This is a genomic window from Shewanella fodinae (genome assembly GCF_014651955.1).
Taxonomy (GTDB): Bacteria; Pseudomonadota; Gammaproteobacteria; order Enterobacterales; family Shewanellaceae; genus Shewanella; species Shewanella fodinae.
In genome coordinates this window covers 1-57,671 of record NZ_BMXW01000005.1, presented here as the reverse complement: position 1 = coordinate 57,671, position 57,671 = coordinate 1, and the positions used below count along the sequence as shown (strand labels likewise).

The following is a 57,671-nucleotide window of genomic DNA, read 5'->3' as shown; positions in this document are numbered from 1 at the left end:
GCTCATTTATATTTCGATGAAACGACACAGGAGTTTGCGGCCGAACTGCGTTATACCATCAGTCATGAATTGGGCTTACCGGTTGGTCCGTTTAATACCCGTTTGGTGGGACCGCATTTGTGTTGGAGTTTTGAAACCGCATTTACCCAGGCTGAATTTCCTCAGTTTGTCCCCTGGATGGATCGGCATCGCAGAGGACTTTCGGTAATGATCCATGCGGTGACCGGCGCACATTATCATGATCATACCCAGCACATCTTCTGGCTGGGGAACCCTAAGCCACTAAATCTCAACGTGTTTAATCCAAGTGTTGCTGCGGATTAAGGGTAGTTTACAGTTGTTTAAGATTGATAGCATTGGCCAACTGTTCAATAACGGACTGCGCCGCGGTGTCGCCTCTAAGGGTTATCATGGCGTTACTGTGGGTGACAAACTGCAGTTCAAACTGATCGCCTTCAGTTTTTTGTACCGCGTTTAATCCCTGCACTTTTACCAGCTTGCCGCCTGACATGACGATCACCGAAGGATTACTTAGCATCGCGGTAAACGCCTGCAACATGGGCGAATCTAGCAGCATCTCAATATCAACGCTGTGCTGATCGTTATAGTAATTGCGTGACACACTAATGCCGCCACCCAACACCGCACCAGCGGCAACATTAGTGTCAGCATCCCGTGCTTGCCAGCCAGTGGGAGCATCGGGAAATGCTTTGACGACTTCAGCCGCTTTTTGCTGCCGTATCAGCGTTGCCGCATAATCAAGTTGGGCGGCGGCTTGGGATAATTCTCCGGCCTGATAGTGTTTTGAAGCATTGTTGATAGCATCGGTGACATCATTCGCCTCGACAGCAAAACAGCTGAGTGTCAGGAACGCCAGGGCTGCAAGTCTGAACATTTTCATTCCTTTGATTGATAAATAACCATCGCCAGTATAGCCAGCCATTTCACACCTTGCTAGTGCCTATCTTGGTTTCGTTCCATGATCAAAATACAGTGACGAAATTTTTTTAATTATTTGAAAATAATCAGCTTAATTCTCAAATTTGACACGCTTGCTAGCCGTTAGAGCAGCACTTTTGCTATTGTGAAAAGCGTCTTTATCATGCTCAATAAAGAACACTTCCAATTGTTGTGCTTTGGCAACTTGCTGGCCGGCATTTGGCCCCAGACACAACATGGCGGTGGCCCAGGCATCGCTGACTCTAGCGTCCGTCCCAAAAACGGAGGCGGATACCAGATTGTGGGTGACTGGTGCTCCGGTGCGTGGATCCAGAATATGGGAGTATTCTTTGCCGTTTTCGTCAAAGTGATGCCGATAAGTTCCAGAAGTGTCTAAGGTCACTCCATTTTCATCATTGGTGGTGATGATACTGTAGGGTTGTCGTTCATCATCTTGTTTGTCAGGGCGATCAATCGCTATGCGCCACTTTTTACCGTCCGGTTTATGCCCGCGAATTTTCATATCTCCGCCAAATTCCACCAGATAGTTGGTGATGTGATGGTTTTCCAACACGGCGGCGAGTTTGCTGATGCTGTAGCCTTCTCCCATAGAGGAAAAGTTTAACTGCAGCCCTGGCAGGGTCTTGCGGATACGTTGACCAGTATGATCAATTTCTATCTTGTCCATGCCAATTTCGGCTTTGATGGACGCAATTTCAGCGGCTGTAGGCAGATTGAATTCATCTTTCTGAAAACCCCACAGGTTGAATAATGGGCCGATCGTTGGGTCATAACAACCGCCGGTTTTATGATTGATATCCTTGGCAATCTCTATCAACTGAATAAAGTCGGCTGACGCTGGCTGCCAGTCGGTTGAGCTGCTGTGATTGAGTTTGGAAATATAGGAGTCATCCCGATAGGTGGATAGCTCTGCATCAATCTGTGCCAATGTGGCATTAAACGCTTGTTCAATATCTTGCGTTGGCACCATTTTTTCGGACCACCAACTGATGTGATAAGTCGTGCCCTGCGCGTATCCTTCTATTTTTTGTAGTTGTGGTGATGCAGAATAGTGCCGCAAGCCAAAGATAATGGCGATGCAGAACAGCAGGGATAGTAGGATTTTTAAAGGAGAAAGTCGCGGTTGTCCAGAAGTTGACACTGTGAAGCCCTGTGGCATAACGAGAGTGGCCCAAGTCTATCATTCGTGTTTGGCCGACTCCAGCGTCAGTCCCGTGCCGACGGGAACGTGCTAAGTTTATGAAATTTTTCACGAGGTGTGCCAGTGTCCCGTGAAGAGTGTTACGCTTCGCGGCAAAGCATTTTGATGGAGCGACAATGATCGACTGGAATCTCAATCCGATATTGGTACATTTTGGACCCATTGCAGTGCATTGGTATGGACTGTTTTTTGTTGGGGGATTTTTGTTGGGTTATCGCCTGATGCAGTGGATTTGTGTTCGAGAAGGTTTCGACACTGAGCCCCTTGATAATCTCCTGTTGTATATTTTTGCCGGAGCCATCATCGGTGCGCGGTTGGGCCATGTGATCTTTTATGATCCGGCTTTCTATTTTGCACACCCAATAGAGATCTTGAAAATCTGGCGTGGTGGTTTGGCTAGTCACGGTGGCACGGTGGGGGTCATTTTGGCGATTTGGTTATTTGTGCGAAAACATTCCCAAATTGATTTGCTGTGGTTATTGGACCGATTGGTGGTGCCTACGGCGCTTACCGCTTGTTTTATCCGCCTTGGCAATTTCATGAATTCAGAGATCGTGGGATTGCCAACTCATGGTCACTGGGGCGTAGTGTTCGAGAGGATCGATAATTTGCCAAGACATCCGGTGCAACTTTATGAAGCCGCTAGCTACCTGTTGATTTTTATCTTGTTGCTAATGCTTTATCGCCGTAATGGTTTCCCAAAACGAGGCTTCAGTTTCGGCATTTTTATGGTGTTGGTTTTCGGTAGCCGTTTCCTCTTGGAATATGTCAAAACACCGCAGGCAGCCTATGCTGCGGATTGGATGAGTGTCGGTCAGTGGCTGAGTATTCCATTTATTCTATTAGGCGGGATATTCATCTGGCGTAGTTATCGACAGCCGATGCTTAGGTGAACTCGATAGGGTTTCTTTATTAGGACACATTGAAATTATCGAAAATATGCATTAATTGCTGCGATTTATTGGCATTTTAATTGTTAAAAAAGAGTTTATTATCAGCATTAGCTAATAACTTATAGAGAACACCTCATGGCAACTCAAAACAGATCATATACTGGAACTGCCAAAGCGCTGCATTGGGCGATGGCAATTGTAATTTTAACGGCTATGGCAATCGGCGCCTATTCAGGGCTGTTTTTGTCATATGGTATTGATGCGGCGCACGACCTGCAAAAAAGTGACACCATCACCTTGCATAAGTCGATTGCTACCATCAGCTTATTCTTGATTGTGCTGCGTATCATTTGGCGCGTGACTCATCGGCCGCCAGCGCTGACAGGTATGAGCCCAATGATGATAAAGGCCGCGCATGCCGGGCATCATCTGTTGTATCTGCTGATGGTATTAGTGCCGGTTGTTGGCTGGGCATATAGTTCTGCCGCAGGTTATCCTATTCCGGTGGCTGGTCTGTTCACCATTCCACCATTACTGCCTAAATCCCCAGATTTGGTGCCATACATTTCTACCATTCACAGTGTGTTAGCATATACCTTGTTGGTAGTGATTGTGGGTCACGTAGGCTTTGCGCTGAAACATTACTTTATTGATAAAGATGACACCTTGCAGTCGATGCTGCCGGGTCATAAGCAATAACTGGTTGCAAGCCTATATCAATATAGCCACAGATAGCTTGCTGTCGGTGGCTATTTTTTTAGGTGTTTTAAGACATAATATGTCAAATAAATCTTGCATCTAGTGCCGAATTCGCTAAGGTAGGTTGTATTGTTGACATAATATGTCTTGGTTAAGGAATGACATCGAAATATTATTTTAACTGGCCTTTGTTATGGTTGCTGTTTGTACTAGGTATTAGCGGTCAGTTATCGCTGCTACCAGTGCTCAATACATTGTTGTCTGCGGTGGTAGCTCCTTTGCCATTACCACAGTGGTCATTAATACTGCTGTCTATCTTGCAAACGACCGTGATATTGCTTTGTGCACTCATGCTAGGCAATTGGTGTAGTGTCAGAGTGGACTTGGGCGCTCCATTATTCGCGGCGTGGTTGGCGCGGAAGCCTATTCGATGGCGAGATGTGCAGGATCCATTACTGATGGCGGGACTGGTTGCCATCCTCTGTAGTATTTTGTTGTTATGTTTACAGCAGGTCGCTATTCCACGATTACCGGCAGATTTTATTGCCAACAGTAGTAAGTTGGATTTGCCACTTTACAGTCGGCTGCTGTATGGCGGCCTAACGGAAGAATTACTTGTCCGTTGGGGCGCCATGTCATTTTTGTTGTGGCTGTTTTATCGTATTTTTTGTCGCGGTAACTTGGCTCCCCCACGTACGTATATTTGGTTAAGTATTGTCTTATCTGCATTGCTTTTCGGTTTAGGGCATCTGCCTGCTGCATCAATGTTAACTACCTCCGCCAATTCATTTCTGTTCATTTACCTGTTGTTGGGCAATGGTATCTTCGGTATTGCTGCTGGCTGGTTGTTCTGGCGTTATGGCTTGGAGGCGGCGATGTTGGCACACATGCTGATTCATCTGATGCTATATATGGCTAACTAACAGCCGTAAACTTAGGTGTATAGGTTATTGTGGGTCATTAAGGTAAAATTTCAAATATATTCAACATATTCCTGGTTAGAGTACTATGAAAATTTGGGTTGATGCTGACGCCTGTCCAGCAGTGATTAAAGAGGTACTGTATCGTGCAGCGGAGCGTTGTCAGGTGGCTGTGACATTGGTGGCAAATCAACCGCTACGAATACCAAAGTCTGCGTTTATCAACACATTACAAGTGATGAAAGGCTTTGATGTGGCGGATAATGAAATCGTAGCGCGAGTGGCCGCGGGCGATCTGGTGATCACCTCGGACATCCCATTGGCAGCCGACGTGTTGCAGAAAGGTGGCAGAGCATTGAGTCCGAGGGGGGACGCTTTTACCGCTGACAATATTCGGGCGCGTCTGACCATGCGCGATTTTATGGATACGTTACGTGCCAGTGGTATCGAGTCTGGTGGGCCTGCGGCACTGAACCAGGCAGACCGTCAAGCCTTTGCTAATGCGTTGGATAAGCTACTGGCGCAATATCAGAAATCCCGGAATTGATTTTGCGTTATTGCTTTTTGCATTTTGTATTAATCGTCTCGCGATACGCATCAGTCGAATCACTCAATGCTGGAATTTGAATTTAATTTATTGAGTTTTAATGATTTTTTGTTATTTCAGTTGAGGAATGTTCTTCAGCTCCGCACAAGGCTGTTGTGAGGCGTGCCCACGCTGAGCGATATTCAATGCCGTGTTAGCCAGGCTGGAAGCTCCCCGTGCAACGTGAAGGTTATTGGCTATACCAGCGCGGTTTCTTTATCGATCCCCAAGCGTTTCATGCGCGACAGTAGGGTGGTGCGTTTCAAACCGAGTTTGTGCGCTGCACCTCGCGGCCCAGCAACAATGCCGTTAGTTTCCTGCAACACGGCAACAATCCGCTGGTATTCGTCGTCTTCTTCGGCATTACGCTGTGGTTGCGGTTCGTAAGGGCTTAGCTGTAGTTCCTCTTCGGCATCAAACAGGCCCAGTTCGGGAGGTAGTTGCAACACATGACCAGTGGTCAGGAGTACCGCCCGTTCAATAACATTCTGTAATTCACGAATATTACCCGGCCAGTCCATCTCCTGCAGTTGCCGCAACACCCTCGATGGGATGCTGTCGATGTTGCGCCCCATGTGCTTGCTGGCGCGGAACACAAAGTACTTTGCCAAGTGCGGAATGTCGTCGCGACGTTCACTTAACGGTGGCAAGCGGATAGGAAATACATTGAGACGGTAGAACAGATCAGAACGGAATTCCTTATCTGTCACCATCTGTTTCAGATCGCGATTGGTAGCCGCGATCAGGCGCACATCGACATTGATCAGCCGGTTGCCGCCAACCCGCTCAAACTCTTGTTCCTGTAATACTCGTAGCAGTTTAGGTTGCAGCTCCAGCGGCATATCACCGACTTCATCAAGGAACAAACTGCTTTGATGTGCCAGTTCAAAGCGCCCCATACGTTCTTTACTGGCGCCGGTAAAAGCACCTTTTTCATGGCCGAACAGATCGCTTTCCAGCAAGCCTGCGGGCATGGCGGCGCAATTCATTTTTATCATGCGTTTGCCGTTACGGGGACTTAGGCGGTGGATGGCACGAGCAAACACCTCTTTGCCTGTTCCGGTATCGCCGAGTAACAGCACACTGCAGTCGGTTTTCGCCACCAGCTCTACTTGCTTCAATACTTCAGTGATGGCTTTACTCCGGCCAATAATTTCATCAAATTGCTGATGGCTGAGACTCTCCACTTGTTCACTGAGATAGTTATTCTCCTGCACCAGATTATCTTTCAGGCGGTTGATTTCCTGGTAGGCTCGCGCGTTATCTACGGCGATGGCCGTGCGCTCGGCAACTTGTGCCAGCAACTGCAAGCGCGAACCTTGGAAACACGCTTCGTCAGCCTGCGCCAGCTTCAGCACGCCTAACACTTGTCCGGCAAATTTTATGGGGATCAGACACAGCAGGTGTGAATCTGCTGGCCACAGATTAAATAATTGGGTTTCGTTACAGGCCAGAGGATCGTCCTTTGACAATTGTCGTAACAGGATTTCGCCACTGTCGAGCACTTGTTGGCAAATACTGCGTGAAGCGCTGATATGGATCTGAGCTTCCTGTGGTTTGCCGGGCTGCACGAAAAAGGCGTTATAAAGCGTCAGATTGTTGGGATCCGTTTCTGGCAAACATACGCTGATGGCGTTAATCCCAAAGTAACAGTGAATTTCTCTGGCGATTTTATCCACCAGCGATTCGACACTACGCTCGGTGATAACGGCGTTGGTGACATTGACCAGCACGTGGAAGTCATCGCGTTCTTCACACAATTGCCCTTGTTCAAAATTCAGTGCCAGCCGTGACTGCAGGTGTTCCAGCGCAATACCGATAGATTCGGCCACCAGTTCCAGATGGGCAATGTCGTCGTCTGTGAACTGCCCGGTATCATGGCGAGTGATCTCCAATAATCCCATGAGTCGGTGATGGTTCAGAATAGGCAGGGCCAGATAATCACCAAATGGCTGGGGACGGATGCTCACGCTTAAACGCGGATAGCGTTGACGGTAGTCTTCACAACTAAGATGCAGCACGGTCCTGGATGCTTGCACTATGCGTAACGGGCCGTTTTGCAGTAAGGAGGCTTCGTCAAAACTGCGGATGCCGCCATCATCAGCTTCGAGGTAAAGCCGTGGTACTGCCATCGGGCCATCCACTAGCACCGAACAGTCATAGGGTAATCCTATTTCAACAAAATGCTGATTCAGGCTCTGCAGCATAGTATCAACACTGGCTTGATCCAGCAGTTGATGCGTCAGCCTCAGGCAGCTTTTCTGTTCACTAAGGTATTGAAATCGCTGTGCCATAGTTCCAAATTCTATTACAACAACATAAAGGCCATTGTGCCGAGACAGGGTTGTTTTTGACAGCTGTCACTCGGTACACAGCGCATCCATGCAGTTCGCTAAGACGGACGATTTATTAAAACATATTCTCATCTATCAAAATGCGATTACATCCCAACTCTCCAGGGGTTCCTGACGTAATTGCAGTGTTAGTCACAAACTACCTGAATTATATGAATTAGGGCAAGCCAGCCTGGTTGGCGAAGTAACTGAATGGGTCATTATGGCCTGCAATGTTGTTGGCTTGCTGGCATGTGAACCGGGTAAAGAAAATGGTGAAAGCATCTGTATGGGAATGTTGCATAAGAAGTTTTCCTTAAGGCGCGGTACGCCCTCGTTATTATTAGTTTGCCTAGCGAACCACCGCAATTTCGTCGGCTACGCCTTGGATAAGACGTCACACACTTTTTACGATCATCAGTTTGTGCCGATCACCGCAAAACCACAGCGGTTAATTAACCGCATTTCTCCCCAAGGAGCGGTAAATACGCGGTGTTGCTAACTCGAAATACCGATGACCAGTGCGGTGTATCTCAATATGTTCCTTCAACATGGCAGCAACATGGCAGCGCGGTTGGCATAGAAGTATTCGTTGCCATTACCACTACCTTTCCTTATCTGGCGCGTTAGCACGTGCACATATAGAACTCAGCAAAAATAGTGCCAGCCATGCCATCGAGTTAACCGCAGGTTATCAAGCGGTGTCACTACTGTCGAATTCAGCTAGTGTCGAAGCTCAATTGAACGTTATGTTACCCTGAAATTTATTGCAACTATATGAAATTAAACGGTTAAAAAATATTTTTCGCAGTTGGCGCAGAAAATGCTCACTAGGGACATTGGTCAGCCATTTGGGGTGGCCGCTTAACCGGAGCATTGCTCGCCGGGATGCAGGTCAGACGATCAGCAATATAGCCCCGATACGCGCAAAGCCCCGCTTCATGGGAAGTTGTCCCGGTTTTTAGCTCAGGGTTACAGGTGTCGACAGATCTGTCAGTGGCAGCTAAGTCGTCAAAAGTGACGAAATGGGCTCAAGGTGGGATCAAGTGCTTAGAGAGAGTATATGAACCGTTTTGTCATTGCCGATCCGCAACTGTGCATCGGCTGCAATACCTGCATGGCGGCGTGTTCAGAGGCACACCGGCTACAAGGGTTACAGACCGAACCAAGACTGGTGGTGATGCGTAGTGCTGAAGAATCAGCGCCACAGATGTGTCATCAGTGTGAGGATGCCCCTTGTGCCACTGTGTGTCCCGTCAACGCTATCCGCCGTGAGGATGAAGCCATCGTACTCAACGAAAGCCTGTGTATTGGCTGTAAGCTGTGTGCTATTGCCTGTCCGTTCGGTGCCATTACCCTCAGTGGTTCTAAACCACTGGATATTCCATTGGATGTCTGCACGCCTTTGGCGGCTCCAGCCCCACGTCCCCCTCGTGCCATCAGCCCGCTATTGGACTGGCGACCTGGGATCCGAGCTGTTGCGGTGAAGTGCGACTTGTGTAGCTTCCGGCCGGAAGGCCCCGCCTGTATTGATACCTGCCCGACCAGTGCCATTGTACTGGTGAGCGACGCGGAGCTTGCTAAAGCATCGGCGCGTAAACGGCAATTGGCGTCGCTGCCCAATTCCGGGAGCTGGCATGCTCAGTCTGCCACTGGCACTGTTGCTGCAACTGATGAGGGGCAAAAATTATGATGACGCCATTAAGCTGGTTGGGACTCTCGTTGGCGCTCTACATGGTTGGCGCCCTGTTGTCGCTGCTGTTGTGCCGCAATGAGGCACTGGCGATTCGTGTGAGTGGCTTACTGTCGCTCGTCGGCGGGATTGCTGGGGTTATCGCAGCGTTGCCAGTGCTGCTAGACGGAGGGGTTATCACTGCCGATTATGCCGGACCTTTTGCGGCGTTTGCGCATCTGACACTGCGACTGGATATGCTGGCAGCGTTTATGGTGCTGGTCATTTCCATTCTGGTGGTGGTGACTTCGCTGTATTCATTCGCTTACCTGCAGGAATATCGTGGAAAAGGTGCTTGGGCGATGGGGTTCTTCATGAACCTGTTTATCGCTTCTATGGTGGCGCTGGTGGCGGTAGATAACGCCTTCTACTTTATCGTGTTGTTTGAAGCGATGTCTCTCAGTTCCTATTTCTTGGTGATCTCGGAGCAGGATGATGAAGCGGTAGGGGCGGGGTTGTTGTACTTCTTTATCGCCCATGCGGGATCTGTGCTGATCATGCTCGGTTTCTTCCTGCTGTACCGTCATGCGGGAAGCTTAGATTTTGCCGCTTTCCGTGAAGCGCATTTGCCCGTCGGTGAAGCGTCTGCAGTGTTCTTGCTAGCGTTCTTTGGCTTTGGTGCCAAAGCTGGGATGCTGCCGCTTCACGGGTGGTTGCCTCGCGCTCACCCGGCTGCGCCTTCTCATGCATCCGCCTTGATGTCTGGGGTGATGGTGAAGATAGGGATCTTCGGTATCATCAAGGTGGGCATTGATTTGCTGGGGGCGACCGAAGTGTGGTGGGGCGTAGTGGTGCTGGCCTTCGGCGCCGTCTCCTCCGTACTCGGTGTGTTGTATGCACTGGCCGAGCACGACATCAAACGTCTGCTGGCTTATCACACCGTTGAAAACATCGGCATCATCCTGATGGGCGTGGGTGCCGGGATGATAGGGATTGCCACCCATCACCCATTGCTGGCGCTACTGGGATTGCTAGGGGGATTGTATCACCTGATCAACCATGCGCTGTTTAAAGGCTTGTTATTCCTCGGCGCTGGCGCGGTTATCTACCGCACCCACACCAAGGATATGGAGCAGATGGGCGGACTTGCCAAACTGATGCCGCGGACAGCGGTGGCGTTCCTCATCGGCTGTATGGCAATTTCCGCACTGCCGCCACTGAACGGTTTTGTCAGTGAGTGGTTCACTTATCAGTCCCTGTTCACCATGAGCCACGACGGCAGTGTGGGCCTAAAACTGGCAGGTCCGGCCGCTATCGTCATGTTGGCGATTACCGGGGCGCTGGCCGCCATGTGCTTCGTCAAAGTGTATGGTATTTGCTTCTGTGGTGCGCCGCGTAGTGAAAAAGCTGCCAATGCCCGTGAAGTGCCTTTCAGTATGACCAGTGCCATGTGGCTACTCGCCATTCTGTGCGTACTTCTGGGGGTGGGTGCCGCCGTGGTTGCGCCAGTGATCACCAATATCGCTGCGCAACTGAGTCATACCTCGGCCATTGCGATGGCCAGTGGTGCCAGCGTGTTCCCGGGCGATGTGACTCAGACCAGCCTTAACACACCGTTGCTGTTTATCTTGCTGCTGGCGCTGCCGTTGTTGCCGCTGATTATCTACAGCGTCAAAGGTGGCAGTGATCGACTGCGCTTTACCCGCCGTGGTACGCCTTGGGCTTGTGGTTATGGCTACGAGGCCAAAATGGCCTTGTCTGCTGGAAGTTTTGCGCAGCCATTGCGGGTGTTGTTTGCGCCGCTCTATCGCTTGCGTAAGACACTCGACCCTGCGCCCATGTTGCAACGGTCTCTAGCTGCCACTACTGACGCAGCTGCCAAAGTTGAACCAGTCTGGGATGAACATCTGGTATTGCCAGTTGTGAGTGGGGTGCAACGACTCAGTCGTCTGGTGCAGTGGATCCAGTATGGCGATTTTCGTGCCTACTGCCTGTATGTGGTCGCAGCGCTGGTTGTGCTGTTGATCGTCACCATGGCCTAAGGAGTAGAGGATGATGATGCAAAATTCCTTGGTACTGGCACTGATTGCAGGACTGCTGCAAGCGGTGTTGTTAATGGCCGTGTCGCCACTGTTGTCAGGCCTGTCGCGGGTGATCCGCGCCAAGATGCACAGCCGCAAAGGGCCCGGTGTGTTGCAAGAATACCGCGATATTATGAAATTGCTCACCCGCCAGGAAGTTGCGCCTAGCAACTGTGGTGGGGTATTCCGGGTGATGCCGTTTGTGCTGCTTGGCACCATGTTGCTGGTGGCAATGACCTTGCCGCTAGTGACTCAGGTATCACCGATGGCGGCGGGTGGTGATGTGATCACCTTACTTTATCTGTTCGCGGTTTTCCGTTTCTTCTTCTCGCTAGCAGGGCTGGATTCTGGCAGCACCTTTGCCGGTATTGGTGCCAGCCGTGAGCTGACGCTGGGGATCTTGGTGGAACCCATTCTGATGTTAGGCCTGCTGGTGGTGGCGCTGATAGTGGGGTCTACCAATATCAGCAACATTAGCAGCACGCTGGCATCGCAGCAATGGGCAGCCCCAACCGCTACTGCCATGGCACTGCTGGCCTGCGCCTTCGCAGTGTTCATTGAAATGGGCAAAATCCCGTTCGATGTGGCCGAAGCCGAGCAGGAACTGCAAGAAGGTCCGCTATCTGAATACTCTGGTGCCGGTCTGGCGCTGGTGAAATGGGGCATCAGCCTCAAACAGGTAGTGGTTGCCGGATTGTTTCTCGCCATCTTCGTGCCGTTTGGTAAAGCCGACACCCTCACTGTTGCCAGCCTGTTGCTAGGAACCTTGGCCTTTGTGGTCAAGCTGGTACTGGTGTTTGTGGTGGCCGCCGTGATTGAAAATACGCTTGCCCGTGGTCGTTTCCTGTTGACCGGACGGGTGACCTGGATGGGCTTCGGCGTTGCGGCGCTGGCGTTCATGTTCTATCTGACCGGGCTATAAGGAGTCAGCATTCTTATGGAGAATATTGCGCTTGCGACCATGCTGCTGCCGTTTATCGGCGCACTGTTGATCGCTTTGATGCCACAGCGACACGCCAAGGTGCTGTGCACGCTGTTCGCGCTGCTGGCCACTTTGGGTATGGCGGCTCTGGCCTACGCCTATCTGGACAGCGGTAAAACCGATGTGACGTTCACCCTATACAGTTATGGGCATACCCAGCTGTTTGGTTTTGTGATGGATCGCGTCAGTCTGTTGATTGGTTTTGCCGTGGTGTCCCTCGGCTTTCTGATCAGCCTTTATTCCTGTGGTTATCTCACGGTTGGCAACCGGGAACATCCGCACGAAGGCAGTAATCGTTATTATGCCTTGTTGCTGGTGTTCATCGGGGCGATGGCGGGCTTGACGTTGTCATCCACCATCCTCGGACAACTGTTGTTTTTCGAAATCACTGGCGGCTGTTCTTGGGGGTTGATTGGCTACTATCAGAGTCCCAAGTCATTGCGTTCAGCTTTGAAAGCCTTGCTGGTGACTCACATCGCCTCTGTTGGTTTGTATCTGGCGGCGGCTTGGCTGTTTGCCAAAACCGGGACTTTTGAGCTAACGGCTATCAGTCAGCTCAGTGATGCCGACAAGCTGGTGGTGTTCGGCGGTGTACTGTTTGCAGCCTGGGGTAAATCAGCACAACTGCCACTGCACATGTGGTTGCCAGATGCGATGGAAGCGCCAACGCCAGTCAGTGCCTACTTGCATGCTGCTTCCATGGTGAAAGTGGGCGTTTACATCTTTGCCCGCGCCATTATGTCGGCGGGGACTGTGCCTCATGAAATCGGGGTAGTCGGCGCGGTAATGGCAACCATCACTATGGTGTATGGCTTCCTGATGTATCTGCCGCAGAAAGATATGAAACGTCTGCTGGCCTATTCCACTATTGCGCAGTTGTCTTACATCTTTCTGGCACTGTCACTGTCCATCTTCAATTCGAAAATGGCCTTTGATGCCGGTATTGCTTACATCTTCAACCACGCTTATGCCAAGAGCTTGTTCTTCCTTGTGGCTGGTGCCCTCAGTTATGCCTGTGGCACCCGTATGTTGCCACAGTTGAAAGGCCTGTTGCGTTGTATGCCGCTATTGGGCATTGGCTTCTGTGTGGCGGCAATGGCGATTGCCGGGGTGCCACCGTTTAACGGCTTCTTTAGTAAATTCCCGCTGTTTGCGGCGGGCTTTGAACTGAGCCATGAGCACTGGTGGCTGTTACCGCTGTTGATTATTGCGCTGATTGAATCGGTCGCCAGTTTTGCCTGGTTGCTGTTGTGGTTCGGTCGTACCGTGCCCGGTGAACCCTCAACTGAAGTGGCTAATGCGTCCGCGGTGCCAATGTCGATGAAGATAGTGCTGGTGGTGTTGATTGTGATGTCGCTGATCTCCAGCGTTATTGCGGCAACCTGGCTGGCGTAAGGGAGAAATCATATGACTGGAACATTGCTTGTCAATAACCTCGCCGGGCTGATGATTGTCACCTCCATGCTGGTGATTGCTGCGAAAAAACCGACGCTATCCGCCGGTCTGTATGCGCTGCAGTCGTTGGTGTTGGTGGGTATTTTCATCACGCTGGCGAATATGTTCGGGGCCCATGAGTTGTATATGTGGTCCATCAGTGCCTTCATTACCAAGGTGGTGCTGGTGCCACTGATCATGTATCGCGCCTTTTGCAAACTGGCAGATCCTAAAGCTGATGGCGGTGTTATTAGCACGGCGGCACTGTTTATGATCGCTGCCGCGATTGTGCTGGTGAGCTATTTTGCGGTGCAGCCGGTACAACTGCCAATGCTGACTGAGCTCAAGCCGGTGCTGGCGGTGTCGCTAGGGCATTTTCTTATCGGGCTGCTGTGTATTGTCAGTCAGCGCAATATCCTCAAGCAGGTGTTTGGTTACTGTCTGATGGAGAACGGCGCACATCTGACCCTCGCTTTGCTGGCACATGGTGCCCCAGAACTGGTGGAAATCGGCATTGCTACTGATGCCATTTTCGCCGTGATCATCATGGCGCTGATGGCGCGGCGTATATACCGCACCATGAACACTCTTGATGTTCAAAAACTGATCTCATTGAAAGGGTGAACAACATGGCTACATTGGATCTTTTTATCACCCTGCTGGCCATTCCACTCGTGACCTCGCTGCTGGCGTTTGCCTGTCGTCTAACTGGCGACGGCTCGCAAAAACTGGTCACTATGGTGCATGCTATCGGCAGTACCTTGCTACTGGTCACTTCACTGGTGGCTGTGTGGACCGTCTATCGTCAGGGCGAATTACTTGCCGCCCATAACTGGCTGCATCTTGATGGACTGAGTGCGCTGTTTCTGGCCATTCTCGGCATCATCGGCTTTATTACCGGTATCTATTCCATCGGCTATATGAACCATGAGGTCGATGATGGTGAAGTCAGTGTCGGCTCACTTTGCAGTTACTACGGCTTTTTCCATCTGTTCCTGTTCACCATGCTGTTGGTGATCACCAGCAACAATCTGATTGTGATGTGGGCGGCAATTGAAGCGACCACTCTCAGCTCAGCGTTTTTGGTGGGGCTTTATGGGCAGCAGTCTTCACTGGAAGCGGCCTGGAAATACATCATCATCTGTACCGTAGGCGTGGCGTTCGGTCTCTACGGTACTGTGTTGGTGTACTCCAATGCGGCCAATGTGATGGCCAATCCCGGCGATGCAATCTTCTGGACCGAGGTACTGCATCATGCTGGTGAACTGGATAGTACGCTGATGCATCTGGCGTTTATCTTCGTGCTCATCGGCTTTGGGACAAAAACTGGTTTGTTCCCTATGCACGCCTGGCTACCGGATGCTCATAGTGAAGCGCCAAGCCCTACCAGTGCGTTGCTGTCAGCAGTATTGCTGAACTGCGCGCTGCTGGTGATTGTGCGTTATTACATTCTGATTAGCGCTGCCATTGGTAACGAATTCCCACAGCGGCTGTTGCTGATCTTTGGCCTATTGTCCGTGGGTGTCGCCGCTTTCCTCATTTTGGTTCAGCACGACATGAAACGTCTGCTGGCCTATTCCAGTGTGGAAAACATGGGGCTGATTGCGGTGGCCTTGGGGATCGGTGGCCCGCTGGGCATTTTGGCCGCCATGCTGCACACCTTGAACCACAGTCTGGCAAAAACCCTGCTGTTTTGTGGCTCAGGCAACGTACTTTTGAAATATGGCACCCGCGATATGAATGCCATTAAAGGGTTGTTGCGGGTGGCGCCTTTCTCGGGGGCGTTACTGGCGGGCGGAGCCTTGGCTCTTGGCGGTATGCCACCATTTAACGTGTTCCTCAGTGAGTTTATGACAGTCACCGCGGGTATTCATGCTGGTCACTTATGGTTGGTATTACTGCTGCTGGCACTGCTGACCATTGTGTTGGCGGGACTGGTACGGATGGTAGTGATGTCGGTGCTGGGTAAGCAGCCTGACAATGTTAGCAAAGGTGAACTTGGTTGGCTGACGACAGCGCCGCTGGCGTTGCTACTAGCGCTGATGTTGCTGATGGGCACCCATATTCCACAACCGGTGACACAGTTGCTGCAACAGGCCACCACCATTGTGCTGAACGGTGATAAAGCCGGTGAAGCCGAATTGCGGGCGCTGTCGGTACCGGGTATGTCAACTACCGGGGCTGTCAGCACCACCGCTTCTCAATCAACCCCTTCCCAGCAGGAGATGTACCGTGACTAATCAAAACACTGTTGCCAATGCCGACCATAAAGCCGCTGGTTATCTGGCCCGGGTCAGAGCACAGTTTCCAAACGCCGTTCTGGAAGAGGAAAGACAGACTCAGGATCAGGTCACCATTACCGTTAAAACCGGATTATTGCCGGAAATTGTGGAATATCTGTATTACCGCCAAGGGGGCTGGTTGAGTGTGCTGTTCGGCAATGATGAACGCACCTTGAATGGCCATTTTGCCGTGTATTACGTGCTGTCGATGGAAGAGGGCGAGAAATGCTGGATTGTGGTGAAGGTGTTGGTGGATGCCAATACGCTCGAATATCCGGCGGTTACTCCACGAGTGCCTGCGGCCGTGTGGGGCGAACGTGAAGTTCGTGATATGTACGGCTTGCATCCAGTTGGACTGCCGGATGAACGGCGACTGGTACTGCCAGATGACTGGCCAGAAGATCTGTTCCCGCTGCGTAAAGACAGTATGGATTATCGCCAGCGTCCCGCGCCGACAACGGATCGCGAAACCTATCCGTTTATCAACGAACTGGGGAGTGACAAAAACCGCATCGTGCCCATCGGCCCGTTGCATGTGACTTCTGATGAGCCGGGACACTTCCGTCTGTTTGTGGATGGTGAACGTATTATCGATGCTGACTACCGTTTATTTTATGTGCATCGTGGCATGGAAAAGCTGGCGGAAACCCGTATGGGTTATAACGAAGTGACCTTCCTGTCGGATCGGGTTTGCGGTATTTGTGGGTTTGCCCATAGCACTGCTTACACCACCTCGGTTGAAAACTCGCTGGGCATTAAGGTGCCAGCGCGGGCACAGATGATCCGCGCCATTCTGTTGGAAGTGGAGCGGTTACATAGCCACCTGCTGAATCTAGGCTTGTCCTGCCACTTTACCGGTTTTGACTCTGGGTTTATGCAGTTCTTCCGCGTGCGTGAAGTGTCCATGAAAATGGCCGAAATTCTCACCGGCTCCCGCAAGACTTATGGTTTGAACCTGATAGGTGGGGTGCGTCGCGACTTACTCAAAGATGACATGCTCGCCACCCGTAAACTGGCGCAGGAGATGCGCCGCGAAGTGAACGACCTGGTCGATGTGTTGCTGAGTACACCCAACATGGAAGAACGTACCGTTGGCGTCGGCATTCTTGACCCGCAAATCGCCCGCGATTTCAGTAACGTTGGTCCTATGGTACGTGCTAGTGGTCATGCCCGTGACGCCCGTGCCGATCATCCGTTCGTGGGTTACGGTCTGTTACCGATGCAAGTTCACAGCGAACAGGGCTGCGATGTGTTGTCGCGCCTGAAAGTGCGCATTAATGAGGTTTATACCAGCCTCAATATGATCGATTACGGGTTGGATAATCTGCCTGGTGGGCCGTTGCAGGTGGATGGTTTTACCTATCAGCCACATAAGTTTGCACTGGGCTTTACTGAAGCACCGCGTGGCGATGACATCCACTGGAGTATGACCGGAGATAACCAAAAGCTGTTCCGCTGGCGTTGCCGTGCGGCGACTTATGCCAACTGGACTACGCTGCGCTATATGCTGCGGGGCAATACGGTCTCCGACGCACCGCTGATTATTGGCAGCCTCGACCCTTGCTACTCCTGCACTGACCGCGTCACTTTTGTTGATGTCAACAAGCGCTCTAGCAAAACCGTGTCCTACAAAGAGGTGGAACGTTACGCCATCGAGCGTACCAATTCCCCGCTGAAGTAGTCTGCCAAGGAGTCAATTATGCTGAAATTTTTGAAAAAGGCGCTGCAGACTGGCGTGGTTACCGGCACAGATCCGCTGACCCCACCAGAGGTAGACAAAAACTTTCGCGGCAAACCTGAACAGGACCCGTCCCAGTGTATCGCCTGTGCGGCCTGTATGAATGCTTGCCCGGCGAATGCGCTGACGGTGCAAACCAATCTGGTTAGCGGTATGCAAGAGTGGTCATTGTTCCTCGGTCGCTGCATCTTCTGCGGTCGCTGTGAAGAAGTTTGTCCAACCCATGCCATCGTGCTGACCCAAGAAGTACAGATGGCGGTGTGGCGTAAAGAGGACTTGTATCAGAAGTCAGCGTTTCCGCTGGCAACTTGTGCTGAGTGCGGTAAACCGTTCGCCGTCGCTAAAGAGTTGCAATACGCCGAAGATCTGTTGATGGCAACTGGCCAGTTCGAAGATCGTGAGGCGCTGCATCAGCAGCTTCACACCTGCCCGCATTGTAAACGCGCGCACAATATCACCCAGTCACAGCGCATCAATCTGAGCCGGTTATTACGGGAGCCAGTGCTATGAGCTTAACTTTACCAGACACACGAGATGCCAACGGTATGCCTATTCCACTGACCGTGGATGAAAGCATCGCCAAGATGAAGGCGTCTTTGCTGAAAAATATAGGTCGTTCGGCTTATGTTTATCGCGTTGATTGCGGGGGGTGTAACGGCTGTGAAATTGAGATTTTTGCCAGCATTTCCCCCCTGTTTGATGCTGAACGTTTCGGCATCAAAGTGGTGCCATCTCCGCGGCATGCCGACATCTTGTTATATACCGGTGCGGTCACTCGCGCTATGCGCGTACCAGCTTTAAGAGCCTATGAGTCTGCGCCGGATCCCAAAATCATCGTTTCCTACGGCGCCTGCGGTAACAGTGGTGGTATCTTCCATGATCTCTACTGCGTCTGGGGCGGTACCGACAAAATCGTACCTGTGGATGTTTACATTCCGGGGTGCCCGCCAACACCGGCGGCAACCTTGTACGGTTTCGCTATGGCACTGGGACTGTTGGAGCAGAAAATTCACGCTCGTGAACCCTCTGCTATCGACAGTCATCCAGCCCAGCTTCGCCATCCGCAAGTGGCACCACAACTTCGGGTTGTAGTAGAGCGTAAGGCGCGTGAATTAGCGGGTTATCGTTACGGACGGCAGATTGCCGATAAGTATCTGGAACTGCTGATAACGCCCGACAGCGATGCGGCTGTGGCGCAGTATCTGACCATGCAGAGCGACCCACGGCTGAATGAGATCATCGGTCAATTACAACAGGTTACAGGAGCACTACGGGCATGAGCGAATCGGTTACCTTTTTCATCCTCAATCAGAAGTTTGTCGATGACAAGGATGCCAAACCAGAATCGCAACAGCTGGTGTATTACGGTCTGGCCATCGGCCATCACTTAGGGGTGATTGACTGTTTTAAACCCGCATTAACTTGTCCATTGGAACGTTATCAGGAATGGCTTGCTGCCATTCCTGACGAGCAGGCCCGTCAGAAACTGGCGGGCATTCCTAAGTATGGCGAAATCGTGATCAACAGTACTCATGTGGTGATGCTGGCCAAGGGATTGGCGGCAATGGATGACACTGTCGATAGCGAGATCCTGCACTGGCGCGATCAGCTGATGACTATGCTGGAGATGATCCAGACCGAAACTGCAATTCACCTGATCGTCAGGAGGCTCCATGACTAAAGCAAACCCGGACACCGACCGCGCAGCCAAAGTATTGCTGTGTGTTGGTAACAGCATGATGGGTGATGATGGTGCTGGCCCCTTACTGGCTCAGCAGTTGGCCGACAGGCCGATTTATGGCTGGCAAGTAGTGGACGGCGGCAGCGCCCCGGAAACCGAAACCGTACATATTCGCGCATTGGCACCCAGAGTGTTGGTGGTGGTGGATGCGACTGAAATGGGCCTCAATCCCGGAGAAATTCGGCAAATTGACCCTGATTGTATTGGTGAAATGATGCTGATGAGTACCCATAGCATGCCGCTCAATTATCTTATCGATGATTTACGTGAGGCGGTGGATGAAGTGGTAATGATTGGCATCCAGCCAGACATCGTCGGTTTTTGTTATCCCATGACGCCAGCGGTCAGCCAAGCTGTGGCGGCGCTGTACCAGATGTTTGCTGACAACAATTGGCGGCAGATCCCGCAGCTGAGTGTCGAGGGTGAGTGCTGCTGACACTCGACAGTTTTGTCGAAATGACATGACGACAGTGTCGTGAATTTTGGTCTTAGTCTTATGTTCTTTATGTAACCTAATGTTTTTAATTGGGAAAAATAGTTGGCTTGAATTATGTATTAAAGCCATAGAGTGTGTAGGTGCTTTGTAATAACAGGTAACAAGAGCCTGTGGAAAACCGGAGAGTATTATGAATCGTTTTATTCTCGCTGATGCCAATAAGTGTATCGGCTGCCGCACCTGTGAGGTAGCCTGCGCTGTTGCCCATCGCCCAGACGGGGACGTGACCGGTGTCAGCGCCGTAAACTTCAATCCCCGTATCCACGTTGTAAAAGGGGGCGACATCAGCACTGCGACAGCGTGCCGTCAGTGTGAAGATGCTCCCTGTGCTAACGTTTGTCCCAATAACGCTATTCGCCGCGAACATGGCTTTGTGCATGTGCTGCAGGATCGCTGCATCGGTTGTAAAACCTGTGTGGTGGCCTGTCCGTACGGCGCCATGGAAGTGGTAACCCATCCGGTGGTGCGCAATACCGGCGCTGCCGTTAATGTCCTGGTTGAAAAAGCCCAGGCCAACAAGTGCGACCTTTGCTACACCCGCCCACAAGGGCCGGCGTGTATCGAAGTTTGTCCGACAGAAGCACTCAGATGTATTGACCGCAACGAACTTGAGGCCATGAGTGCTGAAAAACGCCGCCGCGCCGCACTGGACGCCGGGGCTCAGCTCTACTCTTAAGCTGGTAAAGGTAGATAACTATGGAAAAAGCAACCGTTGTATGCCCGTATTGCGGTGCGGGATGCAAGATGAATCTGGTGGTGGATAACGGCAAGATTATCCGCGCCGAGGCCGCAAATGGTTACACCAACCAAGGGGAATTGTGCCTCAAAGGCTATTATGGCTGGGACTTTCTCAACGACACCAAACTGCTGACTCCGCGTTTGCGCGAGCCAATGATCCGTCGTAGCAAAGGGGTACCCTTTGAAACTGTGTCCTGGGATGAAGCAATCAAATTTGTCGCTAAACGTTTTTCTGAAATCAAACAGAAGTTTGGCCCTCGTTCCATTATGACCACAGGATCTTCCCGTGGTACTGGTAACGAAACCAACTATGTGATGCAAAAATTTGCTCGCGCAGTGATCGGCACTAATAACGTCGATTGTTGCGCTCGAGTCTGACACGGCCCATCCGTCGCAGGTCTGCGCGCTACACTGGGCAACGGCGCTATGAGCGTTTCGTTGGACGATATTGAAAATTCAAAATGCTTGTTTGTGTTCGGTTATAACGGCGCGGATTCTCATCCGATTGTGGCTCGGCGTATTGTCAAAGCCCGCCAGAAAGGCGCCAAAATTGTGGTGTGTGATCCACGTAAGATTGAAACCGCACGCATTGCTGACCAGTTCCTGCAGTTGCACAACGGCAGCAACATGGCATTGATCAACGCCTTTATTTATACCCTGATTGAAGAAGAGCTGTATGACAAAGAGTTTGTCGCCAAATATACCGAAGGCTTCGATGGTCTGTGGGATGTGGTGAAAGACTATGCTCCGGAAGCTGTAGAAGCAGCGACTGGCGTACCGGCAGCGCAGATCCGTCAAGCGATGCGTACTTACGCCGGGGCCGAATCCGCTGTCATTATGTGGGGTATGGGGGTAACACAGTACGGTCAGGGCACTGAAACCGTTAAAAGTCTGGCGGCGTTGGCATTGCTCACTGGCAATCTAGGCCGTGCCGGTGCTGGGGTAGCGCCTGTCCGAGGACAGAATAACGTCCAGGGGGCTTGTGATATGGGCGTGCTGCCGGATCTGTTCCCAGGCTATCAGTCCGTAGCCGACCCGGCTATCCGCGAGAAATTCGCCAAAGCCTGGGGTATTGATCCGGCGCAGATGGATCCTGAACCTGGGGTGCGTTTGTCACTGGTACCGCATCTGGCAATGGAAGGCAAAGTCAAAGCCTACTACATCATGGGTGAAGACCCGATGCAGACCGAAGCGGATACCAGCTCAGTGCGTAAAGGCCTGGAAGCACTGGATTTGTTAGTGGTACAAGACATCTTTATGACCAAGACCGCCGAAATGGCCGATGTGATTTTGCCTGCCACCTCTTGGGGTGAACATAGCGGTGTCTATACCTGTTGTGACCGTGGTTTCCAACGTTTCTATAAGGCAGTGGAACCTAAGTACAACGTTAAACGTGACTGGGAGATCATCTCGCTGATAGCGACTGAGATGGGTTACCCAATGCACTATGACAACGATCAGCAGATTTGGGACGAACTGAGAGAACTGTGTCCAATATACTACGGTGTCACCTACGAGAAGATGGGCGAACTGGGGCATATTCAGTGGCCGTGTCCGACATTGGAACATCCAGGAACACCAATTCTGTACACCGATTTGAAGTTTACTGCGGTTGCTTCTGGTAAGGGACAACTGCTGACTCATCAGTGGCGTAAACCGGCGGAGCTGACAACACCGGATTACCCGCTGGTACTGAGTACCGTTCGTGAAGTGGGCCATTACTCTTGCCGCTCGATGACAGGTAACTGTGCGGCGCTGAAGGCACTGGCAGATGAACCGGGGTTTGTGCAGATCCATCCAGATAATGCACGGCAACTGGGGATCCAGGACCAGGCACTGGTTTGGGTTGAGTCACGTCGTGGTAAAGTGATTACCCGCGCCAACTTTAACGAACGCGTCAATCGCGGGGCGGTGTACATGACTTACCAATGGTGGGTCGGTGCCTGCAACGAACTGACACAGGAGAATATGGATCCGGTCACTAACACGCCGGAGACTAAATACTGTGCGGTAACCTTGAAATCGATTGACGATCAGAACTGGGCAGAAAGCCATGCGGAGCAGATTTATCAGGATCTGAAGGCGCGTCTGCGCAGTGTGGTAGAGAATGCCAAACCGGCAGCCGTGGCGATGTAGTTGCCACAACATGTTGTTTGTTATGCGTTAACACGTTAATACTCACACTTAACTTTTGGGGACAGTTTACTGTCCCCACTTTTTTGGTCGCGACGGACATTGACGTTGCCGCGTCGTTTTTCCGTAACATTACTTTGCTAACTGTCCGAGACGATCGGTTTCAACAATCGCTTCAATGAACTTTTCTTTCGTAGGTGTCCCAGGGGCATGGCGCCATTCAATCACCGATGCGGCTTTATCGGCAATAATTGGTAGGTCATCTGTGGTTAAATCGATATCAGCCAAGGTGATAGGCAGCCCCAAAGATTTATTAAAGGCTAAAATCCGGTTAAATTCGGTATCATTAGCATCATATTTCAACAAACACAGCACACCGAAAGCGACGATTTCACCATGTAAATGTGACTCACATGCCGGGATCAAGGAACTGCCGTAATACACACAATGCGCCAGTGAACTGTTGTAGTAATACTGATCCGCCGGGGCAATTTGATCGCTGATATGCACTGTGCAGTTGGACACAATCCCCGTGAGCATGATGATATCCAGTACCACTTCTTCTAGCTCCGCAGAAACTCGATGACTGCGGCAGTCTGCCAGCGCCTTTTTAGCGTGCTTCAGCAGTGGTGCGGTGCAGGTTTTGGCAATGCCTAACCCTAATTGGGGCAGATGTGACAGTTGCTTGTCGCGGCAGCAATACGCCACTTCATACTCTTTGCTTAAGGCATCGCCTATCCCTGCCCAGAACAACGATACTGGTGATTCAGCAATAATCTGGGTATTGATAAAGGTATGTAGTGGCGGATGATTTTGATAGGCGTAGTCCTTGAACGAACCATCCTCATGATACATAACGCTTAACGAGGTACAAGCGGCACAATTTGACGCCAATGTTGGAAAGGTAAACACGGGTTTATCGAGCAAGGCGCCCAAGACTTTTAACGTATCACAGGCGCGTCCACCACCGACAGCAAAGATCATATCCGCCTGCTGCACCAGTGGGTCAGCTTGTAGACGTTGGACATTTTCCATGGTGGCATTGCCACCATACCAGAGAAAGCCTAACAGTGTGATTGCCGTGTTTTCGACACTGTTGCTAAGTGCCTGCCGCGCTTTGGACATGGCAATTTCGCCACCAACCACCACGGCCTTTTTGCCATAGGGTGCCGTGATATAAGCAATTTTGTCGTAGGCATCTGCGCCAACGGTATAGTTGGGGAGGTAAATGGTCTGGTTTGACATCGCTGGATCCTGTTTACACACTCATTTTTGATGAATAACTATTGATAATGCTTTGACAGTAATACACTTTTTATCTGCCGATGTCATAAAAATTGTGAGGGTTCAACCGCCAGATATTCTGTTAATAACGCTATACGGATGATAAATATCCACGGCTAAGATAATGTGAGAGCAGGCGTCAACAAGTCAGCATTTTTTGTTACGACGAACGTGAAGCATACAGAAGTTACGGTCTAAGTCGTGGCGTTTGATAGGTGTTGTTCGATTCTAACAATCCTTTTATAACAATTGGTTAATCCAATTTATAGCAGTGTAAGGAGTCATCAACATGAAATTCCTGCTCGTTGTGATTGGTTTCATGATGGTTAGCGGTTGCAGTTGGCATGGCACTCGTGTGGGGGCTCAAGTTTCGCCACATGGCACGGCCGTGGTGGTTAACGGTAAAACGAAAGATGGCGATATCAAGGTATCTGATATCCCTAAAACGGAGCATCCGTTAAGCAACAGCAAAGAAGCTGGTAAATCGTAATTTGCTACAGCGGTATTTGGTAGAGTTAACAGAAGTTAATGTTTTAACGGTGTTTGTTGCTGGTATTACGCAATATCTTTAGGCACTATTTCAAACATTTGATAACAGGTATTTTGCAGGGAATAACGTGGTAATGAAACGTCGTATGTGGCTGTTGGCCAGTGTGTTACTGGCTGGAATGAGTGTTGTGGTGGGCACGAGTGCCGAAACGCCGCAGTTTAAAGAAGGGCAGGATTACATCACCGTAAATCCAGCCGTCAAGGTGCCAGGCGTGAAGGCTCCGTATGTAATTGAATATCTGTGGCTGGGGTGCCCTCATTGTCAGGCGATGAATCCTATCGTCGAGAAATATGAACAGGCTAACCCTAAAGTAACATTTGTGCGCCGTCCTGCTATCGGGCGCGATCGCTGGGTGTTTGATGCGCATGTGTTCTACGCACTGGAGCAGAGTGGTAACAGCAAACTCGTCTATAAAATCATGGCGTTTTATCATGATTTTGCAGCATCTGAGCGGCGCTTACCGGATAGAGTAGATCTCAAATCGTTCCTAGTGGAGCACCACATTGATGCCGACAAGTTTTATAGGGCGATGGATAGCGATGCCACGTTAGACAAACTATCGCTAGCCTTTAAAGATCAAGACAGCCTTGGCATTAAAGGTGTGCCCGCATTTCTGGTAGGTGGTAAGTATATCGTTAATCTTACTTCCATCACTCATGCCAAAGATCCAGAGGCCTATTTTGCCGCGCTGGTAGATTATCTGTTGACGCAAGCCGGAAAAAATTAAGGTGACGATACGTGCTATAAGCAAGGGACAACATTATGTTGTCCCTTGTCATTTCGATAGCCAAGCCACCGTGACGAGCGTTAGCGGAAGAAATGCCAGATAACACTGTTTTCTGACCCCATGCTCCACAGCAGCACGACCACTGCCAGCAGAATTTCTAGCACCAGAACACCAACACCAAGTGTGACACCCGACAGGATAAACCCTTGCTTGTGGCTGATCCCCAAAAAGCTAGGTGTTCCGGTATATAACAGGTATGCGGTATAGAGTACCCCAACAATCAACGCTAGCAAGCACAACCAGAACACCGGATAGATGGCAAATATACCGCTGAGAAACATCGGCGTGCCCACATAGCCAGCGAAAATAATGCAGTCTTTACGACTCGGTCGATTTGGGATATTTCGCGCTAACCAGTGCAGCAGGCTACCGACAACTCCCACCGCCAATAGTATCAGCGCATAGAAAGCTATCCCTAACGCTAAACCATTTAGCGTGGACACTTTGAAGGATTCTTCACCACCATATGTCCAGCCGAACTGGGTCGTGCCAATAAATGAACTCAATACCGGAATTGCCGCCATCCACAGTGTATGGTGTGCATACATGTGGCCAATGGTTTCGTGCTCAGCATTGATATTGTGCCATTCGTGTTCGGGATGCAGCATGAGTCCCCATACATGATTACTCATAACAGACCTCTCAGCTTTTTGCAGCGAAATGCTAATTACTGCTTAAAAATTGATCTACATCAATAAGTGTAGTCAGTGTGTCTGAAGAAGTGCAATTGAAGATAAAACCATGCGCTTGCGGTGTTTCCCATCACCTCACTTGTTTGTCAGATTATCCCAAAATACGTCAATGTGCCGAATGCGGCTGCGGTTATCGGTAGCGATACCAGTGTGGTTACTGCAATGATACTAGCGGCGAGTCGATGATCGCCACCCAGATAGCGCACCATCACATAACTTGCTGCAGCAGTAGGCGCGATAGACAGTAGCAGCACAATGCCTAGATTCATTCCCCTAAATCCCATCAAATAGGCCGATAACACCATAAAGCCAGGATACAGCAGACACTTGCACAGGGTACTGATACCTATGTTGAACCAGTCAGCACTGAAAGAACGGAATTGCAGAGAGGCTCCAGTGCAAATAAGCGCTAGCGGCAGCGTTAGTTGCGAAAAATATTTACCGGTTCGAATCAGCACCTCCGGTAGCTGGATTTGCCAGTAAGAGATAGGTAACGCCAGCAGAATGCCGATAATCAGCGGATTTGTGACAATGCCTTTAATGTGTTGCCGTACCGAACGCTTACCGTCCAGATAGAAATTCAGGACGAACACAGACAGCACATTAAACAAAATGGTGATACATCCCAGGTATACCGAGGCCGCAGCGAGTCCGTCATTGCCATAGGTATTGGTACAATAGGCAAGCCCAATAATGCCCATATTGGCGCGAAAACCGCCCTGAGTGACCACGCCCCTGGCGTTGGGTGGTGATACAGTGAAATGGCAGAACAGCATCAATAATAGGAAAAAGGCCAAGGTTGCTATCGCACCAGTCATGATAAGCCTGAAATTCGCGGCATGGGAAAAATCTGCCTGACTGATAGACAGGAATAGTAACGCTGGCAGTGCCGCATTAAACACCAGCTTGGACCCCGCCTCGATAAACCCTTCGTTGAGCATTTTTATGCGGAAAAACACCCACCCCAGTAACAGCAGAATGAGCACAGGCAACAGCGTATTAGTGATAAAACCAAACATCAGGATCCCTTTAGTGGCAATGTGGCTCGGTATAAGCTTCCATCGGTGAATAGTGACATCATATCAAAGGCTTCTAGAGTTAATAGCCAAGCAATTTTGGTTTTGATGGGGTAGCTGACGCTTTATTCATGCGCTTTCACGCATTTGTACTTGGGTTGCGACCACTTTTACAAATCGGTAATGGTGAATTTTGGCCGTCAAAATCTGTATTATCAGGAATGATTCATGCTGAGATAGAACATCAGCGGTGCGTATGACTATCCCCGATAACTCCTAGTATTTGATAGTAAATCTTATGGATTTTTCAGTTGGCTGATTTCTTTGAGAGTGGCATTTTTCAAGATAATTTATCAATTTCTACTTCAATATGGACGAAAATAATAATGTGATATTTCAATTGATATTGCCTTGAAAAGTATACTTGAGCTATTTACATCGGTATTGACGTAAATATTGTGTATTAGGAAATTATTCATGTGGCGATGTACAAAACACTGCAAATTGGGAATGGTTATCATTTATCCTGTATGCATTTTAAATGTCATACATATTATTTATTTGTGTGTTTGAGTATTTCACTTTAACATTGTCATTTCCTATTAAGCATAACTAATTGTGATAAAAGGCTGGTTTTAGTTCAATAGTGCGATGTTGATTAATTAATGAAAAATGTATTTGCTGAAAATATATATTATTATTTCTAGGAGATTAAAATTATAACTATATGATATAAAATGATTTTATATGTGTACCTTTGATTGGTTTAGCAAATGGTTTGGTTGGAGTAAAGCTTATTAGTTATATATCTATTACTTAAGTTATGATTTCATGAATTATTATTCTTGAACTATTGATTCATCGCTAACCCTTGCGCTATAGTGCTTTTCGCCGCTGAAGTTGTTCATATGATTTCCCTTCGTTAAATATTTTTCAATAAATTCCAATATTAGAAAATGACACATCTGAAATTTAACATTTCAGATGCTGTAATTTACTCCTAACTTCACAATTAGTTATCTGGAAATTAAATATATACTTACAACTAGGTATAGTGTCTATGCGACAGGACAGTGTTCGTTAAAGATGATGCTTAGCTAAATATGTAGGTCGATATCTTATATAGGAAGCGTACATCGATATTCAAAGACTATACCGATGATGAACCGGAAATGAATTTGAAAGCAGATGTCAGTCGTTTCTATGCAACATGGTCCTGAGTGTGTGATAAATAAATTAAACAAGGGATGAAGTGATGAAAAATCATAACAAGTCATTGCTAGCACTATTCCTGTTGGGCCTGTTCGGGCTTTCTGCCTGTACATTTGATGGCGACGACGGGAAAGACGGTGTTGATGGCGCACCAGGTACACCAGGTCAAGATGGCCAAGATGGACAAAATGGACAAGATGCTGGTTCAGTTGTCTCCACTATATACAAGGCTGGCGATGTTAGCTTTGAGATCGTTCCTGCCGACAATACTCTGGCAGGTAGTAATGCCTTTGCTTTAAAATTTACTGCAACTGCTAAGAACCAAGCTGGTCAGGAAAAACCTCTGACTGGACTGAACATGGTCTCCATTTATTCAGTGACTGCTATGACCAACGCTACCAGCGATGGTCCATCTGAGTACTGGGTAAACAACGGCGTTGCCGCTGGTAACAGTTCTTCAATGTACTGTACCCTGGATGGTACTTACACTTCTCGTGGTACCACCGGCGATGCCTGTACACTGGTAGAAGATCCTGCTAATCCGGGTACTTATACCGGTACTTGGGCACATGATGGTGCTGCACCTATCATGAACCCAAATGATGATTTGAATGCGCCTCATCGTGTATTCCTGCGTGTTTATAACTTGACTGATGCCGATGGTGTTGCCATTGACGATAAAGTGCTGTCAACACCGCTTGATTACATTCCTGCTACTGGTGCACTGGTAGACAATACCGGTAAAGACACCGTGACTGATGCGGCTTGTAAGCAGTGTCATGGTGAAAGTGGCACTACAGGTAATCTGGCCAATATCGAAGCGCACCACAACTATCAGAGCGTGAAGAATTGTATTGCATGTCACAACCCTGCAACTCAGCCTACTGCAGAGCAAACTGCTGAAGGTTGGGTGTATGATTTGCCTGCAATGATCCACCGCATCCATGCTGGTGAGCATCTGGCTGGTTGGGCGGTACAGACTGATGAATGGGCTGAAATCAAATATCCAGCACCTATCTATGAATGTACTGTGTGTCACAGCAATGATGAAGGTAAGACCAGTTGGAAAGATGAACCCACTCGTGTTGCTTGCGGTGGCTGTCACTCCAACATCAATTTCACCACTGGTGCTGGACACTCTGAATTCAATCTGGCTCAAGCCGATGACTCACAGTGTGCGGCCTGCCACTCAACTGGCGCTTTGGCTCCTGTACAGGCTCACAGAGTTGGTAAGCAAGCTGAATACGCTAATCTGCTGACAGTGAAATATACTGGTGCGAGCAAAGTTGCTTCTGTGACTCCTGGTTATCAAGTGGTCACTGTAACCGCTGAGGTATCACTGAATGGTGCGCCTTTGGCTGATGTTGCTGATCTAGCTGCTATCAAGAAATCTGCAGTGTTGCTGGGTAGTATTGATGCCAATGGCGAAGTTCATCGTTGGGGAGTAAGTTTAGCACTGACCAACGGTACACTGGCTTCTGCAGGCGTGCTGTCACTGTCTACTGAAGTGACCGATGCTCAGGCAACCGGCACTATGTATGCGTCAGGCGATATGCAGTATTGCGTGAGCACAGCGGGTAAAGCAGTTAGCTGCTCCGAAACTGATCTGTCATTTGGTGATGACGACTGGATTGGTGCAAACATCACTGTTGGTTTCTTCAACCTTGACGGTGGTACAGTTGTTAAATCCCGTTATGTTGACCCAGACCGTATTACAGTTACCGAAGCCAAGTGTAATGCATGTCACTCTGACATGAACTACATCAAGCGTGGCCACCATGGCGTTCACAATTTTGACCAGTGTATGGATTGCCATAACAACAATTATCCTGGTGCCCACAACGGCTTTGATAATAAAGATCTGGCAACTTCTGTTCACTACTATCACAGTAATGATGTAGTGCCTTATCCTGCACCGGCTACAGATTGTACCGTGTGCCATAAAGATGGTGCCGCGTTGTTTGCTACTGATGGTGGCCTGACTTCTGGCAGACGTGCTATCCAGGTGACTGGCGGTTATATCACTCCGGTTGCTGAGACTTGCCATGCGTGCCACATCTCTGAAGCTGCGGTAGCACACTTCAAGTCTAATGGTGCCTATGTCTTAGATGATGTTGCAACAACTGCCGACTTGCCCGTTGAATCATGCGCTACTTGTCACGCTGAAGGTAAGTCCTTCGGTATCGACAAGTTCCACAAGATGCAATAACCGATTTGCCAGGGACTATGTTCTGACTCGGGCTCCTCCGGGAGCCCATTTTAGAAGCTAAGTTTTCCAAGATAACGTGACTCTAGAGCATTAGTTGTTAGCAGCGTCCCCTGTTCCAGCGATTAAATGCTTGTTGAACGTCACTTATGGTGCGATTCAGGAATAGCGTTTCGGCGGTAAACGGCAATGGTGAATAGTCCTTGGCACCTAATAAAAAACAGCCTTTTGGCTGTTTTTTATTAGGTGATTATCAAGAGCTAGTCAGTGCTTCTAAGCCTGAGATTAAAAAACTGCAAAGTGCGACTCCAAGCGAGTTCAGCCATGGCCTCATTGTAACGAGCAGTAGAGTCATTATGGAAACCGTGGTTCACGTTGGGATACAGGTAGGCCTGATATGTCACTTTGTTGGCCGCGAGGACTTTTTCATAACCAGGCCAACTGGCATTGACTCGGCTGTCCAATTCAGCAAAGTGTAACATTAACGGGCCTTTTACTTGTAATTGCAGTTCTTCCGGCGCTGGTGTGCCATAAAAAGGCACGGCTGCGGCGAGGTCATCGGCAATGGTGGCCGCCAGCATATTGACAATGTAGCCTCCGAAACAGAAACCCACTGCGCCGAGCTTACCGTTACTGGCTGGATGCGATTTGAGATAATGGGCGGCAGCTATAAAATCCTGTTCAATCTTGTGCTGATCCATATTTGCCTGCATCGTTCTGCCTTCATCATCATTCCCGGGATAGCCGCCCAGTGGGTATAAGGCATCGGGGGCAAACGCGATAAAACCACTCTTAGCTAGGCGTCTGACCACATCTTCAATGTAGGGGTTTAAACCGCGATTCTCGTGAACAACCAATACTACGGGCAAATGGGATGTTGCTTCGCGTGGCATGACCAAATATCCGCGGCCTTTACCGTGGCCTTTGGCTGAATCAAATGTCTGATAACTCGCCTTGATGGCCGGGTCATTAAAACTGACTTGCTCTGCTAAGGCATAATCAGGCAAAAGTGCTGCCGTCAGTGTTGTCAGGTTGAATCCCAATACCGTCAATCCGGCCAGACGTTGCATAAATTCACGTCTGTCGATCATGCCGTGCGCATATTCATCGTACCAATCAAAGGCCGCTTGCGGGATTTCTTGTGAGGACGATACAGGTTGCGCGGTTTTTGTGTGACTAGACATGGCATGACTCCTTCAAGCGGGTAGAAAATTCCTGTTCTGAAGATCCAGCTTAGGCGAAAATCCCCGCATAGAAAAAGTCAGATGTGTTGTCGCGCTGCATTTATTCCGCCAGCAAGGCTTCTCTGGCGGATTTCTGCTGCCTGACCACCGCCGCAAAATTAAGGGCTGGCTGCGATGGATGCAGACTCGGGTAGGCAACCGCCAGTTCTACTTTGGAGGCGGTATCACCAATGCTGCGAAACACCACCCCTTTGACACTTAACTGGCGCATCGACTCTGGCACCAGCGAGATCCCTAATTCGGCAGAAACCATCGACAATATTGACGCAATTTGTGGTGCTGCCTGGCCTTCGATAGGTTCAAATCCGGCAGCATGGCACACAGCAACTACTGCATCATGCAAACTGACCGCCAACGAGCGCGGCGTCATAATAAATGGCTCTTGTTGCAATGCCAGCATATTGATGGCATTGGTGTCGCGGGCTAATGGGTGCGCCGAGGGTAGGGCAATGACCAACTGCTCGGTTAGAAAATGCTCTATCGTCAGTGTCTTGGGATCGGGGTCTGACGGTCGCAGAATCGCCGCATCCAGCCGATCAGTTAACATCCCTTGCGCTAGCGCCAGCGAATTGGCTTCTTCAATGGTCAGCTCTACCTCGGGATAACGCCGACGAAATTGTCGGATAACCGCCGGGATTGCCGGGTGTAGTGCGGCGGTGCCGGTAACCCCCAAACGTAGCTTTCCGGTTTCGCCTTTAGCGGCTTTTTGGGCGGCTTCTTTTGCTTGACGTATTTGCAATGGCAACACTTTTACCGCCTCGAAAAATGCCGCGCCCGCGTCGGTTAACTCGGCACCATGGGGCGTGCGATGAAATAACGGGGTGCCCAGTTCATATTCCAGATCTTTAATCTGCTGACTCAGTGGTGGCTGGGCAATATGCAGCTTGGACGCCGCGCGGGTGAAATTTTTCTCTTCGGCAATCGCCAGAAAGTAGCGGATGTGGCGTAATTCCATATTTATATCTAAAACATATCAACATGTGATTTATTATATATTAGAACTATCAAAGTCTGGTGAATAAAATGGCATCACTTTCACAGCCGTAACGTTAAAGTCGTTATCAATATCATGAATAGTCGTACCCCAACTGTGCTTCATAAGCGCAGTGCTTGCCCCGAAACTGTTGCCAGTGAAGAAATCCCCTCCTATATAAAGCAAGGTTCTAAAGCATACACTCGTGCCGGTATTGCTTTGTTTCTGGCGGGATTTGCCAGTTTTTCGCTGATCTATTGTGTACAACCATTGTTGCCGGATTTTGCCAACAGTTTTGGTATCAGCCCCACGCAGAGTTCGCTGGCGTTGTCAGTGACAACGGGATTTCTGTCATTTGCCATCGTGTTAGCTGGTGCGTTTTCTCAGGCAATGGGGCGGCGCGGATTGATGTTTTGTTCCATGGCGTTAGCGGCACTATTGAACTGTGTTGTCGCCGTATTGCCTGAATGGCATGACGTGTTGCTAGCCCGCTCGCTAGAAGGGCTCGTGTTAGGCGGTGTTCCCGCCGTAGCAATGGCCTGGTTGGCCGAAGAGATAGACCCAAAAGATTTGGGTAAAGCCATGGGGCTGTACGTTGGCGGTGTGGCATTTGGTGCCATGATGGGCCGAGTCAGCATGGGGTTGCTGACCGAAATTGCCTCTTGGCGTGTAGCCATGGGGGTACTTGGCGCCCTCTGTTTGTTATCTGCCATAGGCTTTTTGCTGTTGTTGCCCGCATCGCGACACTTTGTCAGGAAACCCGGATTGAACCTGAATTATCATCTGCAATCGTGGAAAATGCACTTGCAGGATCTCAAGTTGATCAAGCTGTATGTCATAGGCTTTATGCTGATCAGCATATTTGTCACCTTGTTCAATTATTCAACCTTCCGCTTGACGGCAGAGCCTTACGGCTTTAACCAGACGCAAGTGAGCTTTATCTTTCTGGCATTTGCTTTTGGGATTGTTTCGTCTTCAATGGCGGGCAGTTTGGCCGATCGTTACGGTAGAACACCGTTGTTGATTGCCGCATTTATGCTGATGCTGGCAGGCGCACTGCTAACCTTGATGACACCGATTATCGGAATTATCTGCGGTGTGGCGTTGGTCACCACCGGTTTCTTTGTTGGCCATTCTGTGGCCAGCAGTGCGGTGGGGGCCGCGGCCAAAAGCGCTAAAGGCCATGCATCGTCACTTTACTTACTGTTCTACTATCTGGGGTCGAGTATTTCAGGCTCTGTCGGTGGTTGGTTTTGGCAACATGGTGGTTGGTCGGCGGTGGTAACATTTACCGCCAGTTATGCTGTAGCTGGCTTGCTGTTGATCTATGCTGGTATTTGGCGCGAGAAACACGCCGCTCACAGCCAGGTGCTTTAACTTCTTAGCAGACAGCTCCAGCCGGGGCTGTCTCTCTCCCTTAGCTTATCTGTTGCAAACTCTGGTAGCTGACGCCGTCAGCTACGGCTGTTTTGTGTCCGACACTTTCGACAGTTTTGTCGAAATGACATGACGAAATTGTGGTTTTTAACTAGAATAGTCTGCCACCAAATCTATAACTATTTGTATTTTAAATATAAAAATATTTGGCATGGTTTATGTGTACTAAACCAATGTATGACAAGACGCTTTGCGAGAACAGGGACTTAACGCTTGTATACAACTGGAGAGTACTATGAACAGCTTTATTCTTGCCGATGCTAACAAATGTATTGGCTGCCGTACGTGTGAGGTGGCCTGTGCCGTTGCGCACCGTGCAGACGGGGATGTTACCGCACTCAGTGCGATAAATTTTACCCCGAGGATCCATGTTGTAAAAGGGGCGACTATCAGCACTGCGACGCAATGTCGGCAATGCGAAGATGCCCCTTGCGCCAATGTCTGCCCAAATAATGCCATCCGCCGCGCCCACGGTTTTGTACAGGTACAGCAGGAACGTTGTATCGGTTGCAAAACTTGTGTGGTGGCTTGTCCGTACGGTGCGATGGAAGTGGTGACCTACCCGGTAGTGCGCAACACAGGCGCAGCCGTCAATGTCCTGAGGGAAAGAGCCCAGGCAAACAAATGCGACCTTTGCTACGACCGCCCAGAAGGCCCGGCCTGTATCGAGGTTTGTCCGACCGCGGCGCTCAGATGTGTCGATCGTGACGATTTGGCAATGCTGAGTGCAGATAAACGCAGACGTACCGCACTGGATAACGGTGCAGGGTTCTGTGTTTAGTACTTCTAAAGGTAGAGAAACAATGGAAAAAGTGACAACAGTCTGTCCGTACTGCGGTGCGGGTTGCAAAATGAAACTGGTGGTGGATAACGGCCGTATTATCCGTGCAGAAGCAGCCGCAGGTGCCACCAACCAAAGCGAACTATGCCTTAAAGGGTACTATGGCTGGGATTTCCTCAACGATACTAAACTGCTGACTCCCCGCCTGCGCGAGCCGATGATCCGCCGTGAAAAAGGTGGCCCATTTGAGACAGTATCCTGGGATGAAGCCATCAAATACGTTGCCAAACGTTTTGCCGAAATCAAGGCAAAACACGGCGCCCGCGCCATTATGACCACAGGGTCTTCCCGCGGCACTGGTAATGAAACCAATTATGTGATGCAGAAGTTCACCCGTGCGGTGCTTGGCAGCAATAATGTCGACTGCTGTGCTCGCGTGTGTCACGGCCCGTCTGTTGCCGGGCTACGTGAAACCTTAGGCAATGGTGCCATGAGCGTTTCCATCGAAGATCTGGAACAGGCTAAATGTCTGCTGATCTTTGGTTACAACAGTGCTGATTCTCACCCGATTGTCGCCCGCCGTATTGTGAAGGCCAAACAGAATGGGGCCAAGATCATTGTGTGCGATCCTCGGCGCATTGAAGCCGCCCGTATTGCTGATCAACATCTGCAACTGAACAACGGTTGTAATGTGGTGATGGTCAACGCCTTCATCTACACCCTGCTGGAGGAAAACCTCTACAACAAGGACTATGTCGCAAAATACACCGAAGGTTTCGACAGCCTGTGGAATGTGGTCAAAGACTATGCTCCTGAGAAAGTTGAGGCCATTACCGGCGTCAGCGCCCAAGAAGTTCGCCAGGCAATGCGCACCTATGCTTCCTCTCCCTCTTCAGTGATCTGTTGGGGCATGGGGGTTACTCAGTTCGGTCAGGGCACCGAGACAGTTAAGAGCCTGTCCACGCTGGCACTGCTCTCCGGTAACCTAGGCCGTCATGGCGCGGGTGTGGCACCTGTACGTGGTCAGAATAATGTGCAGGGTGGCTGCGACATGGGCGTCTTGCCGGACTTATTCCCCGGCTATCAGAAAGTGACCGATGCGGCTGTCCGTGCCAAATTTGCCAAGGCATGGGGTATCGATCCTGAGTCTATGGATAAGGAAGTAGGGGTTCGCATTACAGACGTACCTCATCTGGCGCTAGAAGGCAAAGTCAAAGCCTATTACATCATGGGTGAAGATCCATTGCAGACCGAGGCTGATTTGAGCCTGGTGCGTAAAGGGATAGATGCGCTGGATTTGCTGGTAGTACAGGACATTTTCATGACCAAAACTGCTGAAGCAGCGGATGTGATTCTGCCCGCCACTTCCTGGGGTGAGCACGGTGGGGTATTTACCTGCGCCGACCGTGGGTTCCAACGGTTCGAAAAAGCCATTGAGCCTAAATATAACGTTAAACGTGACTGGGACATCATTTCACTGATCGCCACTGAAATGGGTTACCCAATGCACTACGACAACAACCAGCAGATTTGGGATGAATTGCGTGAGTTGTGCCCGCTGTATTACGGCGTTACTTACGAAAAAATGGGCGAATTCGGCCATATACAGTGGCCTTGTCCAACACTGGATCATCCCGGCACGCCGTTGCTGTATACCGACAACAAATTTGCCACACCTAGCGGCAAAGGGCAGTTGTTTGCAACACACTGGCGCAAACCCGCGGAACTGACCGATGAAGAGTTCCCGCTGGTACTGTGTACCGTGCGCGAAGTGGGGCACTACTCTTGCCGTTCTATGACCGGTAACTGTGCAGCACTGAAAACACTGGCAGACGAACCGGGGCTGGTCAACATCAATCCTGAAGATGCGCTGGCACTCGGCATCAAAGATCAACAACTGGTGTGGGTCGCATCGCGGCGCGGTAAGGTGATCAGCCGCGCTAATGTCAGCGATCGCATCAACCGTGGTGCTGTTTACATGACCTATCAATGGTGGATTGGCGCCTGCAACGAGTTGACCCAGGACAACCTGGACCCCACCTCAAAAACGCCAGAAACCAAGTACTGTGCGGCTAACGTCAGTGCTATCGAGGATCAGACCTGGGCAGAGAATTATGCGGCACAGGTCTACAGCGAGATGAAAGCTCGCTTACGCCATGCTGTGGAGGACGCCAGGCCAGCGGCCGTCACTGCATAAGTAGTATGCAAAACTACATCAACGTCGAAAGTAAAAGGGACCGGTAACGGTCCCTTTTTTCGTGGGCCACTCTCGTTGCTAAAAACTCCTCGGCTTTATACTGAAAATGGCTACACTCAGAATTCACAGCTTTCTATCCTTGAAAGCCATTCCAGCTTGGCTCTCCCAGCCTCGTGCTAACAAACTTGAAAATTTGTCTTTCACCTTACTCAATCCTCGAGGTTTGTATCTGCCGTGCAGAAAACCCAAATGCTGTAGGACATAGATGTTTAAAACAGTTTGCCTTGATAATTTAGTGACAGTGAAACGTTATATCGCAGCGCCGAGGGAAAACCGGAGATGTCTGTAATTGCACGATTAGTTTTTATGCAAGAGATAATCTTGGGGCGTGCAGCCAAAAAGACGTTTAAAGGCAACAATAAAACTGCTAACGCTCTTGTATCCTAGTTCATGGGCGATCATCGTCGTATTTGAGCCATGGATGACATTATCAAGAGCGTGCATCAATCGAAAACGACTGCGCCATTGGCGATAATTCATACCAGTCTCCGCTTTAAAAAGACGTTCAATAGTTCGTACACTGGCACCAACGTCGTGCGCTAATGTTGATAACGCCAATGATTGTGAAGGGTTATTGACGATATTGCTTATAAGCTTTTTTAAGCGGGGATCGTTGCCCGCTGGGAGATATAGCAGGAACGATTTCATTACGTCCAACTCATCTAATACCACCCAACCTAATCGCTGAATACGGCTTTTACTCATAGAGGCATTGCTTTCCGTGAGTTTCAAAATCAGTTCACGCATCAATGGGCTCATTTCTAGCATGGTGATTGATTTCTCCCCGTCCCGAACAGTGTAACTAGGGTCTACATATATGTTACGCGTTTGCGCTGCCGTCTCTCCACTCACCTGATGGTACACATTTCCAGGGATCCAAACTGCATGAGTCGATGGAACCACCCATACGGCGTTTTCGCTGGTGATACGTAGAATACCTTCCACCGCCCAAAGTAGCTGTCCCCTTGGATGAGCGTGAGGAACAATACCTGATTCTGCTTGCATACTGCGTTTATGGGACAAGACTGGTTGCGACGCATCTAGGATATATGCAACGTCGCTGGGGGACTGCATTGACGTATTGAGAATATCATTTGTCATATTTGGCTATTAACCCGTCATAAACTATCGGATATCTTAAAAACTCATAGATGTTTTGCAACTGCCTAACTGGATCTCACTCTATGGCGAATAAATTTAGCCTAAAAACCTTCCTTGTAGCGTTAACCATCGCTTTTGCAATATTTATTAGTATTTACCCGATTTCTGGCTATTCAGTGACATTTCTGCGTAGTGCCGCAATTGTCATTGTAACGTTGGTCTTGTGGAGTTCAGGATTTCTACCTCCATTTCTTACCGGATTGCTATTTTTCGCCTTTGCAACAGTGTTTAACGTAATTCGGCCAGATCTATTGTTCTCTGGGTTTGGTTCAACGGCGGTGTGGCTCATTATATCCGGGTTCGTCATTGGCTCGGCTATCTCTGTCTCCGGTTTAGGCGAACGGATCGCATCATATATTGCACCTCATATAACAGCCAGTTACCCCCAATTAATCACCGGGCTAGTTGTGACTGCCGTGCTGCTTGGTTTTGTCATGCCATCCTCAGTTGGGCGCGCGGTAGTATTACTCCCCATCGGCATGGCCTTGGCAGATAAAATAGGTTTTGCTAAAGGCAGTAATGGCCGATTAGGGATTGCCACTTCATTGGCAATAGCGTGCAATATGCCGAGTTTTGCCATTTTGCCAGCCAACATTCCCAATATGATCCTTGCTGGCGCGAGTGAGAATTTATTTCACATCCATTTCGGCTATACAGAATATCTCCTGTTGCATTTCCCTGTGTTAGGGATTTTGAAATCAATACTGCTCATATGGATAGTCATTAAGGTGTTCCCTGCTCAAGTTACCCAGTGTGCCCCTTTTGACCAATACCCAGATGAGGAAAACGAGTTAAACAGTCGGCGTCAAAAGCAGGTAGGACTTTTGTTAGGCATAACGTTATTGTTTTGGATGACAGATTCAATACATGGGATCAATCCTGCGTGGGTAGGCCTTGTGGTGGCGATTTTGCTGCTGATGCCCAGATGGGGTGTTGTTGATCCCAAGGCATTTAATAGCGCTATAGATTTCAGTACCGTGGTATTTGTTGCTGCGGCGCTGGGGCTTGGAGCATTAGTCAATGACTCTGGAATAGGAACCTCTATGGGAAAGCTATTCCATTACATTTTACCTGATAGCTCGAACACGCCGTTTTTAAGTTTTATGGCGTTGTCGATGATTTCCACGCTTGTTGGGCTTATTGCGACCATTCCCGGCGTACCTACGGTATTAACGCCAATGGCGGCCGATTTAGCTCAGTCCACAGGTTTTTCTGTCCCCGCGGTACTTATGACACAAGTCGTTGGATTCTCAACAGTAATATTTCCGTATCAAGTTGGGCCATTGATTGTCGCTATGCAATTATCGAGAGAACCTTTACCAAAACTTTTGAGAATAACAATCCCACTTGCTATCGCTACCATCACTATATTGATGCCTCTTGATTATCTGTGGTGGCTCATCATGGGTTGGATTGACTGATAAAGTGGGGCTCACAAGCAACGCTAAGTGCTTGCTCAATATATGTAGACCGCACTGCCATTCCGCTTTTTGTTGTGGATAATGACGTAGCTCTAATTGTTACTTGAGGAAGACTAAGAATCGAACTTTCAGATGAATCGTGGTAAATGTGGTGAATTTGATAACGCAATATAACCAGTGAGTGAGAACAGTGGAAAACCACTCACTGCGTTCTGGGTTCCCGCTGTTTAGCACGTTATGCACCATTTCGAATTCAGCTTTAAGAGGATAGAAAATGAGCAATCAAAAAGTGGCAATTGTGACTGGTGGTGGCCGAGGGATTGGGGCCGCTACCGCAAAAATTTTTGCTCAAAATGGTTACGCCGTATGCATTAACTATAAATCTAATGCTGAGACTGCGAATACGTTAGCTCAAGAAATCAAAGCGTTAGGTGGTCATTGTATTTTACTTCAAGCGGATGTTTCCAAAGAAATTGATGTGCTTCGTATGTTTGAAATTGTCGACCGCGAGCTTGGCGCTATCTCTGTACTTGTAAACAATGCGGGGATATTAAAGCAACAGACGCGCCTAGAGGAAATGAGTGCAGATAGAATCAACTCAATTCTGGTCAATAATGTGACGAGTTACTTCCTGTGCTGCCGTGAAGCGGTAAAACGAATGTCCACTCGTCGTGGTGGTTTGGGTGGTGTCATTGTAAATGTTTCTTCGGGAGCCGCTCGAACAGGCTCACCTAATGAATACATTGATTACGCGGCATCGAAAGGCGCAATCGACACATTAACAAAAGGTCTGTCGCTGGAAGTGGCTGCGGAAGGTATAAGGGTTAATTGTGTACGTCCTGGATTGATTTATACAGATATGCATGCTGACGGGGGCGAGCCTAATCGTATTGACAGGCTAAAGAGTAAAATTCCAATGCAGCGAGGCGGTTTACCTGATGAAGTTGCCGCGGCTATTTATTGGTTAGCCTCTGAAAAATCATCTTTTGCCACGGGGAATTTTTTGGATTTGACAGGTGGTTTGTAGTGCATTGAAATGACCAATGGGTAAAAATTGCTGAGGAGACCAGAAGTCTAGAAGTATCGATAAATAGACATCTGATAGTGTTGGGTTTGGGACAAATTTTCTAAATCTACTGTGTCGCGAACGCTATATGCTGTAAGGAGAGTTTATGCTGACAATTATCAAAGAAGTTGATGGCGTGCAGATTAAACCGAAACACAGAGCAACTTGCCATTGTGGCGCGGTTGAGTTGGAACTTTCACTCCCCGATGGATTAGTTGATGTAAGACGTTGTGATTGTTCGTTTTGTCGCCGCCGCGGCGCCATTGTTGCGTCGGTGCCACTGGCTAGTATCCATATCCTTAAAGGCCATGAGTACCTGAAGCTCTATCAATTTAATACCAAAACGGCGAAGCATTATTTTTGTGCTAACTGCGGTATCTATACACATCATCAGCGCCGCTCAAATCCGTCACAATATGGTTTCAACGTGGCTTGCCTTGAAGGCATTAATCCGCTCAAGATGGGAGATGTTCCGACCGTTGATGGTGTTAATCACCCCGCAGACCGCCAGTGATCTCGCGCAATCATGACATTCGTTGCTGATGATGACATGACTATACAAACGATCGGTTAATATTACGGCGCAGATAACCGCGCCGCTGTTGTTATGACAGTTGGCTGGCAGCCCATTTTGCGCGGCTTTCGCGGCTCTCGCCAAGTCCAGCCTGTTCGCGGAAGGCTTTGTAGGAATCAACGTCCAGTGGCACCAGGGCGATCTCAACCTCCAGCACCAGCTTACACTCTTTTTTGATGCGCCAGGCGGCGGTGGTGTAGAGTTCAGTCAGTGGTAATGAACTGAGAAATTCTGGGTTGTATTGGGTATATATTGCTTGCGATGGATATACGACAAATGCCAGTCTTCGCTTGGGTTCCTTCTTGAACATTGCTTCAATGCCATCACAGGTATTGAGCACCTGCATTTCAATGATGTCATCAATATCCAGTAACTGTTTTTGTGCCAATTCCGTGATGGTTTGGCTGCCATCCTCCCATTGCTTGAGGGTTTCAACGCTAACTTTCAGCAGTTGTGCGGCAAGTGCTTCATCTAGGCCAAGCGACCAACGTAAAGCGCGAAATTCAATAGGATTCAGCGGGTAAGCAGACATAAATAGGTTCCGTGAGTAGGATTAACAGGCGTGGTAACTTGGGATTAACTTGGCAGCCATACTTCTTCGGCCCAGTGCCAGAATGATTCCCAGTAGTCATCTTCATCTAGGTGACCGTCTTCCCAGAAATACACCAGTCCCTCTTCATCCATGCAGTAAAAACTGTCGCCTAGCTGGCAGATGGGCACCAGATAACGAGGTAAGCCGATGGACCAGGCATAGGCGGCAACTTCCGGCAGATAGGTATGCGAATGCGGGTCGACTGCGGTAACCGGTTCTAGGCTACCAACGATAACATTGCTGACTTCCAGCAGATATTCTTTAAGATCGGCGGGCAACGGCAATAGCAACTGTTCTTCCACATCGACAATATCGTCAAATTCAGGCAACTCTAAAGGAACGGGAACTGGCTGATTCAATTGCTGAAGTTGTTCAATAATGTCATGCATGGCACATCTCCAAAGCGACATAAAACCGAGGCGGCAATGCTGCGAGAGTATAGCGGCTTACTGTCTCGGCACAAGGGCATCTGAGTCAAAAAATAAGGCACCCGCAGGTGCCCTATGTTACTGAACTGGTCTACTTACCAGATTTTCACGCGGTTAGCGGGTTCCAGATACATGGCATCACCCGGTTTTACATCAAAGGTGGCATAGAACTGCGGCATGTTTTCCAGTGAACCAATAGCGCGGAACTTGGCCGGTGAGTGTGGATCAGTGGCTACGCGGTTACGCAGCGCTTCCTCTTTCACTTTGGCACGCCAGATTTGCGCAAAACCGATAAAGAAACGTTGATCGCCACTCAGACCATCAATCACAGGCGCTTCTTTGCCTTCCAGTGACTTTTTATAGGCTTTATAAGCAATGGTTACGCCTGACAGGTCACCAATGTTTTCACCCAAGGTCAGCTCGCCATTGACGTGCAGATCTGGGAATACATAGTAACCGTTGTATTGGGCTACCAGTGCTTTGGTCTTAGCATGGAACGCATCCAAATCTTTCTGGGTCCACCAGTCGCGCATGTTGCCGTCACCATCAAACTTGGCGCCTTGGTCATCAAATCCATGACCCATTTCATGACCAATCACTGCGCCGATACCGCCGTAGTTAACCGCATCGTCAGCTTCCATGTTAAAGAATGGAGGTTGCAGAATTGCGGCCGGGAACACGATTTCATTCATGGTCGGGTTATAGTAGGCGTTCACAGTTTGTGGCGTCATATGCCACTCGTCGCGATCGATGGGGCTGTTCAGTTTTTTCAGATCTTTCTGATGTTCAACTTCGCCAGCGCGCATTTCGTCACCCACTAGATCGGTAGCGCTGATGGTCAGTTGGCTATAATCTTCCCATTTGTTGGGATAGCCAATTTTTGGATTAAATTTTGCCAGTTTGGCTTTGGCTGCTGCTTTGGTTTCTGGTGTCATCCAGTCCAGTTCATCTACGCTATCAGCATAAGCTTGGCGCAGATTTTCAACCAGTTGCTCCATGCGTGCTTTGGCTTCTGGAGTAAAGTGACGCTTCACATACACCTTGCCAACCACTTCGCCCAACAGGCTGTTGACCTTGCTAACGCCACGCTTCCAGCGCGGTTGCTGTTCTTCCTGACCGTTGAGAATGCGGGAATAGAAATCAAAGTTCTCATTATCAAATGCTTCACCCAGATCACCGGCAAAGCTGGTGAGCAGATGCCATCGCAGATAGGTTTTCCAAGTAGCCAGATCTGTGTCATTGATGATTTTGGCCAGACCAGTGACATAGCTTGGTTGGTTGATGATGATGTCAGCCTGCTTATCGGCACCTAATGCAGCCAGATAGGCATTCCAGTCAACGCCGGGGGCCAGTTCTGCTAAGTCTTTCAGTGCATATTTATTATAGGTTTTGGTGCTGTCGCGGCTAGCAACCACGTCCCAGTGGTCCTTAGCGATCGCGGTTTCCAGCTTCATAATCGCTTCTGCGCTCTTACGTGGTTGTTCAAAACCAGCCAGCTTAAACATCTTGCGCATGTGTTCCACAAACGCTTCACGGATTTTTACAAAACGTTCCGCATCGTTAAAGTAGTAATCTTTTTCTGGCAGACTCAAGCCATATTGCCAGATGTGAGTGGCATAACGAGTGGAATCTTTGGCATCAACATCCACATAAAATGCCATTGGCGTACCGCCACCGATGATCTGGCTGCTGCCAAAATAGGCCATCAGCTGATCTTTGTTACCGATAGCATCAATTTTTGCTAGCTCGGGTTTCAATGGGTCGATACCCAGTTGGTTGAGGGTGGTGGTGTCCATAAAGGCGCGATACAGATCGGCGACTTTTTGCTCGTCTGTGCCCGCTTTCAGATCTTTCTGAGCGGCAACTTCTTCAATAATAGCTTTAATGTCGTCACGGGATTTTTCGCGCAAATCATAGAATGCGCCAGTGCTGGTGCGGTCAGCTGGGATTTCAGTATTCTTGATCCAGGTGCCGTTGACATAACTGTAAAAATCGTCCTGTGGACGTACAGACTTATCGAAGTTGGCAAAATCAATACCGGATCCCAGTACTTTGGAGACTGCAGCGGCAGTGGCGGTTTGAGTTGTCTGTGGTTTAGCTGCTTCTGCAGTCTTGGTCTCAGTCTGTTTGTCATTACAAGCGGCCAGACCGGCAATCATGGTGGCACATAAGCCGCCAATGAGGATTTTTCTCATATGGATTCCTTTCACTCTCAGTCGTTGGAGTGCTCAATAGGTGTCGGTATGCCGACATAGTTATTACCGCACACCATAGCAAGGCTGATGGTCGCAGCGTGACGGATTATGTTAAAGCTTGTTTACACATACTCTCAAGCCACTGCGCAGAGTAATACGCGGGTGATGTGTAAGCAAAATTTACATACGGGCGTTAGCCACAACACAATATCGCTTGGTAGCTCATCGGTGATCACCGATAATGGCCGCGTTTCAGTAGTTATAAGGACAGTAAAAGTGCGGCTTGATAAATTCATCTGTGATGCCACCGGATTGACCCGAACGCTGACAAAGAAAGCGTTGCATCGCGGCGATGTGGCGGTAGATGCCGTGTTGGTGAAAGATGCGGGTTTTAAGGTGGCGCCGGGGATGGAAGTGACGTTGGCGGGGGAGCCGTTGACGTTGCCGGGAACTCGTTATCTGATGCTGAATAAGCCGCAAGATACGCTATGTTCCACTATCGATGAATATTATCCGTCAGTGCTTAGCTTGCTGGATATACCGCGGGCGGATCTGTTGCACATCGCCGGGCGTCTGGATGCTGATACCACGGGGTTGGTGCTGCTGACGGATGATGGGCAGTGGTCACATTGTGTGACATCTCCTAAGAAAACCTGCGGTAAACGTTACCGGGTACAGTTAGTTGAACCGCTGATTGATACGGCTGAGGCACAGTTTGCCGCCGGGGTGCAACTGCATGGTGAGCGTGAACTGACACTTCCTGCGGTATTGCAAAGGTTGTCGGCAACTGAAGTGTTACTAACCATCAGCGAAGGTAAGTACCATCAGGTGAAGCGCATGTTCGCGGCAGTCGGTAATAAAGTGTTAGGGTTACATCGGGAAGCGGTGGGTGAGATTGAGCTAGATGCTGATTTGGCACCGGGTGAATGGCGTGCGCTGACAGAGGCAGAGATAGCCTCTGTCAGACGCTAATCATTACTGCTGTTTTACTTTAATATCGCCACTAATGGTGGTGATATTCACATCAGCCTTGCCTGATCCAGTCTGAAACTTCAGCACTTCGCTACGCATATCTTTGGTGGTAACTGGTTTGGCATCCGTCAGCTCGTTATGAATTTTGCCTCCAGGACCGCCATTAATGTTGAATTCCGCATCGGGCATGCCATCAAATATCAGATCGATATCGGCATTGACACTATCCAGTTGCGCCTTGGTTTCCAGCGATTTCAACCTGACAGTCAAATCACCACTGACACTGCGCAGGTTGAGACTATCGACTTGCTGTAATTGTAGTTTCGCCGAGCCCGATACCAGATCCGCAGCAATTTTGTTGGCTTGACTGTCGGCAGTCAAATCGCCACTGACCAGCCGATAGCTGATGGTGCCGCTGCTGCCTTCATCATCGATATCCCCAGAAACCGTTTCCAGCCGGATATTGCCACTGTTATTGCGGACAGTGATATTGCCAGAAACGGTCTTTACGGTCAGTTCTCCCTGTAGCGCATTGCTTTTGATATCACCGCTGATATTGCCGGTGGTCACTTCACCATTGATGCTGTCCAATGCATAATTGGTTGATACGCCTTTTATTTTGACAATCACTTTCGTGGGCAGATAGATCTGCAGATTTGAGCCTTTCTCTTCATGGCTGGAGTAGCTGATTGGCATCTTGTCTTCAATCACAAAGCTACCGCCATACTGAGCGAATATGAGTCCTTGACTAAGATCATCCAAGCTACCCTTGATGGCGACTTCCGCTTTGTCCCAGCCATGGACTTTTACATCCCCGCGCTGAATGCGGATGTCCAGTTTACTGCCGGGAGTTAACTGGGCACTCTTGTCTACTTGCTCCGCTGCCATCCCCCAAGGACTGGTGAAAATGGCTAAGGTGAGTAGCGTTAAGGCGACGTAAGACTGTTTCATATGCGGGTTCCTTTTTTCTCTGCGTACATTTTTTCCGGCAGTTGCTGGCCTTGAGTCAGTAATTCGATTTCTCGTTGCTGTGCCCAGATCCAGAGTTGCCACAACTGTTGGTCTTTGGGGTCTTTTTGTAGTGCCTGATATATCTGATCTGAGGCGGTGCGCAGTTCATCAACGCCACGGCTTAATGGCGCAGTCAGGCTGGCATGTTGCCACTGGTTAAAATGACTGTTTTTTTCAATGAAATTCACCTGTTGTTCATGCTGTTGCCGCAGTTGTGCCATCATTGCCAGCATTTGCGGGTCACTGACGGCTTGTGGCTCAGAAAACCACAAGCGATAGCCAAACCCACCTAGTAACAGTAGGCTGCAGGCAACGGCAAACTGCTTCCACGAGCTGTGCCCGCGGTGATGGACTGGTGCCGTGTCTAGACGGCGGGCGATTGCTGGCCACAAATCGTGTTGCGGTGATAGCTCTTTTGGCAACTGTTCAATCATCTCATCAAGTGACGGCTTGCTCATGACAACATCTCCTTAAGCAATGCTTTCGCTCTGTGATACTGTGCTTTGCTGGTGCCTGCCGTGGTGTGCATCAGCGCAGCTATCTCTTCATGGCTGTAGCCTTCGATGGCAAACAGCACAAAAACAATCCTTGCTCTTTCTGGTAACTGCATAATCTTTTTATCCAGTAACGAGGTGTCTGGGATTTCTGTGCCATCACTGCATGTTTCGGCACTACCGTCGGATAGTGGCAGAAATCGCGCCCAGAAACTGCGATGCTTTTTTAGACTGGTCAGCGCTTGGTTAACGCTAAGACTATGCAACCAGGTGCTGAACTTACTGTCACCACGGAACTGATCAAGTTTTTCCCATAGCCGGATAAAGCAATCTTGTGTTATCTCTTCCGCTAGCGAGGATTGGCCAGCTAAACGCAGACATAATGCGTATACCCGTTGGTGGTGCAGGCGGTAGATTTCAGCAAATGCCATCTTGTCACCTAGACGCGCACGCTGGATTAGCTGCCTTTCTGTCTCATCCACAGTGAAAACTGCTGTCAGTTCCCCATTGCTTCTGGCATCCACGGCACTTCCTTGCTCGTTATTGTTAAAAGTTACTTATATGACATTGTGGCGTTAGCAAAAGGTTTGAATGATGACGTAATTTTTTTGGCAAAACATTAAAAGTAGTAAAAAGCGGATTATCATCATGTGTATGCAAGTTAGCCCGTCAAGTCGATAAGATTGTGTTGATTACCTAGCACTGTTGGTGCAGGTGAACTACTTTTGAGTTAGTCAGTTGTTAATCTGCCCTAGGAGAGCTTTTCGCTATGCTGATCCGTAATAAATTGTTGTTAAGCGCAGCGTTGTCTGTTGGCTCACTGATTATCATCTTCATCATAAAGGAATATTCCGGTGTGGTGCAGGAGCAGCTTTCTCAAGGGCAGCAGCTAGTGCTGCAGTTAGAAAATAAAGTGCTTACCCTACGTAAACACGAAAAGGACTTTTTTAGTCGACTGGACATGAAATATGTTGAGCTGCATCAGCAAACTGAAAAAAGCCTGTTACCAGTGGCGGAACAGTTGCGTGTTATTTCCAAGCAACATGACATAGACACCACTGCGGTTGCGACCTTAGATAGTGCCGTTAACCGCTACTCCAAATTGTTCAGTGATGTGGTGACGTTACAACAACAAATAGGGCTTACACCAACCTCAGGTTTGTACGGTAAATTGCGTGATGCTGTCCATAATGTGGAAAGCCTAGTTAAGCAACATAATAACGCACCGTTGCTGGTGATGATGTTGCAGTTGCGACGCAATGAAAAGGATTTTATGTTGCGGCGGGAAATGAAATATGTCGATACCTTTAAAGGCAACTTCACGGCATTTCAGCAGACACTGGCAGATTCAGCGTTAAGCGCTGATGTCCAATCCCAGATAGCCAAATTGATGGACGAGTATCGTAGTTCATTTCTGGCATTAGTAGAGGCTGAACAGCAAATGGGGCTGGACGAAAAATCCGGCAAAATGGCGGAGCTGAGAAGTGCGGTGGCGGCGACAGAAGACGCTTCTTCACAGCTTTTGGTACAGACGCAGGCACGCATTGATGCCGAGAAGCAAAGTACCTTTTGGTGGGGCGTGATCTGTTTCTCCTTTATTATTGTGGCGGTGTCCTGGGCCACCTGGTTGATTATTCGCAGCATTATGCGCCCAGTGGAGAGCATTACTAAAACCATTACTGAGATAGAACAACATAAAGATTTGTCATTACGCTGCGCCGCTCACAGCAACGATGAATTGGCGTTAATTGGCAACTCGTTTAACAATATGGTGGCGAGTTTCCAGCAGGTTATTCGACAGGTGATGGCAGCGACCAATACCATGAGTGGTGCCAGTCATGAACTGGCCGAAAATGCCATACAAGCATCTGAAAGTGTGAGTCGTCAGTTGCAAGAAACCGATCAGGTAGCAACGGCTGTCACTGAAATGGGGACGACGATTGACGGTATTGCTAAAAACACCGAGGAGGCGGCAGCAAAGGCAGAATCTACTCACCTCAATGCTGAAAAAGGTCGTCAGGAAGTAGAAGAAAGCATTCGCCAGATCCAAGCCTTGGCCAGTCAGCTTAATCAGTCAGCTGAGGTAGTGCAGCAGTTAGAGGTAGACAGTCATACCATAGGTAATGTGCTGTCAGTGATCCGTGGAATTGCGGAGCAAACCAACCTGTTGGCGCTAAATGCCGCGATTGAGGCGGCTCGGGCAGGTGATCAAGGCCGTGGTTTTGCGGTGGTAGCTGATGAAGTGCGCAGTTTAGCCATGCGTACTCAGGAATCTACTGCAGAGATAGCTGGGATTATCACCACATTACAAAATCGGACTCAAAGTATTGTCAATGCGATGGAACTCAGCCAGCGCCAGGGCAGTGATAGCGCGCAACAGGCAGCCAATGCTGGCAGCTTATTGGGTAAGATCACTGACGATGTAACTGACATCATGGATATGAATACTCAAATAGCGGCCGCTATTGAGGAGCAGAGCACTGTCGCCGCAGAGGTCAATCGTAATGTGATTGCTATTCGGGATATTGCTGAATTGTCAGCTCAAGCAGCGGAAGCCAATGCCACTGCTTCCGAAGAGGTGCGGGAAAAGGTAAATGAGCTACAACAGGTGGTCGGACAATTTCGCGTGTGATTGACGGAACTATGAACTAATTTTGCCAGCGGATGGCAAAATTCAGGCACAAAAAAACCTCGTTAAACGAGGTTTTAAATATTGGTACAGGTGAGAAGACTTGAACTTCCACGCCCGTAAGGGCACCAGCACCTGAAGCTGGCGTGTCTACCAATTCCACCACACCTGCACGACATATTTTATTGTTCACTCTGAATTGGTACAGGTGAGAAGACTTGAACTTCCACGCCCGTAAGGGCACCAGCACCTGAAGCTGGCGTGTCTACCAATTCCACCACACCTGCACATCACAGAGTGAATTTCAGCATAACTCAATTTTCGTAGTTGGTACAGGTGAGAAGACTTGAACTTCCACGCCCGTAAGGGCACCAGCACCTGAAGCTGGCGTGTCTACCAATTCCACCACACCTGCACTGTACGGCTACGTATTTCTAGTTAGCTGAACACCTTGAAAATCAAGGTGGTGCCCGAACCCGGAATCGAACCAGGGACACGCGGATTTTCAATCCGCTGCTCTACCGACTGAGCTATTCGGGCAACGGCGTGCATTAAACGGCTTTTGCCGATTTGAGTCAACAATTTTCTATTAAATATTTCAAAACATCGCGCATTTGAGCAAGTTTTATCCGTAACCTCAGATATTACTCAGCGATCGCTTGAAAACCGCACTATTACAGGGTTCGCTGGTAATGCCCATGCAGCCAAATGGTCACTCGCTGGCGGTTCAGTGGGGAAAGTTTCGACAGAATCTGCCACTTGCTGGAAAAACGATTCGAAAGTGCGAAACAACGAAGCCCCACAAGGGGCTTCGTGTCAAAAAATCAATCCTGTTTCAACATTTCGTTGTCGGGGTAATTGGCTTTCATCACCATCAATACGTGCTGCTTTAACTCATTCTGACCTAATTTCCCATAGGCTTCAGCCATGATTGCTAACGCCTGCTCCACGTAAGGTGTGTCAGAGTAACTTTCTAAGACTGTCTGAGCGCGCACTGCCGCAGCACTCCAAGCATCCATTTTTACATAATACTCGGCAACTTTGATGGCATAACTGGCCAGACGGTTTTTCAGATACTGCATGCGCTGCCGAGCATCGGCGGCATATTTGCTGTCAGGATAGGCTTTCAGCAATTTGGCGAAATCCTTGAAAGCGTCTTTGGCATTCTGTGGATCGCGGTCAGTGCGGTCTATATGCAGCAACTCATGCAGCATATAACTATCGGCTTGCATATTCACCAGACCGCGCATGTAGGTCACATAATCCGCGTCCGGGTGAGTTGGGTTCAGTTTCAGAAACCTGTCAATATTAGCGATAGCATTAGCAGTATCCGCCTGCTTGTAGTATGCGTAGATAAGATCCAACTGAACCTGGGTTTTGTAGGGGCCGAAGGGATATTTGGAATCCAGCGCCTCAAGGGTCTTCACGGCCTTAGAGAAGTTGCCCAATTCCATAGAGTTACGCGCCTGAGAGTAGAGTTCTTCCGGAGACTGCTTCCCGGCAAGTAATTCCTCTTCGTCGGGTTTGCTGCTACAGGCTACAATAGCCAGTGAAAAAAAGGCTACCGCAGCGCCTTTGACAAATTTATGCATACTTGAATCAGGTTCTTTTTTGAAAGTTATAGTTAAGAAATCCGCCAATTCACGATAAACTAGCAAATTTCCGTGTTAAAACGATAACACAGTTCTATGACCCCAATAATTGGGGACGGTTCCTATGACCCAAGAGATTAATCTAAAAAGCGAGATATCAGCAACCCAAACCGGTCAGAGATTAGATCAGGCAGTGGCAGAATTATTTCCTGACTACTCCCGAACCCGTCTAAAAGACTGGATTCTGGCTGGAAATGTTTTTATTGATGGCGTAGCGATTACCCGTCCAAGGGAAAAAGTGCTGGAGTCACAAATAGTGGAAATTAACGCCACTATTGAGGAAGAAACCCAGGCAGAAGCTCAGCCTATTGATTTAGATATTGTCTATGAAGATGACCATATCATCGTAATCAATAAACAGGCAGGGCTGGTGGTGCATCCAGGGGCTGGCAACAGCGATGGCACTTTGATGAATGCTTTGCTGCATCATTGTCCCGAGATAGAACATGTGCCGCGTGCAGGCATTGTGCATCGTTTGGATAAAGATACCACCGGGCTGATGGTGGTAGCGAAAACAGTTGAAGCGCAGACACACCTGGTGGCAGCTTTGCAAGCGCGGGAAATCACCCGTGAATATGAAGCGATTGTCATTGGAACGATGACCGCCGGTGGTACGGTGGATGAACCCATTGGCCGTCACGCCACTAAACGCACGCATATGGCGGTGATTCACTCTGGGCGGCCAGCGGTGACCCATTATCGTGTGGCGGAAAAATTCCGCGCCCATACCCGTTTGCGTTTGCGTTTGGAAACTGGTCGGACGCATCAAATCCGTGTGCATATGGCCTATATTGGGCATGTGCTGGTGGGCGATCCGGTTTATGGTGGGCGTCCGCGTCCGCCCAAAGCGGCCAGTGCGGAATTTATTGAAGTTCTGAAAAACTTCAAGCGTCAGGCGTTGCATGCAGTGCGTTTAGAACTAGCGCATCCCCTGACCTGTGAAGTGATGAGTTGGCAAGCGCCGATCCCCGATGATATGGTGCAACTGACCAAAGCCTTGCGTAAAGATACAGAAGAGCATCCCGAGGATATGTTGTGATATTGGCACATCACTGGCCACTTCCCCCAAATATCAGAATAGCGATGACTGACCGACAAGATGGTGTCAGTCTGCCGCCTTTTGACAGCCTGAATCTGGGAATGCACGTTGGTGATGATCCTGCAGCAGTAAAACACAACCGCCATTTGTTGCAGCAGCAACTGCAATTACCCGCAGAACCTGCCTGGCTGGAACAGGTACATGGTACTCATGTTGTTCATTTAGGGCAGGATGATAATCGTACTGCCGATGGCAGCTATGCGGATACGGTAGGACAAGTTGCCGTTGTTATGACGGCTGACTGTTTGCCAGTGTTGCTGTGTGACACAGATGGAACCCAAGTGGCTGCCTTGCATGCCGGATGGCGCGGGTTGAATGCGGGTGTGCTGGAAGCCGGAATTGCTCATTTCCGCCAGGGATCGCAACTACAGGCATATCTTGGACCAGCAATTGGTCCGCAGGCATTTGAAGTGGGTGCCGAGGTGCGCGAGGCGTTTATTGCATCGACGCCAGGTGCCGCCAGTTGTTTTACCCCACATGGCGATAAATTTTTGGCCTCGTTGGAAGCGCTGGCAAGCTTGCGCTTGCAGGCCGCGGGTGTCTCACAGATTTATGCGGCATCTGCCTGTACCTATCAGCAATCTGCACGCTTTTTCTCTTATCGTCGTGAGCGCGATACTGGCCGTATGGCTTCTCTTATCTGGCGTGAATTTTAACCACTTTTTCTGTGGTTTTTACTTGAATTGGCGCTAGCTATCCCCATCTTTAAGGTAACAAAGTTATTCCCCCTTATTTTGAGATTTTCAGGAGGCTGTATGCGACTTGATCGTATGACCAATAAATTTCAGCTTGCTATCTCAGATGCTCAATCACTGGCGCTCGGACGCGATCATCAGTTCATTGAACCTATCCATCTGATGATGGCTTTGTTGAATCAGGATTCGGGATCGATTCATCCCCTATTGACCCAGGCCGGGATCCAAGTCAGTAGCTTGCGTTCGCTGCTGACCAAAGAGCTGGAACGTCTGCCACAGGTGGAAGGCACTGGTGGTGACGTGCAGTTATCTCAGGCATTGATCCGGCTGTTGAACCTTTGCGACAAGCTGGCGCAAAAACGTAAAGACAAATATATCTCCAGCGAGCTGTTTATTCTGGCGGCGCTGGAAGGCAGTGACACTCTGGCTAACTGCTTGAAACAGGCTGGTGCCACTAAAGAACTGATGGAAAAAACCATTGAGCAGATGCGTGGTGGGCAGAACGTGGATGATCCGAACGCTGAAGATCAGCGCCAAGCATTGAAGAAATACACCGTCGATCTGACGGAGCGTGCCGAACAGGGCAAGCTAGACCCAGTGATTGGTCGTGACGATGAGATTCGCCGTACCATTCAGGTGCTGCAGCGCCGCAGTAAAAATAACCCGGTGTTGATTGGTGAGCCTGGTGTCGGTAAAACCGCCATCGTCGAAGGCTTGGCGCAACGTATCATTAATGGTGAAGTTCCGGAAGGCATTAAAAACAAACGGGTACTGGCACTGGATATGGGCGCACTGGTTGCGGGTGCCAAATATCGTGGTGAGTTCGAAGAACGGCTAAAAGCAGTGCTGAATGAGCTGTCGCAGGAAGAAGGGCAGGTGATCCTGTTTATCGACGAACTGCACACTATGGTTGGCGCGGGTAAATCTGAAGGTTCCATGGATGCGGGCAATATGCTCAAACCGGCATTGGCACGTGGTGAATTGCATTGCGTTGGTGCAACAACCTTGGATGAATACCGGCAGTACATTGAAAAAGATGCCGCGTTGGAACGGCGTTTCCAGAAAGTGCTGGTGGATGAGCCGAGCGTTGAAGATACCATTGCTATCCTGCGTGGGCTGAAAGAACGTTATGAACTGCATCATCATGTGGAGATCACTGACCCAGCCATTGTGGCGGCGGCTACGCTGTCGCACCGTTATATTTCTGACCGTAAGTTGCCAGATAAAGCTATCGACCTGATCGATGAAGCGGCATCCAGCATCCGTTTGCAGATTGACTCCAAACCTGAGCCACTGGATCGCTTGGAACGCCGAGCTATTCAGCTGAAACTGGAAGAACAGGCGTTGTCGAAAGAAAACGATGAAGCTAGTCGTAAACGCTTGGAGCACTTGCGCACAGAGTTGCGCGATGTAGAAGAAAAAGCCGCAGAACTCAACGAAGTGTGGCATGCCGAAAAAGCTGCGTTGGCAGGTACACAACATATCAAGGCCGACCTAGAACAGGCGCGACTGGATTTGGAAGTGGCTCGGCGTGCTGGCGATCTAACGCGTATGTCTGAGTTACAGTACGGACGGATCCCTGAACTGGAAAAACAACTGGATCTAGCATCGCAGGCAGAAATGCAGGATATGAAACTGCTGCGTAACAAGGTTACCGATGTTGAAATTGCCGAAGTGTTGTCAAAAGCTACTGGCATTCCGGTTTCTAAAATGCTGGAAGGTGAACGTGAAAAACTGCTGCATATGGAAGAAGCGCTGCATGAACGAGTGATCGGCCAGAATGAAGCGGTCGATGCGGTTGCTAATGCCATTCGTCGTAGCCGCGCGGGCCTTGCTGATCCTAACCGGCCGATTGGTTCTTTCCTATTCTTGGGGCCAACCGGGGTGGGTAAAACCGAACTGTGTAAATCACTGGCGAAATTCCTGTTTGACACCGAAAGCGCCATGGTGCGTATCGATATGTCAGAATTTATGGAAAAACACTCAGTGTCACGTTTGGTCGGTGCCCCTCCAGGATATGTCGGTTATGAAGAAGGGGGTTATCTGACCGAGGCAGTGCGTCGTAAACCTTACTCTGTGATCCTGCTGGATGAAGTGGAAAAGGCGCATCCAGATGTGTTCAATATCCTGTTGCAAGTATTGGACGATGGGCGACTGACTGATGGTCAGGGACGTACGGTGGATTTCCGCAATACTGTGGTGATCATGACCTCTAATCTAGGGTCTGATTTAATCCAGGAAGGTTTTGCTGAACATAGCTACAGTGAAATGAAAGCCTTGGTTTTGGGCGTGGTACAGCATCACTTTCGGCCGGAGTTTCTGAACAGGATTGATGAGACCGTGGTGTTCCATCCGCTGGCTGCCGAGCATATCAAGAATATTGCGCGGATCCAGGTCGAGCTGCTGCGTAAGCGCTTGCTGGAAAAAGAATATGACTTGCAGGTCAGTGAAGCAGCGCTGGAATACATTGCCAGAGCCGGTTTTGACCCAGTCTATGGTGCGCGGCCGTTGAAACGTACAATTCAACAGGAAGTGGAAAATCCATTAGCCCAACGCTTGTTGCAAGGTAAATTACTGCCGGGGCAACCTATCAAGGTGGATTTACAAGGTGATGAACTGACGTTTCATCAGTAACGGTTGTCTCGTCCTAAGATAGGTTGAGTAAAGAAAGGAGCGTACCAACGCTCCTTTCTTATATCTGTTATTTTTTAGTGCAGAACAAGCGAATGCGTTCTTGTTGTTCTTTAATTGCGGTTTGCCGTTCCTCTTCCGTCATGCGCACTGGCTCTCCAGTTTTGTCATCTTTACGTTGCAGTCGGGTATGGGTTTGCAGCACATCGAGGTTAAACTTGGCACTGTCACATAATTTCTGGGCTTGGGCTTGATCTCGCTCTTTTATGGCGGCGGCGTCCTGTTCCGCTTGGCTAGGCTCAGGTGTCGCTTCCCTCTTCACTGGTGCGACTGTACCTATTTTCCCTGGTTCAATAGCGGTGCTGTCTAACGTTTTTACTTGCTTATCCACGGGAGGTTGTTGGCTATAGTGAGTAACACCCTTGTCATCGACCCATGTATAGATGTCAGCGGCAAAGCCAAACGGGTTGTAAAGTATTACCAATATCGCAGATATCAGGCCAATCCTTATCATAGTCAAATTCCGTTGCTGCCAGAGGTTCAGGGTTACCACAACTGTGTTATCTTTGAATACATTAAAGCAAACATGTGGATTCATTAAGTGTATGCAAAATATCACTAAGCCAACAGTAAAATCCAAAGGGATCTATCTGTTACCCAATCTTTTGACGACTGCCGGGTTGTTTGCCGGCTTTTATGCCGTGATCGCGTCAATGAACGGGCGCTTTGAGGCCTCCGCTATCGCCGTTTTTGTCGCGATGATTTTCGATGGATTGGATGGGCGTCTGGCGCGATTGACCAATACCCAGAGTAGTTTTGGCGCGGAATACGATTCGATGGCAGATATGGTATCGTTTGGCATGGCTCCGGCGCTTATCGCTTACAATTGGGGATTGGCCGATATCGGCAAAATTGGCTGGCTGGCGGCTTTTATTTATTGTGCTGGAGCGGCCTTACGACTGGCGCGCTTCAATACACAAGTGGGTGTTGCCGATAAACGATTCTTTCAGGGTTTAGCAAGTCCGGCCGCGGCAGCCATCATTGCCGGGAGTGTTTGGCTTGGGCAGGATTATGGGATTGATGGTAGTAGCGTTTCCTGGCTGTTTGCCTTAATTACTGCGGGTGCCGGTTTATTAATGGTCAGCAATTTCCGCTACCACTCCTTCAAACAGGTAGATTGGAGCGGTAAAGTCAATTTTCTGGTGATGCTGCTAGTGGTGGCCGTTTTTGTGGTGGTGTCGGTGGATCCCGCATTGATCCTTTGCTGTCTGTTTTATATCTACGCCTGTTCTGGTCCCGTTATGACGATGCGCAATATTAAGCAGCTTAAGGTGTCTGATGTTGTCGGGGATAAGGAAGAAGAGCTATTTCAGAATGACATGGTAGATACTGAGCACCCGAATAATAGCTCGGTCACTGCCGATGACACGCGTAAAAAGTAATATCGCAAACAGTAAAAAGGTATGTTTATGGTCTTTTTACCGTCAAATGTGAATTTTATGTGTGTTGATGGTTGGTCATTTGTGGGTGTTTGCTCGCAAAATCAACTATTAAAAAAATAATTAGAAATTCCCTCTTGCACAAAAGATTAAGCTCCCTATAATGCGCACCCACTGACACGGCAACAGCGAAGCGCTGGCGGTGTTGCAGGCAAGGCAGCGAAGCTGAATTGTCTGGGCGAAAAAAGATTGGCGCAAGCCACTTGACGCCAAGTTGGGGTGGT

51 protein-coding genes and 4 tRNA genes (1 of these 55 running past the window's edge) are annotated in these 57,671 nt (G+C 49.3%); 33 read left to right on the top strand and 22 right to left on the bottom strand.

Annotated features, from left to right (window positions below; genetic code table 11):
• Window positions 1-324, top strand: partial view of a DOPA 4,5-dioxygenase family protein gene (locus tag IE064_RS06205; protein WP_189617103.1) — the 3' portion only. It extends 36 nt beyond the left edge of the window; 324 of the gene's 360 nt are visible here — the last part of the coding sequence; the start codon falls outside the window, past its left edge; the stop codon is at window positions 322-324.
• A 7-nt stretch (window positions 325-331) separates the two neighbouring features.
• Here the strand turns inward: IE064_RS06205 and IE064_RS06200 are convergent, their stop codons facing one another.
• Both IE064_RS06200 and IE064_RS06195 read right to left on the bottom strand, forming a co-directional pair.
• Window positions 332-895: a hypothetical protein gene (locus IE064_RS06200; RefSeq protein ID WP_189617102.1), complete on the bottom strand. Its 564-nt coding sequence runs from the start codon at window positions 893-895 to the stop codon at window positions 332-334.
• A gap of 135 nt (window positions 896-1,030) precedes the next feature.
• Window positions 1,031-2,101 (bottom strand): FAD:protein FMN transferase, encoded by a 1,071-nt coding sequence (locus IE064_RS06195; protein ID WP_229799880.1) that lies wholly within the window; start codon window positions 2,099-2,101, stop codon window positions 1,031-1,033.
• A gap of 176 nt (window positions 2,102-2,277) precedes the next feature.
• Here IE064_RS06195 and lgt point away from each other — a divergent pair, with 176 nt between their 5' ends.
• From lgt to IE064_RS06175, 4 genes are all read left to right on the top strand, one after another.
• A complete protein-coding gene (gene lgt / locus IE064_RS06190; RefSeq protein WP_189617100.1) occupies window positions 2,278-3,054 on the top strand; it encodes a prolipoprotein diacylglyceryl transferase in 777 nt (258 codons plus the stop codon).
• Between the two features lie 135 nt (window positions 3,055-3,189).
• Window positions 3,190-3,753, top strand: coding sequence for a cytochrome b (locus IE064_RS06185; protein WP_189617099.1), 564 nt, complete (start codon window positions 3,190-3,192; stop codon window positions 3,751-3,753).
• Window positions 3,754-3,911: 158 nt separating this feature from the next.
• The gene (locus IE064_RS06180; RefSeq protein ID WP_189617098.1) at window positions 3,912-4,676 is read left to right on the top strand and encodes a CPBP family intramembrane glutamic endopeptidase; all 765 of its coding nucleotides are present in this window, start codon (window positions 3,912-3,914) and stop codon (window positions 4,674-4,676) included.
• Window positions 4,677-4,761: 85 nt separating this feature from the next.
• Window positions 4,762-5,220, top strand: coding sequence for a YaiI/YqxD family protein (locus tag IE064_RS06175; RefSeq protein ID WP_189617097.1), 459 nt, complete (start codon window positions 4,762-4,764; stop codon window positions 5,218-5,220).
• A gap of 236 nt (window positions 5,221-5,456) precedes the next feature.
• On the opposite strand, the gene flhA is transcribed toward IE064_RS06175, so the two are convergent.
• Window positions 5,457-7,553, bottom strand: a complete 2,097-nt coding sequence (gene flhA / locus IE064_RS06170) for a formate hydrogenlyase transcriptional activator FlhA (RefSeq protein ID WP_189617096.1) — start codon at window positions 7,551-7,553, stop codon at window positions 5,457-5,459.
• A gap of 1,102 nt (window positions 7,554-8,655) precedes the next feature.
• On the opposite strand from flhA, the gene IE064_RS06165 reads away from it, so the two are divergent.
• The 13 genes from IE064_RS06165 to fdhF (IE064_RS06105) all read left to right on the top strand — a co-directional run bounded on the left by IE064_RS06165 (window position 8,656) and on the right by fdhF (IE064_RS06105) (window position 22,892).
• Window positions 8,656-9,285, top strand: a complete 630-nt coding sequence (locus IE064_RS06165) for a 4Fe-4S dicluster domain-containing protein (protein WP_189617095.1) — start codon at window positions 8,656-8,658, stop codon at window positions 9,283-9,285.
• Window positions 9,282-11,306, top strand: coding sequence for a hydrogenase 4 subunit B (gene hyfB / locus IE064_RS06160; RefSeq protein ID WP_189617094.1), 2,025 nt, complete (start codon window positions 9,282-9,284; stop codon window positions 11,304-11,306). Before IE064_RS06165 ends, hyfB begins: the two co-directional genes overlap by 4 nt.
• Window positions 11,307-11,316: 10 nt before the next feature.
• Window positions 11,317-12,267 (top strand): respiratory chain complex I subunit 1 family protein, encoded by a 951-nt coding sequence (locus IE064_RS06155; protein ID WP_278250731.1) that lies wholly within the window; start codon window positions 11,317-11,319, stop codon window positions 12,265-12,267.
• 15 nt (window positions 12,268-12,282) lie between these two features.
• Entirely contained in the window at window positions 12,283-13,722 is a 1,440-nt protein-coding gene (locus IE064_RS06150) for a hydrogenase 4 subunit D (RefSeq protein WP_189617093.1), read from the top strand.
• Window positions 13,723-13,734: 12 nt separating this feature from the next.
• On the top strand, window positions 13,735-14,385 hold the full coding sequence (gene hyfE / locus IE064_RS06145; RefSeq protein ID WP_133039419.1) for a hydrogenase 4 membrane subunit: 651 nt from the start codon (window positions 13,735-13,737) through the stop codon (window positions 14,383-14,385).
• Window positions 14,386-14,390: 5 nt separating this feature from the next.
• Window positions 14,391-16,001: a hydrogenase 4 subunit F gene (locus IE064_RS06140; RefSeq protein ID WP_189617092.1), complete on the top strand. Its 1,611-nt coding sequence runs from the start codon at window positions 14,391-14,393 to the stop codon at window positions 15,999-16,001.
• Between the two features lie 43 nt (window positions 16,002-16,044).
• Window positions 16,045-17,724, top strand: a complete 1,680-nt coding sequence (locus IE064_RS06135; protein ID WP_283166087.1) for a hydrogenase large subunit — start codon at window positions 16,045-16,047, stop codon at window positions 17,722-17,724.
• An 18-nt stretch (window positions 17,725-17,742) separates the two neighbouring features.
• Window positions 17,743-18,291, top strand: a complete 549-nt coding sequence (locus IE064_RS06130) for a formate hydrogenlyase complex iron-sulfur subunit (protein WP_189617090.1) — start codon at window positions 17,743-17,745, stop codon at window positions 18,289-18,291.
• Window positions 18,288-19,061, top strand: coding sequence for an NADH-quinone oxidoreductase subunit B family protein (locus tag IE064_RS06125; protein WP_189617089.1), 774 nt, complete (start codon window positions 18,288-18,290; stop codon window positions 19,059-19,061). The genes IE064_RS06130 and IE064_RS06125 overlap by 4 nt, the downstream gene beginning before the upstream one ends.
• Window positions 19,058-19,462, top strand: coding sequence for a formate hydrogenlyase maturation HycH family protein (locus IE064_RS06120; RefSeq protein ID WP_133039424.1), 405 nt, complete (start codon window positions 19,058-19,060; stop codon window positions 19,460-19,462). The genes IE064_RS06125 and IE064_RS06120 overlap by 4 nt, the downstream gene beginning before the upstream one ends.
• Window positions 19,455-19,958, top strand: coding sequence for a hydrogenase maturation peptidase HycI (gene hycI / locus IE064_RS06115; protein WP_189617088.1), 504 nt, complete (start codon window positions 19,455-19,457; stop codon window positions 19,956-19,958). The genes IE064_RS06120 and hycI overlap by 8 nt, the downstream gene beginning before the upstream one ends.
• Before the next feature lie 190 nt (window positions 19,959-20,148).
• The gene (gene hydN, locus IE064_RS06110; RefSeq protein WP_133039426.1) at window positions 20,149-20,694 is read left to right on the top strand and encodes an electron transport protein HydN; all 546 of its coding nucleotides are present in this window, start codon (window positions 20,149-20,151) and stop codon (window positions 20,692-20,694) included.
• 20 nt (window positions 20,695-20,714) lie between these two features.
• Complete coding sequence (gene fdhF, locus IE064_RS06105; protein WP_189617087.1) at window positions 20,715-22,892, top strand: formate dehydrogenase subunit alpha; 2,178 nt, start codon at window positions 20,715-20,717, stop codon at window positions 22,890-22,892.
• A 129-nt stretch (window positions 22,893-23,021) separates the two neighbouring features.
• Here fdhF (IE064_RS06105) and IE064_RS06100 read toward each other — a convergent pair whose 3' ends face one another.
• The gene (locus tag IE064_RS06100) at window positions 23,022-24,134 is read right to left on the bottom strand and encodes an iron-containing alcohol dehydrogenase family protein (RefSeq protein WP_189617086.1); all 1,113 of its coding nucleotides are present in this window, start codon (window positions 24,132-24,134) and stop codon (window positions 23,022-23,024) included.
• Between the two features lie 328 nt (window positions 24,135-24,462).
• On the opposite strand from IE064_RS06100, the gene IE064_RS06095 reads away from it, so the two are divergent.
• Together IE064_RS06095 and IE064_RS06090 are read left to right on the top strand one after the other, a co-directional pair.
• The gene (locus IE064_RS06095) at window positions 24,463-24,663 is read left to right on the top strand and encodes a hypothetical protein (RefSeq protein ID WP_189617085.1); all 201 of its coding nucleotides are present in this window, start codon (window positions 24,463-24,465) and stop codon (window positions 24,661-24,663) included.
• A gap of 133 nt (window positions 24,664-24,796) precedes the next feature.
• Window positions 24,797-25,450 (top strand): thiol:disulfide interchange protein DsbA/DsbL, encoded by a 654-nt coding sequence (locus tag IE064_RS06090; RefSeq protein WP_189617084.1) that lies wholly within the window; start codon window positions 24,797-24,799, stop codon window positions 25,448-25,450.
• An 80-nt stretch (window positions 25,451-25,530) separates the two neighbouring features.
• Here IE064_RS06090 and IE064_RS06085 read toward each other — a convergent pair whose 3' ends face one another.
• Window positions 25,531-26,142, bottom strand: coding sequence for a Yip1 family protein (locus IE064_RS06085; RefSeq protein WP_189617083.1), 612 nt, complete (start codon window positions 26,140-26,142; stop codon window positions 25,531-25,533).
• A gap of 146 nt (window positions 26,143-26,288) precedes the next feature.
• Entirely contained in the window at window positions 26,289-27,221 is a 933-nt protein-coding gene (locus IE064_RS06080; RefSeq protein ID WP_189617082.1) for an AEC family transporter, read from the bottom strand.
• Window positions 27,222-28,470: 1,249 nt separating this feature from the next.
• Here IE064_RS06080 and IE064_RS06075 point away from each other — a divergent pair.
• The gene (locus IE064_RS06075; protein WP_189617081.1) at window positions 28,471-30,639 is read left to right on the top strand and encodes an OmcA/MtrC family decaheme c-type cytochrome; all 2,169 of its coding nucleotides are present in this window, start codon (window positions 28,471-28,473) and stop codon (window positions 30,637-30,639) included.
• A gap of 257 nt (window positions 30,640-30,896) precedes the next feature.
• Here IE064_RS06075 and IE064_RS06070 read toward each other — a convergent pair whose 3' ends face one another.
• Entirely contained in the window at window positions 30,897-31,820 is a 924-nt protein-coding gene (locus IE064_RS06070) for a dienelactone hydrolase family protein (protein WP_189617080.1), read from the bottom strand.
• Window positions 31,821-31,920: 100 nt separating this feature from the next.
• Window positions 31,921-32,835 (bottom strand): LysR substrate-binding domain-containing protein, encoded by a 915-nt coding sequence (locus IE064_RS06065; protein ID WP_189617079.1) that lies wholly within the window; start codon window positions 32,833-32,835, stop codon window positions 31,921-31,923.
• Window positions 32,836-32,949: 114 nt separating this feature from the next.
• On the opposite strand from IE064_RS06065, the gene IE064_RS06060 reads away from it, so the two are divergent.
• The 3 genes from IE064_RS06060 to fdhF (IE064_RS06050) all read left to right on the top strand — a co-directional run bounded on the left by IE064_RS06060 (window position 32,950) and on the right by fdhF (IE064_RS06050) (window position 37,268).
• Entirely contained in the window at window positions 32,950-34,230 is a 1,281-nt protein-coding gene (locus IE064_RS06060) for an MFS transporter (protein WP_189617078.1), read from the top strand.
• Between the two features lie 295 nt (window positions 34,231-34,525).
• Window positions 34,526-35,071, top strand: coding sequence for an electron transport protein HydN (gene hydN / locus IE064_RS06055; protein WP_133039437.1), 546 nt, complete (start codon window positions 34,526-34,528; stop codon window positions 35,069-35,071).
• Between the two features lie 22 nt (window positions 35,072-35,093).
• Window positions 35,094-37,268, top strand: a complete 2,175-nt coding sequence (gene fdhF / locus IE064_RS06050; protein ID WP_189617077.1) for a formate dehydrogenase subunit alpha — start codon at window positions 35,094-35,096, stop codon at window positions 37,266-37,268.
• Between the two features lie 357 nt (window positions 37,269-37,625).
• Here fdhF (IE064_RS06050) and IE064_RS06045 read toward each other — a convergent pair whose 3' ends face one another.
• Window positions 37,626-38,429, bottom strand: a complete 804-nt coding sequence (locus IE064_RS06045) for an AraC family transcriptional regulator (protein WP_189617076.1) — start codon at window positions 38,427-38,429, stop codon at window positions 37,626-37,628.
• Between the two features lie 83 nt (window positions 38,430-38,512).
• Between IE064_RS06045 and IE064_RS06040 the strand changes: the two genes are divergently transcribed.
• The 3 genes from IE064_RS06040 (at window position 38,513) to IE064_RS06030 (ending at window position 41,490) form a co-directional block, all read left to right on the top strand.
• Window positions 38,513-39,910, top strand: a complete 1,398-nt coding sequence (locus tag IE064_RS06040; RefSeq protein WP_189617075.1) for an SLC13 family permease — start codon at window positions 38,513-38,515, stop codon at window positions 39,908-39,910.
• 274 nt (window positions 39,911-40,184) lie between these two features.
• On the top strand, window positions 40,185-40,937 hold the full coding sequence (locus IE064_RS06035; RefSeq protein WP_189617074.1) for an SDR family oxidoreductase: 753 nt from the start codon (window positions 40,185-40,187) through the stop codon (window positions 40,935-40,937).
• A gap of 154 nt (window positions 40,938-41,091) precedes the next feature.
• Window positions 41,092-41,490 (top strand): GFA family protein, encoded by a 399-nt coding sequence (locus IE064_RS06030; protein ID WP_373295251.1) that lies wholly within the window; start codon window positions 41,092-41,094, stop codon window positions 41,488-41,490.
• A gap of 91 nt (window positions 41,491-41,581) precedes the next feature.
• Here IE064_RS06030 and IE064_RS06025 read toward each other — a convergent pair whose 3' ends face one another.
• The 3 genes from IE064_RS06025 to IE064_RS06015 all read right to left on the bottom strand — a co-directional run bounded on the left by IE064_RS06025 (window position 41,582) and on the right by IE064_RS06015 (window position 44,765).
• Window positions 41,582-42,082, bottom strand: a complete 501-nt coding sequence (locus IE064_RS06025; protein ID WP_189617072.1) for a DUF4447 family protein — start codon at window positions 42,080-42,082, stop codon at window positions 41,582-41,584.
• Window positions 42,083-42,126: 44 nt separating this feature from the next.
• Window positions 42,127-42,531, bottom strand: a complete 405-nt coding sequence (locus IE064_RS06020; RefSeq protein ID WP_189617071.1) for an SMI1/KNR4 family protein — start codon at window positions 42,529-42,531, stop codon at window positions 42,127-42,129.
• A gap of 134 nt (window positions 42,532-42,665) precedes the next feature.
• A complete protein-coding gene (locus IE064_RS06015; protein WP_189617070.1) occupies window positions 42,666-44,765 on the bottom strand; it encodes a M13 family metallopeptidase in 2,100 nt (699 codons plus the stop codon).
• 276 nt (window positions 44,766-45,041) lie between these two features.
• Between IE064_RS06015 and rsuA the strand changes: the two genes are divergently transcribed.
• Window positions 45,042-45,737, top strand: coding sequence for a 16S rRNA pseudouridine(516) synthase RsuA (gene rsuA / locus IE064_RS06010; RefSeq protein WP_229799878.1), 696 nt, complete (start codon window positions 45,042-45,044; stop codon window positions 45,735-45,737).
• A gap of 3 nt (window positions 45,738-45,740) precedes the next feature.
• Here rsuA and IE064_RS06005 read toward each other — a convergent pair whose 3' ends face one another.
• The 3 genes from IE064_RS06005 to IE064_RS05995 are packed head-to-tail and all read right to left on the bottom strand — an operon-like array spanning window position 45,741 to window position 47,673.
• A complete protein-coding gene (locus IE064_RS06005; RefSeq protein WP_189617068.1) occupies window positions 45,741-46,688 on the bottom strand; it encodes a DUF4097 family beta strand repeat-containing protein in 948 nt (315 codons plus the stop codon).
• A complete protein-coding gene (locus IE064_RS06000; RefSeq protein ID WP_189617067.1) occupies window positions 46,685-47,206 on the bottom strand; it encodes a hypothetical protein in 522 nt (173 codons plus the stop codon). The genes IE064_RS06005 and IE064_RS06000 overlap by 4 nt, the downstream gene beginning before the upstream one ends.
• Window positions 47,203-47,673 (bottom strand): RNA polymerase sigma factor, encoded by a 471-nt coding sequence (locus tag IE064_RS05995; protein ID WP_189617219.1) that lies wholly within the window; start codon window positions 47,671-47,673, stop codon window positions 47,203-47,205. Before IE064_RS05995 ends, IE064_RS06000 begins: the two co-directional genes overlap by 4 nt.
• 338 nt (window positions 47,674-48,011) lie before the next feature.
• Here IE064_RS05995 and IE064_RS05990 point away from each other — a divergent pair, with 338 nt between their 5' ends.
• On the top strand, window positions 48,012-49,874 hold the full coding sequence (locus IE064_RS05990) for a methyl-accepting chemotaxis protein (RefSeq protein WP_189617066.1): 1,863 nt from the start codon (window positions 48,012-48,014) through the stop codon (window positions 49,872-49,874).
• Window positions 49,875-49,956: 82 nt separating this feature from the next.
• Here IE064_RS05990 and IE064_RS05985 read toward each other — a convergent pair.
• The 5 genes from IE064_RS05985 to IE064_RS05965 form a co-directional block, all read right to left on the bottom strand.
• Window positions 49,957-50,043, bottom strand: a tRNA-Leu gene (locus IE064_RS05985).
• A gap of 28 nt (window positions 50,044-50,071) precedes the next feature.
• Window positions 50,072-50,158: transfer RNA gene (locus IE064_RS05980), tRNA-Leu, on the bottom strand.
• Window positions 50,159-50,199: 41 nt separating this feature from the next.
• Window positions 50,200-50,286: transfer RNA gene (locus tag IE064_RS05975), tRNA-Leu, on the bottom strand.
• A gap of 49 nt (window positions 50,287-50,335) precedes the next feature.
• Window positions 50,336-50,411: transfer RNA gene (locus IE064_RS05970), tRNA-Phe, on the bottom strand.
• A gap of 284 nt (window positions 50,412-50,695) precedes the next feature.
• A complete protein-coding gene (locus tag IE064_RS05965; protein WP_133039447.1) occupies window positions 50,696-51,463 on the bottom strand; it encodes an outer membrane protein assembly factor BamD in 768 nt (255 codons plus the stop codon).
• 124 nt (window positions 51,464-51,587) lie between these two features.
• Between IE064_RS05965 and rluD the strand changes: the two genes are divergently transcribed.
• The 3 genes from rluD to clpB all read left to right on the top strand — a co-directional run bounded on the left by rluD (window position 51,588) and on the right by clpB (window position 55,951).
• Window positions 51,588-52,562, top strand: a complete 975-nt coding sequence (rluD, locus tag IE064_RS05960) for a 23S rRNA pseudouridine(1911/1915/1917) synthase RluD (protein ID WP_133039448.1) — start codon at window positions 51,588-51,590, stop codon at window positions 52,560-52,562.
• A complete protein-coding gene (gene pgeF, locus IE064_RS05955; RefSeq protein ID WP_189617218.1) occupies window positions 52,562-53,278 on the top strand; it encodes a peptidoglycan editing factor PgeF in 717 nt (238 codons plus the stop codon). Before rluD ends, pgeF begins: the two co-directional genes overlap by 1 nt.
• A gap of 99 nt (window positions 53,279-53,377) precedes the next feature.
• On the top strand, window positions 53,378-55,951 hold the full coding sequence (clpB, locus tag IE064_RS05950; protein WP_189617065.1) for an ATP-dependent chaperone ClpB: 2,574 nt from the start codon (window positions 53,378-53,380) through the stop codon (window positions 55,949-55,951).
• Between the two features lie 67 nt (window positions 55,952-56,018).
• On the opposite strand, the gene IE064_RS05945 is transcribed toward clpB, so the two are convergent.
• The gene (locus IE064_RS05945) at window positions 56,019-56,462 is read right to left on the bottom strand and encodes a DUF4124 domain-containing protein (protein ID WP_189617064.1); all 444 of its coding nucleotides are present in this window, start codon (window positions 56,460-56,462) and stop codon (window positions 56,019-56,021) included.
• Between the two features lie 91 nt (window positions 56,463-56,553).
• On the opposite strand from IE064_RS05945, the gene pssA reads away from it, so the two are divergent.
• Window positions 56,554-57,390, top strand: coding sequence for a CDP-diacylglycerol--serine O-phosphatidyltransferase (pssA, locus tag IE064_RS05940; RefSeq protein ID WP_189617063.1), 837 nt, complete (start codon window positions 56,554-56,556; stop codon window positions 57,388-57,390).
• 55 nt (window positions 57,391-57,445) lie between these two features.
• On the opposite strand, the gene IE064_RS18120 is transcribed toward pssA, so the two are convergent.
• On the bottom strand, window positions 57,446-57,671 hold a 226-nt coding region (locus IE064_RS18120; protein ID WP_229799876.1), incomplete at its 5' end, for a hypothetical protein.

Coding starts and splice junctions, on each gene's coding strand:
- IE064_RS06185 (WP_189617099.1), top strand. CDS start 3,190: ATGGCAACTCAAAACAGATCATATACTGGAACTGCCAAAGCGCTGCAT.
- flhA (WP_189617096.1), bottom strand. CDS start 7,553: ATGGCACAGCGATTTCAATACCTTAGTGAACAGAAAAGCTGCCTGAGG.
- IE064_RS06060 (WP_189617078.1), top strand. CDS start 32,950: ATGAATAGTCGTACCCCAACTGTGCTTCATAAGCGCAGTGCTTGCCCC.
- rluD (WP_133039448.1), top strand. CDS start 51,588: ATGACCCAAGAGATTAATCTAAAAAGCGAGATATCAGCAACCCAAACC.
- hyfE (WP_133039419.1), top strand. CDS start 13,735: ATGACTGGAACATTGCTTGTCAATAACCTCGCCGGGCTGATGATTGTC.
- IE064_RS06020 (WP_189617071.1), bottom strand. CDS start 42,531: ATGCATGACATTATTGAACAACTTCAGCAATTGAATCAGCCAGTTCCC.
- pssA (WP_189617063.1), top strand. CDS start 56,554: ATGCAAAATATCACTAAGCCAACAGTAAAATCCAAAGGGATCTATCTG.
- IE064_RS06000 (WP_189617067.1), bottom strand. CDS start 47,206: ATGAGCAAGCCGTCACTTGATGAGATGATTGAACAGTTGCCAAAAGAG.
- IE064_RS06200 (WP_189617102.1), bottom strand. CDS start 895: ATGTTCAGACTTGCAGCCCTGGCGTTCCTGACACTCAGCTGTTTTGCT.
- IE064_RS06015 (WP_189617070.1), bottom strand. CDS start 44,765: ATGAGAAAAATCCTCATTGGCGGCTTATGTGCCACCATGATTGCCGGT.
- IE064_RS06040 (WP_189617075.1), top strand. CDS start 38,513: ATGGCGAATAAATTTAGCCTAAAAACCTTCCTTGTAGCGTTAACCATC.
- IE064_RS06070 (WP_189617080.1), bottom strand. CDS start 31,820: ATGTCTAGTCACACAAAAACCGCGCAACCTGTATCGTCCTCACAAGAA.
- IE064_RS06130 (WP_189617090.1), top strand. CDS start 17,743: ATGCTGAAATTTTTGAAAAAGGCGCTGCAGACTGGCGTGGTTACCGGC.
- IE064_RS06045 (WP_189617076.1), bottom strand. CDS start 38,429: ATGACAAATGATATTCTCAATACGTCAATGCAGTCCCCCAGCGACGTT.
- IE064_RS06150 (WP_189617093.1), top strand. CDS start 12,283: ATGGAGAATATTGCGCTTGCGACCATGCTGCTGCCGTTTATCGGCGCA.
- IE064_RS06125 (WP_189617089.1), top strand. CDS start 18,288: ATGAGCTTAACTTTACCAGACACACGAGATGCCAACGGTATGCCTATT.
- IE064_RS05945 (WP_189617064.1), bottom strand. CDS start 56,462: ATGATAAGGATTGGCCTGATATCTGCGATATTGGTAATACTTTACAAC.
- IE064_RS06100 (WP_189617086.1), bottom strand. CDS start 24,134: ATGTCAAACCAGACCATTTACCTCCCCAACTATACCGTTGGCGCAGAT.
- IE064_RS06085 (WP_189617083.1), bottom strand. CDS start 26,142: ATGAGTAATCATGTATGGGGACTCATGCTGCATCCCGAACACGAATGG.
- IE064_RS05990 (WP_189617066.1), top strand. CDS start 48,012: ATGCTGATCCGTAATAAATTGTTGTTAAGCGCAGCGTTGTCTGTTGGC.
- IE064_RS06005 (WP_189617068.1), bottom strand. CDS start 46,688: ATGAAACAGTCTTACGTCGCCTTAACGCTACTCACCTTAGCCATTTTC.
- IE064_RS06165 (WP_189617095.1), top strand. CDS start 8,656: ATGAACCGTTTTGTCATTGCCGATCCGCAACTGTGCATCGGCTGCAAT.
- IE064_RS06090 (WP_189617084.1), top strand. CDS start 24,797: ATGAAACGTCGTATGTGGCTGTTGGCCAGTGTGTTACTGGCTGGAATG.
- IE064_RS05965 (WP_133039447.1), bottom strand. CDS start 51,463: ATGCATAAATTTGTCAAAGGCGCTGCGGTAGCCTTTTTTTCACTGGCT.
- IE064_RS06140 (WP_189617092.1), top strand. CDS start 14,391: ATGGCTACATTGGATCTTTTTATCACCCTGCTGGCCATTCCACTCGTG.
- IE064_RS06120 (WP_133039424.1), top strand. CDS start 19,058: ATGAGCGAATCGGTTACCTTTTTCATCCTCAATCAGAAGTTTGTCGAT.
- hycI (WP_189617088.1), top strand. CDS start 19,455: ATGACTAAAGCAAACCCGGACACCGACCGCGCAGCCAAAGTATTGCTG.
- IE064_RS06035 (WP_189617074.1), top strand. CDS start 40,185: ATGAGCAATCAAAAAGTGGCAATTGTGACTGGTGGTGGCCGAGGGATT.
- hydN (WP_133039426.1), top strand. CDS start 20,149: ATGAATCGTTTTATTCTCGCTGATGCCAATAAGTGTATCGGCTGCCGC.
- IE064_RS06175 (WP_189617097.1), top strand. CDS start 4,762: ATGAAAATTTGGGTTGATGCTGACGCCTGTCCAGCAGTGATTAAAGAG.
- IE064_RS06025 (WP_189617072.1), bottom strand. CDS start 42,082: ATGTCTGCTTACCCGCTGAATCCTATTGAATTTCGCGCTTTACGTTGG.
- hyfB (WP_189617094.1), top strand. CDS start 9,282: ATGATGACGCCATTAAGCTGGTTGGGACTCTCGTTGGCGCTCTACATG.
- hydN (WP_133039437.1), top strand. CDS start 34,526: ATGAACAGCTTTATTCTTGCCGATGCTAACAAATGTATTGGCTGCCGT.
- IE064_RS06180 (WP_189617098.1), top strand. CDS start 3,912: ATGACATCGAAATATTATTTTAACTGGCCTTTGTTATGGTTGCTGTTT.
- IE064_RS06080 (WP_189617082.1), bottom strand. CDS start 27,221: ATGTTTGGTTTTATCACTAATACGCTGTTGCCTGTGCTCATTCTGCTG.
- IE064_RS06065 (WP_189617079.1), bottom strand. CDS start 32,835: ATGGAATTACGCCACATCCGCTACTTTCTGGCGATTGCCGAAGAGAAA.
- fdhF (WP_189617077.1), top strand. CDS start 35,094: ATGGAAAAAGTGACAACAGTCTGTCCGTACTGCGGTGCGGGTTGCAAA.
- clpB (WP_189617065.1), top strand. CDS start 53,378: ATGCGACTTGATCGTATGACCAATAAATTTCAGCTTGCTATCTCAGAT.
- IE064_RS06155 (WP_278250731.1), top strand. CDS start 11,317: ATGATGATGCAAAATTCCTTGGTACTGGCACTGATTGCAGGACTGCTG.
- IE064_RS06095 (WP_189617085.1), top strand. CDS start 24,463: ATGAAATTCCTGCTCGTTGTGATTGGTTTCATGATGGTTAGCGGTTGC.
- IE064_RS05995 (WP_189617219.1), bottom strand. CDS start 47,673: ATGGCATTTGCTGAAATCTACCGCCTGCACCACCAACGGGTATACGCA.
- lgt (WP_189617100.1), top strand. CDS start 2,278: ATGATCGACTGGAATCTCAATCCGATATTGGTACATTTTGGACCCATT.